Origin of the sequence: Ferruginibacter sp. (genome assembly GCF_014377975.1) — a bacterium.
Classification (GTDB): Bacteria; Bacteroidota; Bacteroidia; order Chitinophagales; family Chitinophagaceae; genus Ferruginibacter.
This window is the reverse complement of sequence record NZ_JACMOO010000131.1, coordinates 1-46,900: the sequence shown is the minus strand read 5'-3', so window position 1 is coordinate 46,900 and position 46,900 is coordinate 1. Positions and strand designations below refer to the sequence as shown.

At 37.4% G+C, this 46,900-nt stretch carries 41 protein-coding genes; 25 read left to right on the top strand and 16 right to left on the bottom strand.

From position 1 onward, the window contains the following. The 3 genes from H7254_RS07830 to H7254_RS07820 all read left to right on the top strand — a co-directional run. The coding region (locus tag H7254_RS07830) for a glycoside hydrolase family 95-like protein (RefSeq protein ID WP_367875424.1) at nt 1–358 on the top strand (358 nt) is incomplete at its 5' end. A 241-nt stretch (nt 359–599) separates the two neighbouring features. Beyond that, a complete protein-coding gene (locus H7254_RS07825) occupies nt 600–2,048 on the top strand; it encodes a Gfo/Idh/MocA family protein (protein ID WP_301932441.1) in 1,449 nt (482 codons plus the stop codon). A gap of 880 nt (nt 2,049–2,928) precedes the next feature. Continuing rightward, the gene (locus H7254_RS07820; RefSeq protein WP_301932440.1) at nt 2,929–3,339 is read left to right on the top strand and encodes a hypothetical protein; all 411 of its coding nucleotides are present in this window, start codon (nt 2,929–2,931) and stop codon (nt 3,337–3,339) included. A 104-nt stretch (nt 3,340–3,443) separates the two neighbouring features. Here the strand turns inward: H7254_RS07820 and H7254_RS07815 are convergent, their stop codons facing one another. Further along, a complete protein-coding gene (locus H7254_RS07815; protein ID WP_301932439.1) occupies nt 3,444–3,575 on the bottom strand; it encodes a hypothetical protein in 132 nt (43 codons plus the stop codon). Nucleotides 3,576–3,839: 264 nt separating this feature from the next. Here H7254_RS07815 and H7254_RS07810 point away from each other — a divergent pair, with 264 nt between their 5' ends. Beyond that, a complete protein-coding gene (locus H7254_RS07810) occupies nt 3,840–5,072 on the top strand; it encodes a T9SS type A sorting domain-containing protein (RefSeq protein ID WP_301932438.1) in 1,233 nt (410 codons plus the stop codon). 44 nt (nt 5,073–5,116) lie between these two features. On the opposite strand, the gene H7254_RS07805 is transcribed toward H7254_RS07810, so the two are convergent. Further along, a complete protein-coding gene (locus tag H7254_RS07805; protein ID WP_301932437.1) occupies nt 5,117–5,737 on the bottom strand; it encodes a PH domain-containing protein in 621 nt (206 codons plus the stop codon). A gap of 135 nt (nt 5,738–5,872) precedes the next feature. Here H7254_RS07805 and H7254_RS07800 point away from each other — a divergent pair, with 135 nt between their 5' ends. From H7254_RS07800 to H7254_RS07790, 3 genes are all read left to right on the top strand, one after another. After that, the gene (locus H7254_RS07800; RefSeq protein WP_301932436.1) at nt 5,873–6,466 is read left to right on the top strand and encodes an RNA methyltransferase; all 594 of its coding nucleotides are present in this window, start codon (nt 5,873–5,875) and stop codon (nt 6,464–6,466) included. Between the two features lie 482 nt (nt 6,467–6,948). After that, nucleotides 6,949–7,299, top strand: coding sequence for a DUF6799 domain-containing protein (locus H7254_RS07795; protein WP_301932435.1), 351 nt, complete (start codon nt 6,949–6,951; stop codon nt 7,297–7,299). Between the two features lie 157 nt (nt 7,300–7,456). Then, nucleotides 7,457–7,786, top strand: a complete 330-nt coding sequence (locus H7254_RS07790) for a hypothetical protein (RefSeq protein ID WP_301932434.1) — start codon at nt 7,457–7,459, stop codon at nt 7,784–7,786. A 128-nt stretch (nt 7,787–7,914) separates the two neighbouring features. Here H7254_RS07790 and H7254_RS07785 read toward each other — a convergent pair whose 3' ends face one another. Further along, complete coding sequence (locus tag H7254_RS07785; protein WP_301932433.1) at nt 7,915–8,433, bottom strand: DUF4337 domain-containing protein; 519 nt, start codon at nt 8,431–8,433, stop codon at nt 7,915–7,917. A 313-nt stretch (nt 8,434–8,746) separates the two neighbouring features. Between H7254_RS07785 and H7254_RS07780 the strand changes: the two genes are divergently transcribed. Continuing rightward, nucleotides 8,747–9,307, top strand: a complete 561-nt coding sequence (locus H7254_RS07780) for an RNA polymerase sigma factor (RefSeq protein ID WP_301932432.1) — start codon at nt 8,747–8,749, stop codon at nt 9,305–9,307. Continuing rightward, nucleotides 9,304–10,929 carry an outer membrane beta-barrel protein gene (locus H7254_RS07775; protein ID WP_301932431.1) on the top strand — a complete coding sequence of 542 codons (1,626 nt, stop codon included), beginning with the start codon at nt 9,304–9,306 and terminating at the stop codon, nt 10,927–10,929. The genes H7254_RS07780 and H7254_RS07775 overlap by 4 nt, the downstream gene beginning before the upstream one ends. Nucleotides 10,930–11,195: 266 nt before the next feature. Here H7254_RS07775 and H7254_RS07770 read toward each other — a convergent pair whose 3' ends face one another. From H7254_RS07770 to H7254_RS07760, 3 genes are all read right to left on the bottom strand, one after another. Continuing rightward, on the bottom strand, nt 11,196–12,407 hold the full coding sequence (locus H7254_RS07770) for a ScyD/ScyE family protein (RefSeq protein ID WP_301932430.1): 1,212 nt from the start codon (nt 12,405–12,407) through the stop codon (nt 11,196–11,198). Nucleotides 12,408–12,887: 480 nt separating this feature from the next. Next, the gene (locus tag H7254_RS07765; protein WP_301932429.1) at nt 12,888–14,009 is read right to left on the bottom strand and encodes a family 20 glycosylhydrolase; all 1,122 of its coding nucleotides are present in this window, start codon (nt 14,007–14,009) and stop codon (nt 12,888–12,890) included. 527 nt (nt 14,010–14,536) lie between these two features. Next, nucleotides 14,537–15,322 (bottom strand): phosphatidylinositol-specific phospholipase C/glycerophosphodiester phosphodiesterase family protein, encoded by a 786-nt coding sequence (locus H7254_RS07760; protein ID WP_301932428.1) that lies wholly within the window; start codon nt 15,320–15,322, stop codon nt 14,537–14,539. Between the two features lie 704 nt (nt 15,323–16,026). Here H7254_RS07760 and H7254_RS07755 point away from each other — a divergent pair. The 5 genes from H7254_RS07755 (at nt 16,027) to H7254_RS07735 (ending at nt 20,761) form a co-directional block, all read left to right on the top strand. Then, on the top strand, nt 16,027–16,470 hold the full coding sequence (locus H7254_RS07755; protein ID WP_301932427.1) for a thioredoxin family protein: 444 nt from the start codon (nt 16,027–16,029) through the stop codon (nt 16,468–16,470). A gap of 5 nt (nt 16,471–16,475) precedes the next feature. Then, on the top strand, nt 16,476–17,408 hold the full coding sequence (locus tag H7254_RS07750; RefSeq protein WP_301932426.1) for an FAD:protein FMN transferase: 933 nt from the start codon (nt 16,476–16,478) through the stop codon (nt 17,406–17,408). 10 nt (nt 17,409–17,418) lie between these two features. Next, nucleotides 17,419–17,643, top strand: a complete 225-nt coding sequence (locus H7254_RS07745) for a DUF4266 domain-containing protein (protein WP_301932425.1) — start codon at nt 17,419–17,421, stop codon at nt 17,641–17,643. Nucleotides 17,644–17,672: 29 nt separating this feature from the next. Next, on the top strand, nt 17,673–18,944 hold the full coding sequence (locus tag H7254_RS07740; protein WP_301932424.1) for a DUF3570 domain-containing protein: 1,272 nt from the start codon (nt 17,673–17,675) through the stop codon (nt 18,942–18,944). A gap of 203 nt (nt 18,945–19,147) precedes the next feature. Next, nucleotides 19,148–20,761, top strand: coding sequence for an OmpA family protein (locus H7254_RS07735; RefSeq protein WP_301932423.1), 1,614 nt, complete (start codon nt 19,148–19,150; stop codon nt 20,759–20,761). A gap of 95 nt (nt 20,762–20,856) precedes the next feature. Here H7254_RS07735 and H7254_RS07730 read toward each other — a convergent pair whose 3' ends face one another. Beyond that, nucleotides 20,857–21,777: a site-specific tyrosine recombinase gene (locus H7254_RS07730; protein WP_301932422.1), complete on the bottom strand. Its 921-nt coding sequence runs from the start codon at nt 21,775–21,777 to the stop codon at nt 20,857–20,859. A 75-nt stretch (nt 21,778–21,852) separates the two neighbouring features. Between H7254_RS07730 and H7254_RS07725 the strand changes: the two genes are divergently transcribed. Beyond that, entirely contained in the window at nt 21,853–22,380 is a 528-nt protein-coding gene (locus tag H7254_RS07725; RefSeq protein ID WP_301932421.1) for a YkgJ family cysteine cluster protein, read from the top strand. Here the strand turns inward: H7254_RS07725 and H7254_RS07720 are convergent. After that, on the bottom strand, nt 22,358–22,714 hold the full coding sequence (locus tag H7254_RS07720; protein ID WP_301932420.1) for a YraN family protein: 357 nt from the start codon (nt 22,712–22,714) through the stop codon (nt 22,358–22,360). The genes H7254_RS07725 and H7254_RS07720 overlap by 23 nt on opposite strands. A 210-nt stretch (nt 22,715–22,924) precedes the next feature. Between H7254_RS07720 and H7254_RS07715 the strand changes: the two genes are divergently transcribed. Beyond that, complete coding sequence (locus tag H7254_RS07715; protein WP_301932419.1) at nt 22,925–23,506, top strand: DUF6580 family putative transport protein; 582 nt, start codon at nt 22,925–22,927, stop codon at nt 23,504–23,506. Between the two features lie 364 nt (nt 23,507–23,870). Here H7254_RS07715 and H7254_RS07710 read toward each other — a convergent pair whose 3' ends face one another. From H7254_RS07710 to H7254_RS07695, 4 genes are all read right to left on the bottom strand, one after another. Beyond that, nucleotides 23,871–25,106: a BamA/TamA family outer membrane protein gene (locus H7254_RS07710; protein ID WP_301932418.1), complete on the bottom strand. Its 1,236-nt coding sequence runs from the start codon at nt 25,104–25,106 to the stop codon at nt 23,871–23,873. Nucleotides 25,107–25,483: 377 nt separating this feature from the next. Further along, nucleotides 25,484–28,126: a glucosidase gene (locus H7254_RS07705; protein WP_301932417.1), complete on the bottom strand. Its 2,643-nt coding sequence runs from the start codon at nt 28,124–28,126 to the stop codon at nt 25,484–25,486. Nucleotides 28,127–28,295: 169 nt separating this feature from the next. Then, nucleotides 28,296–29,102 (bottom strand): glucose 1-dehydrogenase, encoded by an 807-nt coding sequence (locus H7254_RS07700; protein WP_301932416.1) that lies wholly within the window; start codon nt 29,100–29,102, stop codon nt 28,296–28,298. Nucleotides 29,103–29,131: 29 nt separating this feature from the next. Beyond that, nucleotides 29,132–29,386, bottom strand: coding sequence for a SemiSWEET transporter (locus H7254_RS07695; protein WP_301921802.1), 255 nt, complete (start codon nt 29,384–29,386; stop codon nt 29,132–29,134). A gap of 503 nt (nt 29,387–29,889) precedes the next feature. Between H7254_RS07695 and H7254_RS07690 the strand changes: the two genes are divergently transcribed. The 5 genes from H7254_RS07690 to H7254_RS07670 all read left to right on the top strand — a co-directional run bounded on the left by H7254_RS07690 (nt 29,890) and on the right by H7254_RS07670 (nt 35,612). Then, entirely contained in the window at nt 29,890–30,585 is a 696-nt protein-coding gene (locus H7254_RS07690) for a phosphatase PAP2 family protein (protein WP_301932415.1), read from the top strand. Beyond that, nucleotides 30,582–30,965, top strand: coding sequence for a GtrA family protein (locus H7254_RS07685; RefSeq protein WP_301932414.1), 384 nt, complete (start codon nt 30,582–30,584; stop codon nt 30,963–30,965). The genes H7254_RS07690 and H7254_RS07685 overlap by 4 nt, the downstream gene beginning before the upstream one ends. 7 nt (nt 30,966–30,972) lie before the next feature. After that, on the top strand, nt 30,973–32,514 hold the full coding sequence (locus H7254_RS07680) for a glycosyltransferase family 39 protein (protein ID WP_301932413.1): 1,542 nt from the start codon (nt 30,973–30,975) through the stop codon (nt 32,512–32,514). An 82-nt stretch (nt 32,515–32,596) separates the two neighbouring features. After that, entirely contained in the window at nt 32,597–32,953 is a 357-nt protein-coding gene (locus H7254_RS07675; protein WP_301932412.1) for a winged helix-turn-helix domain-containing protein, read from the top strand. An 85-nt stretch (nt 32,954–33,038) separates the two neighbouring features. Next, complete coding sequence (locus H7254_RS07670; RefSeq protein WP_301932411.1) at nt 33,039–35,612, top strand: TonB-dependent receptor; 2,574 nt, start codon at nt 33,039–33,041, stop codon at nt 35,610–35,612. Nucleotides 35,613–35,985: 373 nt separating this feature from the next. Here H7254_RS07670 and H7254_RS07665 read toward each other — a convergent pair whose 3' ends face one another. The 3 genes from H7254_RS07665 to H7254_RS07655 all read right to left on the bottom strand — a co-directional run bounded on the left by H7254_RS07665 (nt 35,986) and on the right by H7254_RS07655 (nt 39,724). Continuing rightward, nucleotides 35,986–36,612, bottom strand: coding sequence for a HupE/UreJ family protein (locus H7254_RS07665; RefSeq protein ID WP_301932410.1), 627 nt, complete (start codon nt 36,610–36,612; stop codon nt 35,986–35,988). Between the two features lie 214 nt (nt 36,613–36,826). Next, complete coding sequence (locus tag H7254_RS07660; protein ID WP_301932409.1) at nt 36,827–39,112, bottom strand: TonB-dependent receptor; 2,286 nt, start codon at nt 39,110–39,112, stop codon at nt 36,827–36,829. Between the two features lie 243 nt (nt 39,113–39,355). Further along, nucleotides 39,356–39,724: a hypothetical protein gene (locus H7254_RS07655; protein WP_301932408.1), complete on the bottom strand. Its 369-nt coding sequence runs from the start codon at nt 39,722–39,724 to the stop codon at nt 39,356–39,358. A 762-nt stretch (nt 39,725–40,486) separates the two neighbouring features. Between H7254_RS07655 and H7254_RS07650 the strand changes: the two genes are divergently transcribed. From H7254_RS07650 to H7254_RS07635, 4 genes are all read left to right on the top strand, one after another. Next, entirely contained in the window at nt 40,487–41,164 is a 678-nt protein-coding gene (locus H7254_RS07650; protein ID WP_301932407.1) for a hypothetical protein, read from the top strand. Nucleotides 41,165–41,166: 2 nt separating this feature from the next. Next, complete coding sequence (locus tag H7254_RS07645; RefSeq protein ID WP_301932406.1) at nt 41,167–42,711, top strand: T9SS type A sorting domain-containing protein; 1,545 nt, start codon at nt 41,167–41,169, stop codon at nt 42,709–42,711. Between the two features lie 105 nt (nt 42,712–42,816). Continuing rightward, entirely contained in the window at nt 42,817–43,572 is a 756-nt protein-coding gene (locus H7254_RS07640; protein ID WP_301932405.1) for a hypothetical protein, read from the top strand. Between the two features lie 803 nt (nt 43,573–44,375). Then, nucleotides 44,376–44,798, top strand: a complete 423-nt coding sequence (locus H7254_RS07635) for a hypothetical protein (protein WP_301923767.1) — start codon at nt 44,376–44,378, stop codon at nt 44,796–44,798. On the opposite strand, the gene H7254_RS07630 is transcribed toward H7254_RS07635, so the two are convergent. After that, on the bottom strand, nt 44,795–46,456 hold the full coding sequence (locus tag H7254_RS07630) for a glutamine--tRNA ligase/YqeY domain fusion protein (protein ID WP_301932404.1): 1,662 nt from the start codon (nt 46,454–46,456) through the stop codon (nt 44,795–44,797). The genes H7254_RS07635 and H7254_RS07630 overlap by 4 nt on opposite strands. Nucleotides 46,457–46,900 lie beyond the last annotated feature (444 nt).

Here is a 46,900-nt window from a genome sequence, read left to right as displayed (position 1 = left end):
TAATTTTGTTTCTTCCAATAGTTTTCATTTAAATGGAGATCAGCGTGGTAGCCAGTATTCTAACTTTACTTACCGACCATTTACCCTTGAAAGAAATTTTGCTTTTGCCCAGGGCATTCATGAAATGCTTATACAAAGCAACAATGGCTGCATCGAAATTTTTCCCGCAATTCCCGCCCAATGGAAAAATGTATCTTTCCAAACCTTGAGAGCAGAAGGGGCATTTTTGGTTTCTGCAGTAAAGGAAAATGGAAATATCATGGAGGTAAAAATAACTTCCGATGCCGGAGGTGTGCTGTATTTAAAGCTTCCCTTTAAAACATTTATATTGATGGAAATAAAAAGAAATATTCGGTAAATGGAAATGTGCTGGAAGTAAAAATGGCGAAGGTTGAAACCATCCTGGTTAAAAATGGATTTGAATAATTACTGATTTTAAATAAAAATTAAAAATGGTGTAATTTGCCCGGTATATCCCCGCAGTAAAAAGTTGTAATTTCATATTAAAAGTTATGCAATCGTTTGCCTGGTTCTGCAATGCTTTTAAACGGTAATTTTCATTGTTATTCAATTAATTTTTCGTCAATAATATTTTAAAGATGTCATCTAACAGAAGAAAATTTTTACGTAATGTAACATTAGGTACCGGTGCGCTGGTAACAGGGTTAAACACTTTTGCAACTGTAACCGTTGATGAAAAAGATCGTTCTTTTAAAAAGAAAGATAACAGGTCAGATGCAGGATTTAATATGTGCGGCTACACAGCTCCCAAAATAGATACGGTAAGAGTGGGCATCGTTGGATTAGGGATGCGTGGGCCCGGTGCGGTTGAAAGGCTTTCCTTTATTGAAGGCGTTGAAATAAAAGCTTTGTGCGATCAGTATCCGGACAGGGTAGCGAAAGCCCAGAATATTTTACAAAAAAAGAACCTGCCAAAGGCAACCGAATACAGCGGCAGCAAAGAAGCCTGGAAAGATATGTGTAACCGTACCGACCTGGACCTGATTTATATTACTACGCCCTGGAAATTACACACACCCATTGCAGTATATGCAATGCAACATGGTAAGCATGCCGCATCGGAGGTGCCGGCTGCACAAACGATAGAGGAGTGCTGGCAATTGGTTGAAACATCCGAAAAAACAAAAAAGCATTGTGTAATGCTTGAAAATTGCTGTTACGATTTTTTTGAATTGCTTACTTTAAACATGGCCCGCAACGGTATGTTTGGCGAACTGGTGCATGCAGAAGGCGCTTACCTGCACGATTTAAGGAGCCTTAATTTTGATAAAAATGGCTACGCAGAAATGTGGCGCCTGAAAGAAAACGCAAGCCGCAACGGTAACTTATATCCTACGCATGGGCTGGGGCCTGTGGCGCAATGCCTTAACATTAACCGGGGCGATCAGATGGACTATTTGGTATCCATGTCGGGTAACGATTTTATAATGGGTGCTATGGCAAAGGAACGTGCAGCCACTGATAGCTTTTACAACGAATTTAAAGATAAGCAGTACCGGGGTGATATGAATACTACAGTGATTAAAACGGTAAAAGGTAAAACCATTATGGTACAACATGACGTAAGCACACCCAGGCCCTATTCAAGAATTCATACAATCAATGGTACAAAAGGGATGGCAAATAAATGGCCGGAACCGCAAAGAATTTCTTTTGGCGAAGACTGGATAAAAGAAGCCGAATATAAAGCGCTTGAAGAAAAATATACCTTACCGATTGTAAAACATATTGGTGCTATTGCAAAAAATGTAGGTGGCCATGGCGGTATGGATTTTATTATGGACTGGCGGTTAATTGATAACCTGCGCAATGGTTTGGCACTTGACCAGGATGTATACGATGCTGCTTTGTGGAGTTCCATTGCTCCTTTAAGTGAGCAATCAGTAGCTAACCGCAGCAGGAGTATGGATGTGCCTGATTTTACAAAGGGCGCCTGGAAAATAAACCAACCAGTAAACCTTACTTTGGATGGAGGTGGAAATACAACTATCAGAACTGTACCCGAAGAAAAATTAAAAACAAATTAGCAGCAGGTAAACATTTTTTGTTTTATGGGGTTTGTAATTTCAGGAACCCGGTAACGGTTGGTACTATACTTTTTATGCATTGTAACTTATATAATTGAAAAGCGTTCCTATTTTGGGAACGCTTTTTTGATGGCTTTATAATATTTTATCCTTATAATTTTTCTTAGAAGCTGTCTATAAATAGAATTTTAATTTATCATCTTTTGGTTGGGAACACCAACCTCTGCGAACCTTTTTGGCTGGTGTATCTGCCCGCCACTTCTCCGATATTCCAAAAAAATTGTTTAGACAGCTTCTTAGTCTTTATAAAAATTCTTTTAAATTTTCAGCACCTATCTAACCCGGTAAATTTATGTGTTGAAACCTTAAACAGAACTTCTTTTAAAATTCTTGCCTCCTGCATTCATGATTGCCACATCTTTAATATTATTTAAAAAATTACTGCTGCAAATAAAAATTTATAGGTGAATTCGTATTTGTTTTAATTACTAATTTTTCGTTGGGCATCATAAGGCTTACTCTTTTAAACCTTGTACTGGTAAGGGTTTTAGTAATTTGTTGGCTATTTCAGAATAAATAAATCAGCTTTATATTAGTGTAGCTTCAATATAATTGCGAACTATCTTCACGCTATCAATAACAAACAATTATTGCAATGATCCGTACTTTTTAATTCGTGTTGGAATGTTTGCAATAAGATACAAATCATTTTTCCAACATAATTCTAAAACTCTTTCATGGGTTTTAAATGTAGCCTGCCATATCAAAAAATAAGTTTCACGATTGTATTTTACGTCACTATATGACAAATTTTTAACCCTGTTTTATTATTAATCTAATAAACAAAATAATAATTATTTAACAATTAAAATGTACAAGTATGACAAAGCTAAAAAACATCGCAGTTGCCTTTGCAACCATCGTAATATTTGCAAATATTACGAATGCGCAAACTTCCAAAGCATCTTACACAGTAAATGCTCACGAACCACTTAAAGTAAAGTATCTTGGAGATGAGGATAAGTATCTTCTATTTGAAGTAACCCTTCAGTCTGAAAATTCTGCAAAACCATTGTTTATTATTTCAGACAAAAATGAGGGAGAATTTTATTCTGCTTCACTTTCAACCGGCGTTGCTCCCCGCACTTTTAAAATTGAAAAAAGAGGTGAAGACCAGGTATTGAATTTCAAAGTGGTTCTTGGTAAAACACAGTATGTGAAAACATTTGTTATTAATACCAGCACAGTTGAAAAAACTGTTGTAGCAGAACATGATATAACGAAATTGTAAGAGTCGTTTTGTTGATGTAAATTATTATCCCTTCCCCATTTTCACCCTGAAACTGAAGTATCATTTTCAGGGTGGCAATGAAGGGATTTTTTATGAATAAGCTATTATTGTTTCGTTATCTTCATCTCTATACCTCCTTTAGAAATAGTATTGCCGCTTCTATACCCTTCAAAACTTCCTGTAACATTATATTGCAGGTTTAATTGGCAAACTTCCTTTTTTTTAATTGCACTCATATTTTCAGAAATACATTTTTACCTTCTTATTTTAATTCTTTTAATTTCATTCTGCAAATTAAATCTGCATCTGTCTGCTTTTTAAATTAAGTCTGTTTCAGCATAACTTCAAACCGTCCCGGCTAAATAATAAATTTTAATATCTTGGTTTATAGTACAATAACAATTACAAAGTAGCGTTATATACCATTGATTAATATTATGTAGATGCCATCGAATATTTTACATTTTATTAGTAAAAGCTATATCCAAATATCCAATTTTATGAAAAACGCAACCTTAATCCTGCCTGGGAATTATTCTATTAATTTAACCCGTTTTAGTATTTCAAAAATTATTTCTCATCGTTTTATCTTCTTAATAATATTAATTCCGTTGGTTTCATTAGCCGGCAAACCAGCGAACTTTTCAGTGCCTGCAAGCAACACTGCGTTAAACAATGCAGTGAGGCTCCTCCATTCCTCAAAATCCCTTGCACCAGTGGGTACTACTGAATCTATAAGAACAAATCTCTATCTTTTGCAACCGGATAATTCACTTGTTTTGGCTGACGGGGTTTATACAGAATATAATAATTTATACCATGATAGTGTTACGCTGGAAGACGCGATTAAGTTTACCAATATCCTGGAAAATATAGGGTTGCTCCGGTATGGCAAAACGCTTTCGGTTGAGAGAAGACCGATCATAAAAGCCAACGATACTTTGTTTGTAAAACTTTGGAAAACCACCCAACGTAACTACCAGATTGAGCTGGTGGCCAACCTGGCTACCAATATCGGGTTACAAGCTTATTTTGTTGATAGCTATCTTAATACAAGTAGCTCTTTAGACCTTGCTGTTACTACCAAAATAAATTTTGCTGTAAATGCAGATCCGGCTTCTGCTGCAATAAACCGGTTTAAAATTATTTTTAAACCGGCCGTTTCTTTTTCACCCTTACCGGTAACATTTACTGAAGTAAAAGCCGCCAGACAGGGAGAGAAAGTTTCGGTTAAATGGAGTGTTGAAAATGAAATAAACATGGCAAAATATGAGGTGGAAAAATCGGTGAACGGAAAAGATTTTTTGCTTGCCAATACTACACTTATTGCCGGAAAAACGAATGGTACTGCTAACTATTATTGGCTTGACGCAAGTTCAGATAACGGAAATGTTTTTTACCGGATTAAAGGTATAAGTATTGATGGCAGTATAAAATATACAGCTGTTATGAAAGTAAATATGTTGCAAAATGGATCCGTCTTTACGGTGTATCCAAATCCGATAATTGGCAATAACATTCATCTGCAAATACAAAACCAGGCAACGGGTGTTTACCAGGTTAATATGATAAATATTGCCGGGCAGGTAGTGTACAATGGTAAAGTATCTGTAAACAGCAACAGCGTGTCACAAACGCTGAATACCGGCAGCGATATGCCGAAGGGTATTTATCAGCTGGAGCTTAAAAGTGCTGACAAAACCTCACTGATAAAAACTATTTTAGTTCAGTAAACAGCTTTACTCAATGTAATATGTGTTATTAATAATTCTATAAATTATATTTTTAAAAGCCTGTTTTTTAGTTGCACATATTCTTCTTGTGTTATGCCTCCTTTTTGTAACAGCTCAAATAATTTTGCCAATTCATCTGCAATCAATTGTTGTGAAGGAGCCATTGCAGCAGATGTATCAGCGATTGCCCTGGCAAGATGTGCTGCCTGACTCATGATACCCGATTTTTTATATTCTTCCTGCGCATGGGTAATGGTATCTTTTAAAAGTTTGGGTTGATGAATCAGTTCGTAGGTAGTTTCACCCAGTTCCGCAGCTGTCTGAATTTCAACATTGCCGTAGCCCATTAACCTTCCCCAAATACTTTGATCATACTCAACATTGTTTATTTTATCCAGCGGACTTTCTTTTGAATACCTGCTAAAAAAACCACTTTCATCCACCACTCTTATGTTGGTAACGCACCATAAATTATTTTTCCAGTTAAGGTATTCATACATGGGATACAACGCTGCAATGAGGGTAACAATAAGACCTGTAGTTTGTAGCAGCCAGATGGAGAGTACTGAAACCAGTAACCAAACAAAAATTGGCAGTACTAATTTTATCCAGTGCTGGCGGATTATAAGTAATATTTCTTCATCCTTCTTTAATGATGTTCTCATGCTTTGTTATTGATATAAAATGTTTTTAAAAGTAAAGAATGATTTGTTTACTTCAGTAATTATTTTATATAAACGAATCGCTTTTTCTTATGGTTAGAATGCTTATTTTAGACGTTTAATTTATTTATAGTTACTATGACTCCGGAACGTTTTGAAAGACTTAATGATGTGTTAAACAAAAGGCAACCCGATTTAACGGTAGTGCTGGAAAACGTATTTGATCCGCACAATATATCTGCGGTTATGCGTACCTGTGATGCGGTAGGTATCCAGGATATTTACATTCTGAATAATAAAATTCCCCCACATAGAAAATGGAGTGAAAAAAGTTCTTCCAGTGCTGCCAGGTGGTTAACCATTCATCAGTTTACGGATGCCGGTGAGTGTTTTGCCGCATTGCGTAAAAACTATAAAAAAATATATACCACACATTTAAGTTCAGATGCAGTTAGTTTACATGAGTTGAATTTAACAGAACCGGTTGCGTTGGTTTTTGGTAATGAACATAGCGGGGTAAGCGAAGAAATTATTGCAATGGCAGATGGTAATTTTATCATTCCACAGGTAGGAATCATTAAATCGCTTAATATTTCCGTAGCCTGTGCGGTGTCATTATACGAGGCCTTTCGCCAGAAAAATAATGCCGGGCAATATGATATAGCAAAACTTCAGGACGAAAAATTATCTGCACTCAGGAATACGTGGGGTTTAATAGAAGATATAGTATAGCACTTTTATTAGAGATATTTACGATTGAAAACCCGTATAATTTACTGTGTTCTTTTTTTAAAATATTGATTCTTTAAATTTTTTTTTCTACAAAATATTGTTCTTTGTCTCCGGCAGTTACACCAACGGAATTCTTTGCTGCACTAATATTTATTTTAGTTTTATACACCAGTTTCTACCCATTAATTTAAAAAATACTTTAAAATTTATTTTTATAAAAATGCTGCGGGGTTAACAATTTATATTTAAAATTTTTTCTTTTTAACGTAAAATACAATAGGAGCCTTATTATTAGCTATAATTTATTCAAGCTATTTTTAAGTAAAAGTTCATTTATAATTGATATAGAATTTTGGGAAAAAGTTTCTACATAAAAATACGATTCTGCGAAAGGGAAGAATTTTACTTTCGCACATTTTTATTTTTTGGCAAGGTATTGGTTTAAAGCAAAGAAATTGTTTCAATAACTAAAAACAAAAAACATGAAAAAATTAATGATGGTATTTGCAATAGTTGGTGCATGCACCACTGTTGCTGTAGCACAGGATAGTTCGGCCACAAGTACAACTAAGGCTGCATCTGGCAGAGCCCTATCTCATCAGATGAAAGATTGTGTAATGATGAAAGATGGTAAAGTAATGGTAATGAAGGGCGGCGCAGTAACTGCACTGTATGGTGATTTAACTTTAACCAATGGAACGATTGTTAAGAGTGATGGCTCAGTAAAAGCGTCCGATGGAACTGCCATGAAATTAATGGAAGGCGAGAAAATTGATATGGATGGAAAGATGTTGAAAACAGATAAAAGTTCCACAACACCTCCGCAGAAGTAAATTATTGATTGAATGTAAAAAAGCCGTTTTGTAAATGAAACGGTTTTTTTTGGTTTTATTCTTTTTTACAAAATACATGTGCAGCATGGCCAACAGACCAGCGAAAAATTTTTAACATTTTTTGGTAGAATTGTTGAAGAGATGAATTAAAAAGCCAATGAAAATAAAATACCTCTGCCTTATTTTTTTCGCAGTTTACGGATTAGTAAGCTGTAGTAAAAAAATTCATCCGGTAACAACGGCGGATACTGTTATAAACAATGATACCATTGCAGCAAAAAAAGCATTCATCAAAAGAAAACCTAAAGAATCTTTACCCAAAGTAATTACAGTAAATGATTTAAGTGCAAAAAAAACAGTGGATGGCCGATATTATTATGATCTGCAGGGCCATCGCTACTGGCGCAATAATAAAGATGGTAAATATTATTTGTTTAATAAAACCATGTATGCCAACGAGGACTTTAAACCTACATCCATCCTATAATTTAAGTTGGAAATTAACGAAGGTTTTCATATTTTTTTCAATAACGAACATTTAAAAAGCGCTCCTGTGTGGTGAGCCGAAAAAATCGTTTATTGTAAGGGTTGAATATTCTTTAAGCCACTGGTAGCCTATAAAATTCCGGCAATTAAAAAACCAAAACCTGCCAGGGCGATAACAACGCCTGTGTACCAAAGCAAAGTTTTTTTTGTGAGGATAGAAATGGCGGATACTGCAATCGCGACCTGAAAAAGGGTTACAGCCGCTGCAAGTGTTTTATGTTTGTTGAGGTGAAATTCAGAATTTTTCTCCGCTTCTTTTGCTTTATCCATAATGGCTTCTCCATCTTTTTTTACCTGTTCGGGTGTGGGTGCATTTTCTTTTTTTACCGGGTTTAATGCGCTGATAGCAGCTTTGATTGATTTTGCCTGGTACCAAGCCCATTGATCAGACGCCTTTACCTGCTCTATCAAAGCCTCATTGGAATGATGGCCTGCAAGTAAACCAGCAATGGCAGCAAGTACCGCCATCAGCGCAGTAGAAACGGCAATATAAAGGGTTGATTTGCCTCCTTCCTTTCCCGCATGCTCTTCTGTTTTTTCCTTAATGGCTTCATGAAGATGTTCAGTGGGTATTTCAATTTCTTCCATAACTGCTTTATTTAAAAAAGATAAATCTAATCATAATAACCGGTTGTTTGCTGCCATTAGCTTTCCGTTAACCAATCTTCCGGGGTCAACAGCTATGGCAATTAAATTTAGTCCGCAGGCTTCCAAATTGCTTTTCGCTAATCTTCTTTTAAACGTAATGGATATTCTTTAACAAAAAGAAGTTAATTTTTATTTTAAAGGTTACGTTTAAAGATTACTTATTGTAAAAACAGGTTGTACTATTTTAATTTATTTTTACAAAGCCAACTATTATTTACGCAGCAGCATCTGTATGGTAAACAATTAATTATTAGTGACCGAAACCAAACAATTGATACAGGGTTGTATTAAACAAAACCGTCATCATCAGAACAGGCTGTATCAGTTATTTGCGCCCGGGATGTTTGCTGTGTGTCTCCGCTACTCAAAAAATAAAGAAGAAGCTGAAGAAATTTTGCAGGAAGGATTTATGAAAGTGTTTACTCATTTGCACCAGTTTAATTTTGAAGGTTCTTTTGAAGGATGGATAAGAAAAATAATAGTGAATTGTGCTTTGCAAAAATACCGCAACAATGCACGCCTGCACGCAGTGGTTGATATAGAAACCAATCAGTATAAGATTGCCGAAACCGAAAATATAATGGCACAGATAGGAACAAAGGAATTGGTAAACATGGTGCAGCAATTACCACCAGGATACCGCCTTGTATTTAACCTATATGTTTTTGAGGGAATGAAGCACCGTGAAATTGCAGAGCATCTGGGAATTTCTGAAGGCACTTCTAAATCTAATTTGTACGATGCAAGGGCTCTTTTACAAAAATCAGTCACCCACAGTTTACAGGTAGCAAAAAAAAATATTAATTATTTATGAAAAAAAATTTACACAACATAGATAAGTTATTTAAAGCTGCTTTAGATGATCACACGGAGCACCCTCCGGAAAGTGTTTGGGAGGCTATTGATCAGCATCTGGATAAAAATAAGGTAGTTGATATCAACAGGAAATATGTGAAGTTAAAAAGAATTGCTGTTGCGCTCCTGGCGCTTTTGCTGGGCTTTGGAGCATATACTTTAAACCACTGGACAAAAATAAATAATCAATCACCTGCCGCTAGTACTGTTATAAATAATAAAGAAAATATTCAGCATAACAACAGTGCTTCATCAGTACAAAAGCTCTTGAATAAAGAAAATAAAACAGGCATAGCTGAAACAATAACAACTGCTAAATCCTTTAATAAAGATTCTGTCAAAACAATAAATACTGCACCAGCTAAAAATAGCCATGCTTCCGTTACTGCCACAGGTATTACACAAAGTAAAAACTCATCCGATTTTTTCATTGCTGAAAAAAAAGGAAATGAAATTACAGATACGGTTGCTAACAGACACACCCTATTAATCAATAAAAGGAAACAAAAATCCAGCGGTATAAATGGCAGCAATGAAGAGGCCGGCATTGAAAATGTAGCTGCTTCTGTTGCTGAAAATAAAAATAAAAATAAAAATACCGTTACTGCCTTTACTGAAAAGCAAAATAAAAATGCAGCCAATCTATTTGCCGGGAAAGAAAATAGCATAAAGAATCCAACGCTTACACCATTAACCGCAATCTATCCGCAGTTACTAAAGGCAGCTGAGTTGAATAACACAACCGGCCGAAAAGCAATCATACCTGAAAATCTTCCAGGTGATCTTACATTGTCTCATAATTATCACAGAAAAAAGGCTGTAAAAAATGCGGGTTCTTTAGCCGCAACTATATTTTTTGCTCCTAATATTTCATCCAATTTTTTAACAGACGAACCGCATGAAAGATTACAAGGTGGAGCAGGGGCGCCACCAGGTGATCATGACGATAAAGAAAGAATCAGGAAGGGAGAGCAGCGCCAGAATTCGTATAGTGTTGGCGTATTGCTGGATTACAATTTAAATAAACACTGGAGCCTGCAAACGGGTTTAGCATTTATTTCAAAAATCATACACATTAATCCAAAAACCATTTATGCGGATACAGACGATAACGGGCAAGTTAAATACCGTTTCAACTGTTCTTCCGGCTATACTTATTTATCTTCCAAAACAGTAGCCAATCCAGTTGTGGGTGATAGCCTGCAGGCGTTTGAATCAACCAATACCCTGCATTATATATCGGTTCCACTGGCAGTAAAATATCATTATTATTTAAATAAAATTGATTTGTTTGCCACCGCAGGAACAGCAATAAATATGTTAACCAAAGGAAAAATTGAAACACAAATTGGCAATGCTGCAAATAAAGAAATGAGTATAAGCAATAAAATAAATGGGTTAAAACCCAGTTATTTCAGTGGCAATATTGGCCTTGGTTTATCTTATACATTTACACGCAGTATTGCGATAAGCTTTATACCCTCTTATAATTTTGCACTTAATTCCAGTACCCGGGATGCCCGTGTTAAAAATTATCCCAATACCATCAGTCTTGCTGCAGGTATCCGGTATAAATTATAGCAGGAGGAAGCAAAAAATGCTGGAATAAATCGGGTAATTACAGGATCATTTTAAACTATAAAAAAATACCATGAAATCTTTTAAATCAAATATTGATTTTACAATTGCAGTTTTTATCTGTTTGTTCACCGATAAATATATCATCATTAACAATGTATTATAAAAAAACTATATCCTGCATTTGCAGGATATGGTTTTTTGCAGCGTACCGTCAAATTAAGCATGTATCATTTGGAATATTTATTGTAAAAATGCAATCTATATAATCAGTCATCATCCCCATTTCTTTTTACATCAATCTGTAGTACTTGGCCACCACCAACTGATCCGGGGCCAAAGCCTACATTGGATACATATAATTTTCCATCCGGCCCAAACGTCATAGCAGTTGGTAAATTAAGGCCTGTGGCAACTTCTTCTCTTTTGCCGGAACGATGCAGCTTGATTATTTTTCCGGTATTAGGAGTTGGCCCTCTGCCACTTACTGTTGTATTTTCCAACACATACAGTCTACCTTTTTTATCAAAAGTAACGCCAAGTACGGTGGTAAATCCGGTAGCCCAGATTGAAACATTTCCCCAGGGAGTAATTTTGTAAATATTGGAACTTCCGGGTACAATAGGAAAAGGATGAAGATTGCCTACATAAAAATTTCCTTCATAGTGAGCCACTGCAGTAGGAACCTTATGCCCCTGGCTGGCGGAGATGTCAGCAACTCTTTGTATATCATTCCATCTTTCAGGATCAACTTTTATAAAGTCGCCGTGATTGGGTTCCACTATAAAAAGATGCTCGTTAACATTGATCATGCTGTAAGGTGTTCCATCCGGTTCAAAATCGTCTGGTTCCGGATTTTTTACCGGGTGCGCCTTTAGCCAGTCACTTAAATTGGCAACCATTTTCCATCGCCCGTTACACCCTACTTTTATAACACCGTTTGGTACAGAAGGTACTCCATGCGAACAGCCGGCTCCGGCGAGAACGGCATAAAGGGTATTATCCACAAAAGCCACATCTGCCACTCCTTCTACATCGCCGCCAATTATTTCGTTGGCATGGCTGGAGGGTAACTGGTCAGTCACCGTGGAGCGTTCACCCTTCCAGTTTATTTTTGAAATACGGCCTCCTGTTATTCCACCCAGGTAAGGCCCAACCGGGAAAGGTACCTGCCCGCACTGATCAACGGAAGAGTAAGTGCCGGCGCCGGTGCCACCTTCGGCTACATACAGCCGGCCGTTTGGACTAAACTTTAATCCACGCGGATTGTTTAACCCGGTGGCAAAAATCCTTACCGATTCACAGCTTGTTCTTTCACCAATAGCCGCACTGTTAAGCCATAAGCCGGTCTCATCTTTTTCCTGTAAACGGTATTCGTCTGCTTTTTCTGCAACTACATCTGTAGTAGTTTTTTTGCAGGATGTGATAAACATTGTAATTGCAAAGACAGTTGCCATTTGCCAAAAAATTTTTTTCTTCATAATAAACCTTTTTAATTGGTTGATAATTTGATTAAAATACGCTTCAGCTATGAAGCAGTTCGTTCGAAAAAATAATGCACGTTAATGCTTGTTTTTCCCGGTTTGCAGCAATCAGCTTTGTAGATATTTTTTTACTACTGATAAATTTTCAGCAGCGTATATCATCACTTTTTCAAAAAAATATTGGGCAATACAACGTGCAGGTTCAGCAGAAATAAAAAATAAAAGCAGCGATGGAATTTTATAGGAAAGGATTTTTTGCCTCTAAACAGGCATTTTATTAGTTTGCAGCCTAAGGAGAATTGAATAGACTGGATACTAAATTATAGTTTTATAAAGGATGGCACAAGTAAACCAGCCTTTTTTTTTAATAAGTTATGTTAATGTAATGTTATTGCTTTAAAGAGTGATTTGAACCCTATGCAATTTGGCAGCAGTCTTTTATTATAAGTAGCGGCTATACTAAAAAAAGATTTGTAATTACCGAACCTGGCTAATTTTATTTATTTCATTGATCATAGCCATAAAACAATTGGCCTGTGTATTCTCCTCTTTATTAGTTGCTGTTTTAGCAGCTTCATACTCATCTAAAAATGAGTCGGCGTTTGTCCAGATGGTCTGCATAATTCCCTTGTATAATTTTTTTATGGCAGGTTTTGCAGCTTGCCTGTATTTTACCATATCCTGGATTTGGGCAATGGCTACCGCTGGTTTACGCCAGGTAGAAGTAATAACACTAAACTTATTTTTAGTAAAATAAACAGGTGTTGGTTCTGCCTTATCGTAATGCCAGTCGCAAATAATTACATCTTTACTAATAAGGTTGATGGCATTTTGTGTGTTATTAAAACTTCCTTCCCATTCGCCCACGCCGGTTGTTCGGCCATCAATAAGCCGGTCGCCCCAAATCCATAATTTTCGCTTTTTTATTGCCAGGTGATTGCGGATGGTATTTATTTCACCGGCAAATAAAACCGCCTTATCTTTTCCGGCACATCTTGGGCAACGGAAATCACCGATGTAAAAAACCTCATCCATCCCGGCATGAAAAGCATCTGTTTCAAATACATCGCAAATTTCATCCACCAGGTCAAAAACAATTGTATGAACGGCCGGATGTAAAGGGCAATAACTTTTGCAATACAAGCTATCTGGGTTGGGCCAAACATACAATGCCGGCATTTGCACAGCAGGTGTTTCATCCAGCTCAGGATATTTTTTTAACAGGTTATTTGTAATGCCCGCCCACGACTGGTGGCCCAATAAATTGATTTGCGGAATCAGGTGAATATTATGTTGTTTGCACGCATTCACCAGTTTTTTTACATCCTGTTCCGATAAGGAAAATGAATCCTGCAGCTCAGGATGGCTTTTAAACTGGTAGTTAAAATCAATCCGTAAAACCAGCGTATTTATTTTATTAACAGCCAGGTCTTCATTGATAAATTGTAGAAATCTATCAAGGCTTTTTGGTTTGGGTGCGGAAATACAAAATGCCCTTACAGGTAAAAGTTTATCAATATTGGATTGTGCCTGTAATGCATTTGAAAGTAGTAAACAAAACAACAGGGCACTTAAAACGGGGCGTTGATGTAATAACATATTTATTGTAATATTTTGATACTGTGTTTATTCCCTAATTTGGAATTGAGTAGTTTTATTCATGAATAATAAGAGTGGAAAGTTATTGCATTGTAGTTGATATTGGTGCCGGATTAAATCTGGGTAAAAAATTAAATAAGCAATACTTCTGTAATCAGGATTTAAAATGAATCCGCTTGCTGCCATTTTAAATGATCAGGAACTTCACTGGCAGCGTTATTTTTGCGCCGGTAAATGCAGCCGGAAAATAACATTACCCCATACCAAATTCAGGAACCGGTTATTTTGGGTGCAGCAACTAATACCAGTAGAACCTAAAAAATGTACACCGGCTTTTATAGTATTGGTGCGGCGGTAAAATATGCTATTGTAATTGAAGCCATCAGTAAAGAAGGAGGGCGAGTGAAAATACTTTATTTTGAAGTAAAAAAGGCAGCATAACATCTGAACATTTTTTTAGCAACTAAATTATATCGCCGGTTGTTTGTAAAATATATTGCAGGTGCAATAACTATAGCAAAATATAATTACAATCTTTTAGCCACTACGGGTATTTCATTGGTTAAGAAAGACCGGAGTGTATTTATTTTATCAGTATTTATAAGATCAACATTGCATCTTAGTAATTCATTCCAAACCTTCGTTTTATCCGGCGAACCCCATAAGCGAACCTTTCTGCCACTTTTATGCGCTTGCAATACAAAATATTCAAGGCGTTGTACATCCTTTTCAGATATCTTTCCTTTGCCTTTCCATTTTACCATGCTTGAATATTTACAGCTGGCAACCTGGTAAATATTTGTAGAAGAATCGTTGCCTGCCTGTTTAAGATCTTCGTCTAAAAAAGCCAGCCGATCGGCTTCACCGGTAAACATATTATAAGGCCTGTGCCCCGTTATTACAACAGATACATTGCGCATGGTAATTTCGCCATTCTGGTATTCCGATAAAATAGACCGGTATTTTTGTAACAGCACATTAAGCACTTTATATGTTTTATCGCCATCCGTTTTTATGTCAATCATTAAAGTAAGCGGGCAGTTTACCGGGTTATCGCTTTTGGCATTGTCAGTAACATATTGCAGCAACGGTTTAAGATACAATTTTTCCAGCGTTTTTTTGTTTTTAAAATAGGGAAGAATATGGGTAACAATTAATTTACCATTTTTTAAATACACGTCGGCCTCTACATAAGTAAAGCCATTATCCAAGGCATCCAGCAATGGCCGCTTATGCCAGTAGTCATTGTGGGCATAGGCATTGGGAAGAATAATATTTTGTGATTGAATATTTGTTACAGGTAATAAGAGCATAACAACAACAAAGATTCGACAAAATTTTCCGAAATTCATGTACAACAATTTATATAGCAAACATATATTTTATCAAAGTAAACCTATACATGTTATTTGATTGATAACATTCAAATAACTTAAAAACCTTTTAATTTAGTACTTGCATTTTAAAGTAGTTACTGCGTTAGCGATTGATGCCGATATCAGTTGAATGAAATATTTTTGATAGTTACGAAAAAACAGTATCACATGGGCTCTGCATTTAAAATGATAACGAAAAATGGAGGTTATTTATTGCAGACACCAGCGTCATGTTTGATGTTAATATTTTTACTTTAGGTGCTATACCCAAAACAATCAGTATAGTAATTTTGTTATATTTATAAAAAAAATTCAGGCAATGTTATAGAATGCTTAAAACAAATAATGTTGTTGATGGTTTTGCCTCCAGGTGGTTGTAGGTTAAGGGTACAATATAGTGGATACTAATGAATTTTAAAAGGCAAAGTATCGTTAACTCCAAAGCAACCAAAAATTTATTCTTTCTTAGCCCAACCATCTTTACTAATATACCATCCATGTTTATCAGTTATATATTCCTGGCCTTAACAGAGAAATAATTAGATTTCTTTTTTTAACGGGTAAATCTTTTGATAGATAATTGTTAGCGGCAGGGATGAAAAGTCATTTATTAAAAAACACTTTGAACAATTAATTATTTTATGAAAAGAACCTTGTTATTGTTGGGAGTTGTATTTACCTGTATGTCGTTTATCAACTGGCATTACAATATGGATGAAGCAAAAGCTACCGCTAAAAAAGAGCACAAGCATATTCTGCTTAATTTTTCCGGGTCTGACTGGTGTGGCCCATGCATCCGTTTGCACAAAGAAATATTGAGTAGCGAAAGTTTTCAAAAATGTGCAGATGCAAAACTTGTTTTGATTAATGCTGATTTTCCCCGGTTAAAAAAGAACCAGTTATCAAAGGCACAGCAAAAAATAAATGATGCGCTGGCAGATCAATATAATTCAAAAGGAAGTTTTCCGCTTACTTTATTATTAAACGAAAACGGAAAAATAATAAAGCAATGGGAGGGTTTGCCCAATGGCACACCGGAAGAATTTGTAGAAGATGTTCAATTTGCAATTGACCAGAACAAATAATTTGCATGAAGCCAAAAAAGATTTTTAAAGTTCGTACAAAACTAATGGGTAACCAGTTTGAAATTAGTGTGGTGGCAACGGAAGAAGACCGGGCAATAAAAAGAATCAATGAAGCCGTTGATGAAATTAAACGAATTGAAAAACGGCTTACCACATTTAGTGATAGCAGCGAAACCAATTTAATAAATCAAAATGCGGGAATAGCACCCGTTGCTGTAAGTGATGAAACTTATCAATTAATAGAAAGATCTATCAGAATATCGGCTTTAACCCAGGGTGCTTTTGATATTACGTATGGTTCAATAGATAAAAGCCTGTGGAATTTCGATAGCACTATGAATGCTTTGCCAGATAAAGGAACCGCCAAGCAAATGGTAAAGCTTATCAACTACCGGAATATTATGCTGGATAAAGAAAAAGGAACAGTTTTTTTAAAAGAAGCAGGAACAAGAATTGGTTTTGGCGGTATTGGAAAAGGCTATGCCGCGGAAATGGCAAAAAAAATAATGATTCAAAACGGGGTACAAAGTGGTATTGTAAATGCCTCAGGAGATCTTACTGCATGGGGCTTGCAGCCTAACGGTGAAGAGTGGACCATTGGTATTGCAGACCCTAATATTGTAGGGCAGGTATTTTCATTTATTAAAATTACCGGGCTGGCAGTTGCCACATCAGGCAATTACGAAAAGTTTATTTTGATTGACGGGAAAAAATATTCTCATACCATCAATCCAAGAACAGGCTTACCAGTAACCGGAATAAAAAGTGTTACCATCATAACAACAAATGCAGAAATAGCCGACGCAATGGCAACGCCTGTTACCATTATGGGAGTTAAGGCTGGCCTGGGTATGATCAACCAGATAAAAGATATAGAAGCAATCATTGTAGACGATCACGACAAAGTGTATACATCTACAAACATTCATATTAATTAACAACAGTATCATGAAAAAAAAATCTATGACCGGTATAGTACTGGCAATTTTATTTGTTGCGGGAGCCACGTCTTGTACTTCCGTAAAAGAATATCAAAAAAGTAAATTAAAAGATTCCGAAATGGGACTGGCAGCAAGAAAGATTGAAAAAACAGAACAGAATTTTCAATCTTACCGGGAAGCAGCATCAGGAGCCAATGGAGGAAAAACCGGTGGTGGTTGCGGATGTAATTAATTTATAAAAAAGGATTCAACAGAGAACAAATGAAAAAAATATGCTTAACGGTAATAGGTCTTTACTTACTATTGCTGAGTGCGTTTAGCCAGGCAGTACTAAAAGATTTTGTAAAAGAAACAGGTAAAGAAGAAACTGCAGAGTACGTAGACAAACCATTGCACCTGGACGAGACAAACATTGTTTCCAGTTATTATCACCAGGATGGTAACCACAGTGCGGTAACCGGAGGTATTGGTACAGAAAAAGTAACCGATCTTTCCAATGGTATTGATTTAAAGTTTACAGGTGCCGATGTTCACGGACATAAATATACGCTCACAACAGGCCTGGGGATTGATCATCATACCGCAGCATCTTCTGCCTACGTAAATAAAACAGGGGCTTCACAAACTGGTGGCACCCGGGTTTATCCCTCTGTAAATTTTGCAGTGGAAAATAAAAACGGCAATAGTTTCGGTTTTGGCGCATACTATTCCGGAGAATATAATTATCACTCTTTTGCCCTGGATGCAGAATATTCGCATAAAATTGGAAAAGGTGGAGAATTAAGTACAAAGGCAAGTGCATATTTTGATAAAGTAAAACTCATCTATCCATCCGAATTAATTCCAGCAACAACTGGTATTACCTCACAGGCAGTAACCTCGGCCAGTGGTACCACTTCTTATTCTGGCGTTGAGGGGCGCAAACCTTCCATTCCATCATCACCAAGGTATACCTTCACCGGTTCGGTTTCATATACACAGGTAATCAATAAAAATATGCAGGCAGCTTTACTGATGGATGTAGTGGGACAGAATGGTTATTTATCACTTCCTTTTCATAGGGTATATTTTTCTGATGGAACTGTTCATGAAGAAAATTTGCCTGCTCAGCGATATAAACTTCCAATAGGGTTCAGGCTCAATTACTTTTTGGGCGATAAAATAATTCTGCGTTCTTACTACAGATATTTTACCGACGATTGGGGTATAAAAGCACACACAGCAAGTCTAGAAGTGCCGGTTAAAGTAACACCATTCTTTTCTGTATCGCCTTTTTACAGGTTCTATACACAAACAGCAGCTACCTATTTTGCGCCGTACCAAACCCATACTGCAACTGACGCCTATTACACCAGCAACTATGCCTATTCAGCTTTTAACAGCGCTTATTATGGCGTAGGTGTACACATCGCACCACCAGGTGGTTTGTGGAAGTCAGCACTAAGTTCGTTGGAAATAAGGTATGGTCATTACACCCAGACAACAGATTTAAATTCAAATATTATCTCATTAAATTTTCAATTTAAACGCTAATCTTTAGAAGTAACACCAATATTTACAAGGCCCTTTACGGGCCTTTTTTTATGATTAAAAGCTTTTCACGATAAAGTAAAATTATTACTGCCGTTGCGTGCTATCAGCATTTTTTTATCATCAATCAGTGATGTAAAGCTCCAATAATTAAATGTCTCAAAATATAAATCCGATATTTTCGTTCCCTTTTGAAATCTGGTGTCGTGAAAAAAATTATATTCTTATTGACTGTATTTTTTTGCTGTCAATTTACAATTGCTCAACCTGCTGTTTACAGTGATTCTCTGGGTATTTTAAAAGTGCAGAAAGATATTATCATTAACTCCCAAACAATCCTTAAAGTTGAGAACCTCGGTACCAATATCAATACGGATCTACCTGAACTAAGGCCCACTATTTCTGCAGATGGCAAGCTGCTATTTTTTATCTGCCAAAACCATCCGCAAAATACCAAAGTAAACGAAGTACCCAATTCGCAGGATATCTGGTTTTCCGAAAAAGATAGTCTCAACAGGTGGAGTCCAGCGGTACACTTAGGCTATCCTTTGAACACTTATTATTACAATGCCGTATTTTGGATTTCGCCGGATAATAACCAGATATTGATTCGAAATGCATTTATAAACGGCGATTATTTTGGCAATGGTGTAAGTATGTGCTACCTGAAGGAAAATGGATTATGGAGTAAGCCTGACATGCTGCGCATTAGAAACTATGCTAAATATGACAGAGGCCGCCAGAACGGTGCTGTAATGGGTAACAACGGACGCACCTTGCTGTTCTATATGACGGAAGAAAGTGGTGGCGTAAATAATGAACTCTATGTAAGTTTTGTACAAAAGGATAGTACCTGGTCGGAACCCAGAAACCTCGGTAAAAAAATAAATCTGAAAAAATTTAACCAAACTACTCCTTACCTGGCACCCGACGGAGTAACCTTGTATTTTAGCAGCAACCGTCCCGGGGGATTGGGTTATATGGATATCTGGAAGAGCAGAAGACTCGATGACAGCTGGCAAAAATGGAGTGATCCTGTAAACCTTGGCAGCCCCATCAATACAGAAGATATGGATACTTTTTTTACGATGGATGCCGGTGGAGAATATGCTTACATGAGCAGCGACCTGAACAGTTATGGCGAAAGTGATATTGTACGGATTAAATTATTGGAACGGGAAAAACCTGACCCTGTAATATTGGTTAGTGGAAATGTGTACAATAAAAAAACCGGTAAGCCCCTCAGTGCTTCGTTGATATATGAAACCTTGCCCGATGGCACAGTAGCTGGTACCGGTATCAGCAATCCCACAGACGGTGCATTTAAAATGGTATTGCCTTACGATAAAAATTATTTGATCAGGGCACAGGCCGATCACTTTTTTGCCATTTCAGAAAACTTCAATTTAGATTCTCTAATAAAAGAAGGCTATAAAGAAATTCATAAAGATTTATACCTGGTGCCAATTGAAGTGGGGGCTGTAGTAAGATTGAACAATGTATATTTTGATTTTGATAAATGGTTCTTACGGCCCGAATCCTTTGTTGAATTAGACAGGGTGGTAAAAATGCTAAAGGAAAATCCGGCGGTAGAAATTGAAATGAGTGCCCATACCGACAGTCGCGGCAGTGATGAATATAATTTTAAACTGAGTGATAACAGGGCGAGGTCTGTGGTAGAATATATTTTGTCCAAAGGCATTGCAGTCAGCAGGATAGTATCTCATGGTTATGGTGAATCAAAACCAGTAGTACCGAATGATACAGATGAAAACCGGCAACTGAACAGGAGGGTGGAGTTTACTATTTTGAAAAACTGATTTTTTAATTATTAATTATCGGCGTGTCAAAAAGCTGAATCCATAATGCACGTCCATATTTCATATCTTATATTTCATATTCCATATTTCATATCTCATTTAAACGCCGGATGAAATTGATGCAAGGTATTGCGTAAAAATTCCCTGTCGAGGTGCGTATAAATTTCTGTAGTGGTAATACTTTCATGGCCCAACATCTCCTGTACAGCACGCAGGTCGGCACCACCTTCTACCAGGTGTGTGGCAAATGAATGGCGAAAGGTATGCGGCGAAATAGTTTTGGTAATACCCGCCAGCCGCGTCATTTCTTTGATGATTAAAAAAATCATTACCCGGCTGAGTTTGCTGCCTCTGCGGTTTAAAAATAAAATGTCGTCATTACCCGGTTTAACCGCAATGTGTACCCGGATATCGTTGCGGTAAATATTAATAAATTTGATGGCATCGCTGCCAATGGGTACCAATCTTTCCTTATCTCCTTTTCCAATTACTTTTATAAAACCCACATCTAAATAAAGGCAACTGATGCGTAGGTTTACCAGTTCACTTACCCGTAAGCCACAACTGTAAAGGGTTTCAAGTATGGCTTTGTTTCGGCCACCTTCAGGTTTGCTTAAATCCAGCTGGCCAATTATATTTTCTATTTCATCAAAACTCAGTATATCCGGCAGGGTTCTTTTTAATTTGGGCGATTCTAACAAACAGGAGGAATCAACTGCAATGATGTGTTCCATCAAACAATATTTGAAAAAACTTTTAAGCCCCGAAATGATCCTTGCCTGCGAACCCGGGGTCATTCCCAGTTCACTGATCCAGCGCACAAATTGTTCCAGGTGTTTTAGTGTAACCTGTTGGGGTGTTAATAAACGGCCGGTGGCAGATAAATAAGTGGTGAGTTTTTCCACGTCGTGCAGGTAGGCTTCTACCGAATGATCACTCAGCGATTTTTCTAATTGCAGGTAAGCTTTAAAGCCCTTTTTGTACGCCTGCCACATGCTGGCTGTTTCCTTTATCAATATTGATTTTTGGGATAGATGAATTTTGAATTGTTTCCGCTAATTTCGTTTTAATACAGCAATATTAAATCAATAATGATAGTTAATCTCCGCAGTTTTCGTAAAAAAGTTTTAGCATCTAAAAAAGCCATGCGTTCGTTTTTAACCAGGCTTGAAAATAAGCCGCCACCTGGCCTTCATGCAATGGCAGATCATGCCGGTAAAGAAGTGTGGCAGGAAATTGATTGCCTTAGCTGCGGCAACTGTTGTAAAAAAATGACGCCTACTTTTACGCCGGCAGATATCAAACGTATTTCCACACATCTCGAAATGACACCCATTGCCTTTAAAGAAAAATGGTTAAGATTTGATAAAAAAGATGGTGACTGGCAGAATAAAAAACAGCCCTGTCAGTTTTTTAATTTAAGCGATCACAAGTGTTCTATCTATGAAGTTCGTCCGGCAGATTGTTCCGGTTTTCCTCATCTTACCAAAAAAAGAGTTACCAGTTATTTGCATGTACACAAACAAAATATACAGTATTGTCCCGCTACTTTTAAATGGATAGAAAAAATGCAGGCACTTGCAAAAAATGGCCTTCCTACAAATAAACATCCTCAATAAAAAAATAAGCTACCGGCTCATTGGCCGGCATCAGGATAGATAAAATATCAAACTGTATCCTTTTCCATTGTGGCTGCAGGTACAGGTATTGTTCTGCCGCATTGATAAGATTTTCTATTTTTTTCTTGCCCACTTTTTCTTCCGGCAACCCAAATTTTTTAGTGCGCCTGGTTTTAATTTCTATAAAATGCAGTGTGTTATTTTTACAGGCAATAATATCAACCTCCCAATGGCTGTGCCGCCAGTTTTTTTCTAAAACCTGGTAACATTCCTTTTGTAACCAGGCTGCTCCAAGCATTTCACCCGCCAGCCCTGTATGGTTATGTTTTGCCATGTTCAAATATAAATTATCTGTAGAATGCAAAATTTTTTTTTCAAAATGCTGAAGGCGTATTTTAAGGATTGCCAGCCATACAGGAGATACTGGTAGGTAAAATATAGTATACAAAAAAGATTGGCAACCTTCTGCAATCATTTAAAAATTTACCTAAATATCAGCCTTGCTGATTTTATTACTTATTTTTGAAGCTGTTAAAATATTTATATGAAAAAAGAAACATCAATTGTTGTAAGTTTTGTATTGCTTGTACTAATGGCATCCTTATACAGGATATTGCCAGGCAGGCCGCTTGGTTTTGCCCCGCAAATAGCCATGGCATTGTTTGCCGGCAGTATTGTAAAAAATAAAAAATTTTCCTTCCTGTTACCGCTTTTTTCCATGCTGATATCGGATATCATTTACGAAGTATTGTTTGAGTATAGCTTGTCGCCGGTGCCTGGGTTTTATAGCGGACAATTTTTAAACTACCTGTTATTTGTTGGTTTAACCGTTGTTGGTTTTGCTGTCAATCAAACTAAACCGATCCAGATTTTAGCAGGTGCTATAGCTAGCACTACATTGTATTTTATGCTCAGTAATTTTGCCGTTTGGATTGGCGGGGGTTTAGATATTACCAACCTGCCTTATCCAAAAACAATGACGGGTTTATTGCATTGCTATGCTGAAGCGATTCCTTTTTATCGGGGCAGCCTGTATGCTACGTTAATTTTTAGCGCTGTTTTATTCGGAGGTTATTTTCTTATCAATAAATATTTTATGCAAAAACTGGTATTGTCAAAGGCATAAAATTCGTACATAAAATAATAAAGTGCCGTTACATACAGTAGGGGCATTTTTGTTTAAAATAGGGTAGGTAAAACATTGGTTCGGGCTAAGAAGCTTTGTGGATCATTGTTGCATCGCCCTCTTGTACTTTTATTTTTCAGGCAGCTTCAGCCTGCTGAATGGAACTAACTATCCTGTTTTGTAAAGTTAAAGTAATAAATTAATCCATAGCTATCCGCTACGCCATGAGTAGTATGTACAACAATAGCATCAGTCCGTGTGTGATAGCATACAATACTATCCAGATGCAATTTTCGGCTGATGTTATTTTATAGAACCACTTTCAGTTTCTTATCAAAGTAAGTTTCAATTTTAAAAAAAAGGTTTAAAATACTTCCCCCAAATTTAAAAACAAACCCTTTGATCCATTCATGCCAAAACCATAATCAATGCAAAGATTGGTGTTGGAAGATTTATTGAGTTTTACCCTTAACCCGGCACCAAAGCCAGGCGCCAGCAACGATAATTGAGTAGCTATATTTCTAGAAAAAGATTGCACATTTCCGAAAACAACACCACCAAGTAATCCATTATTTAAAATACCAAAACGATATTCTGCTTCCGCATAAATCATATTTTTGGCCCTAAACCGGCTTTGTATGTAGCCCCTGCCGGTATTGTAAAAATCATCCCAGCCTGTGCTGGGCAATAACAGGTAAGGTGGTTTTGAGTTGCCAAGGGTTAACCAGTTAAAGCTCCACAAGGCAAGTACATTTTTGGGGCTGCCAAATATTTTAAGGTATTTCCTGCAATCAATTTGTAAAGATTGCCAGTTATTGTGGCTGCCCATAAATATAAAGCTGGGGTGATAAACAATATTGGCATAAGTTCCATTGGCAGGATTAATCTGGTTTTTGCGGGAGTCGTATAAAAGTTTTAAAGCAATACCGGCGGCAGTTTCTTTTTGACTGGCACCATATTTTTGAAAAGATGTTTTTATGCCCGCCGGGGGATTTACTTCTGTGATGTTCCATAAATAATCATAGTAAATTCCAACACCAGCATACAGGTTGTGGTAAACTTTTATTTGAATGGTTTGATGAAGCTTGATGTAGTTGTAGTTTAAAGTATAGGCATCATTTTCTGTTGTTCGTGCACCAAGACCATAAGTGGTTGAAGGGTATTTAAGAAAGCGATAGTCAAGCACTATATTGAATTTATTTTTTTTGGTCCAGATATCAACGGTTAAAGGAAAAAGTAATTGGTGGTATTGGGTATAGGTAATACTTGCAAGAATACTGGAAATTTTTTGGCTGCTCGCGGAATCGTTGTAAAAAGCAATTCCCTCGCTTACTATGGCTGCATAGCCGGTTTGCAACGTGTAACCCGCCATAGGAAAAAAGCTATGGTATATTTTATTTTTTTGTTGCCTGCTGCTATCCTCTTGGGTGGGCTTCCTGCTGTTAAAAATTTTTCTTACAACATCTTTAATATCCCGTTGTTCATTTTTTGTTGCGGTAAGATGTATGGCGCTGTCTTTCTCCTCCTGCGCAGTAAGTGTAGCCACACTCAACAGGCAAAGCAGCAGGAGGGATATTTTTATATTAGATTTTAAAGACATCATTTATGAACGATCACCTGGTTTCTGGTTTAGCTAAATTCGGGGTCAGCTATCTTATGAAACGGCTACAAAATATTTTTTTATATACATCCTCACTAACCTTTTATAAGGCTCGTCGCAAGGTAGTTATGAAAGAAGTTATCAGCCCGTTAATAAATATGATTGCTGTAGGGCTTCGACCTTCGTCTATGGCAAAAGTTTAAGGAACCCTAAAAATTTTACAGTACTGACAGTACATAGGGGAGAAAGACATGTTTTTATCCTTTGCAAAATTCTTAAACGGGCCAATTGACTGGTAAATATTAACTACTTAGAAATTGTCTTAGCCGGGGTTGGTATCCCAGCCAACCTCAAAATGGCAAATGAAAATTCTATTTTTAGACAACTTCATAGGATTGTATTAAAGCTGCTACCAAACTACTCCACCCGGATTGATGAGATGCCCCAAGGCCCCTGGCTGTATCGCCATGATAATATTCATAAAATAAAACCAGGTCTTTATTTTCGGGCTGTTGATAAAACCAGTTGTCCCTTCCATGTACCGGCCTTACACCATTATTGTCCTGTTGAAATATAGAAACAATTTTGGCTGATAAATGATCTGCTATTTGCTGAAGGGTTTGCAAATTGGACGATCCCGCAGGAAAAGCAAGCTGAATACTATCTCCGTAAAAATAATGCCGTTGGCGCAGCGTTTGAATAATTAAAAAATTTAACGGCATCCATACGGGTCCACGCCAGTTGCTGTTACCGCCAAACATACTGTTGTCACTTTCGCCACTTACGTAGCCAATGGAAAAATCAGTGTGATCGAACTGCAGATGAAACGGATGCTGCCGGTGAAATTTAGATAATGCCCGTATGCCTCCTGGCGATAAAAATTCGTCTTCATCCAGCATTACTTCCAGCAGTTGTATCAACCGCTCCTTGTGTATCAACGAAATCAGAATATCTCCTTTTTCGCTTACCTGTTCGCAGGGTAAAAATTTATTGTTTTGCGCCCGGTAATCTTTTATGTAGTTCATCCGCTTTTCAAAGTCAGGTAATTTTTTCAATGCATCGTTGCTGATGATACCTGCGCCAAATAATACACTCAGCCCAACAAGGGAACGTACTTTTAATGCAATGTTGCCCTCCCCGCTGGTATGCAGACTATCATAAAAAAAATTATCTTCTGCATCCCACAATGCTTCGTTTAACGAACTTGCAATCAATACAAAATGTTCGTAAAATTTTGTAACAACATCTTCATACGTGTTGTCTGTCTGCGCAATTTCCAAGGCAATTTCCATCATGTTCATTGCATACATGCCCATCCAGGAGGTTGCGTCTACCTGTTCTAAAAAAGTACCGGCAGGAAGGCGGTTGCGGTCTATTACGCCAATATTATCCAGCCCCAAAAATCCACCGGTGAAAATACCATTTTCATTGGCATCTTCCCGGTTGGCCCACCAGGTAAAATTCAACATTAGTTTTTGAAAAATACGTTTTAAAAAACTGATATCCGAAGTACCATGAATTTCTTTTTCAATACGGTACACCTGCAATGCGGCCCATGCCTGTATAGGTGGATTTACATCACTGAAATTCCACTCGTAGGCAGGTATTTGTGCTGCAGGGCTCATGTACCATTCCCTGCATAATAATATCAATTGATTTTTTGCAAACGCAGGATCAACCATGGCCATGGGGATGCAGTGAAAGCACAAGTCCCAGGCAGCAAACCACGGATATTCCCATTTGTCAGGCATGGATAAAACATCCGCGATTTTTAAATGCTCCCATCCTGCATTTCGCCCCTGCTTCCGTTCTTCCGGCGGATGAATATTATGTGTATCCCCTTCTAGCCAGCGTTCTATATCAAACTGGTAAAACTGTTTGCTCCATAATAATCCCGCAAAGGCCTGCCGTTGTATATTGGCATTATCTGCCGAAATATTTTGCGGCAGCAGATTTTTATAAAATTCATCTGCTTCTTTTTTCCGGTCGGTAAATACGGTATTAAATGTTTCATTAAAAGGTTGCTGCAATTCATCTTTACTTAACCTTAAAAAAATTTTTTGAGATTGTTTTGCCGCTATGGATAAGCGATATACCGGGGAAAATTTTGTACCGCTGCTTTTATTTTGCAACTGTTGCTGTAAACCTGGCTGATGATGAACAACCGCATCATGAAAAGCATCTTTTACAAACACAGATTCATTTGCATAACCAAAAACTCTTTCCGTATTGGTTTCATTTTCCGTCATCAGCGTTTCGTCAGTAGCCTGGTGATAAAAATAGTAACTGCCTAACCTTTCATGCGTTGCTTTTACAATACCGGCATTGGTTAGTGATGGCTGTTTTTCAAGCAACGGTTTTTGTAGCGTATTACCAAACAACCAGCGGTTGCGAAACCATAGTGTAGGCAATACAGCAACCGGTGCTTCTTCGTTGCCCCGGTTGGTAATTTTTATTTCAATACAAATATCTTCCTCAGCATATTTTGCATATTTTACCCTTACATCGAAATAATTATTTTCGTTAAAGATGCCGGTATCCAATAACTCAAATTCGGTGGCTGTTTTTGGAAGGCTGCCATTTATATCCACCAGCTGTTTATAAGGAAAAGCAGCCTGAGGATATTTGTACAAATATTTCATGTACGAATGGGTGGGTGTATTATCAAGGTAATAATACAGTTCTTTTACATCCTCACCATGGTTACCTTCCGTATTGGTTAAGCCAAATAAGCGTTCTTTTAAAATAGCATCTTTACCATTCCACAGGGCAATAGAAAAACAAAGATTTTGATGCATATCACAAATGCCTGCAATGCCATCTTCGCCCCAGCGGTACACACGGCTTCTTGATTGGTCGTGCGTAAAATAATTCCATGCATCACCAGCTGCACTGTAATCTTCTCTAACGGTTCCCCATTGCCGCTCACTCAGGTAAGGACCCCATTTTTCGAGCGGCACTTCTTTTAGGGCATTGGCATTAAGGCGTTGCTGTTCTGCAGAAATATTTTTTGATGGCATTATTGTTTTTTTACACAGTAGCAGTATTGCTATTTGAAAGGTTAGGTGTAATAGTATATTGGGGACGTTTCAAATTTTAGCACTCCGTGATCTCCCCCCGCTTTATCACGATGCTTCAGAACCCTTTACAGTAAAGATTTTTTTTAATGCAACATAAGATTAGATACGATTATCCACCTGTTGAAAAGCCTTTAAACACTGTCATGCCGCCATCAATAAACATGCTTGCACCGGTGATGTAATCACTGTCATCACTTGCTAAAAATACTGCCAGTTTGCCTATGTCGTCGGGTACGCCAATACGGTCGTATGGAATCAGGGTCATCAAACTATTGTATGCTTCGGGGGTATCCCAGGCAGATTGGTTGATGGGTGTTTTAATGGCACCGGGACAAATACCGTTTACCCGGATTTTTTGCCCGCCATATTCCTGCGCCAGGCTTTGCATCAGCATTTTAATACCACCTTTGCTGGTGGCATAGTTGGCGTGGCCACCCCAGGGAATCAGTTCATGTACACTGCTCATACATATAATTTTTCCACAGGCAATAGAACGCTCCGGTACAATGCCTCTGCGTAAAAATTCTCTGATCGCTTCCCTTGCACATAAAAATTGCCCGGTTAAATTGATGTCTATCACCAATTGCCATTGGGCTAATGTCATTTCATGAAATTTTGCATCCCGTTGCAAACCGGCATTGTTCACTAAAATATCAACCGTTCCAAACTTTTGTACAACTTGCTGAAACATACTGATCACCTGGTCTTCTTTGCTTACGTCTGCCTGTATGGCCACCGCATTGGAGCTTAAGGATTTTATTTTTTCTACCACCGCATCGGCTGCATCGGGATTTACTACATAATTCACCACTACATTGGCACCAGCTTCGCCCAATGAAATGGCCACGCCTTCGCCAATGCCTGAATTGGCACCTGTTACCAAAGCTGTTTGTCCGTTTAATTTTTTTTCTGACATAGTTATATTTTATCTTTTGAAAAATAATTTTACCGGTACTTTATTTTGTACACTAAAATGATGCTGGCAAATACCAATGTTACGGCATTGGCAATCATTACGGGCATGTTGCTGCTGAAAAGCCCGAAAAGAAACCACAGTAAAGTACCCAATGCAAAAAGCGAATACATAAAAAGTGATATGCCACTGGTATCTTTTGTTTGAATGGTTTTAACAGCTTGCGGTAAAAACGATGCAGTAGTTAATATTGCGGCAGCAAAGCCTGTGATCGTGATTATATCCATGTACGATTAATAAGTTATTAGTCTTGTCTGGTTTGCTTTCCAAATCCTAACCTTAATTTAAGGCATTTCAATATACAGCGGAATTGCTGGAAGCTGCACAAGATATGCTACATAGAATAGGAACACAAATAACGCGGATTTTAACTGGCGGGCGGAATATCAATTTAGAGAAATTGATATTCCGCTGATGAGTTTTCGCAAAGTGAAAAATAAATCCGGTTCAATCTGTGCCTTCAGCGTTGTAAGTGTTTCTATTTTATGTTGGTAAGCAATATAATATTTAGCAGGTTAACAGTTAGTTATTGTAACAGTTTAAAGCCATCCAATGATTCTGGATTTAGCCAGCCTTTAAAAAATAGTAATATTCGGGTGCTGTTTTTTGAAACGGGTATCCTCTACAAAAAGCGCAAGAATCAATTTGGTAATATTTCCATAACCTGCTGGTAACATTTTATTAAAACCGGGCTATTAGCTTGCATTATTGTTTATTCAAATTACTTTAAATGAAAAACCTTCCTGATTTGCGCAGTTGCAGGTGGTATTTTTTGGGTTTACTGGTATTGTTAATTACCTGTGTTTTATCATTGACGATGTACAGCAAGTCTGCCTGTTTTATAGCATTGAACACTTATCATCCTTACGGGTTAAATGTATTTTTCATCAACTATACTTTTATCGGTGATGGTATATTTGCATTGATGCTTACCGCCCTGATTTATTTTTATTTTAAAAGAAAACAAGAGGGTGTTGCCATGCTGATATCTTTTATCATTTCTGGTTTGGCAGTGCAAATAATGAAAAACCTTATCAATTCCCCCAGGCCAAAATTATTTTTTGAGGCTGGCCAGTATTTACATTTTATTGACGGAGTAAGCCTGGCAAATAATTCCAGTTTTCCATCCGGACATACCGCTTCTGCTTTTGCAATTGCCACAGTACTTGTGATAATGATGGGTAATAAAACAGGACATTTATTTATTTTACTGGCTGCAGCATTGGTTGGTTACTCTCGTATTTACCTGGCACAGCATTTTTTGCTGGATGTATTTATTGGGATAATTATTGGCACCGTATCAGGCATATTATCTGTCTATCTTGCAATGAATTTAAAAGAGATAAAAGCATCTGTGCGTAAAATTCAAAATTCTAAAACCAACAACAACCTGTTAAGATCACCTGCCGCCGTACAAACCACATGAGTATATTATTTGGTGCAAGGTTATTAAAATACGGCCTGGTGGGATTAACCGGAATGGGACTGGACTTTTCTGTTACCTGGCTTTGCAAAGAAAAATTACAGTTTAATAAATACCTTTCCAATTCATTTGGTTTTTGTGCAGCCGTTATTAATAATTTTTTACTGAACCGATACTGGACTTTTGCAGGTACAGCCCATCCATTTACAGAGCAACTGGTGAAATTTGTGCTGGTAGCTATTACAGGGTTATTGATCAATAATATTATTCTGTACCTGCTGGTGAAAAATCTCCGCCGGAATTTCTATTTCCTCAAACTAATTGTAATTGGCCTTGTGTTTTCCTGGAACTATATAGTTAATTTTATCTTTACATTTAATTAACCCCTGCTTGAGTTATAAAAGGAAAACACTACTGTTAATTGCTATTGGTACGCTGGTGCGGTGCCTCGTTGCGTGTACTATCGAACTGGGTAATGATGAAGTGTATTACCGTATGTATGCCCAGTACCTGCAATGGAATTATTTTGATCATCCGCCGGTAGTTGGCTGGCTCATAAGAACCACCACTGCCAATCTTTTACTGGATAGTGAATTTTTTATCCGGCTTGGTGCCATTGTATCAGCAGCAATTACTACATGGATATTTTTTTTAAGTGGAAGAAAACTGAATGGTGAATACACGGGCTTTTTAGCTTCGTTGATTTATACCGCCACCCTTTACGGAAGCATTATTGCGGGCATATTTATTTTACCGGATGCTCCGCAAATGGTATGCTGGTCTGCAGGCTTGTATTTGCTGATTGCCATTTGCGGCGATAACCTAAGTGCAGCAAAAAAAAATCAGGCACTGATATATTTCGGAATTGTTGCGGGTGCAGGAATGCTTTGTAAAATTCATACGTCTTTTTTGTGGCTGGGATTTTTGCTTTATATAATATTTTACGATCGCTCCCTGTTAAAACTATCCGCCCTGTATATTTCCTGCATGATAACAATATTGTTTTTTTATCCTGTAATACAATGGAATATTGACAATCATTTTGCAACCTGGTTATACCACAGTAAAAGAGTGGTCGTGGCAACAGGCGGACTAGATCCTGTATCTTTTTTAACCTTTGCAGCGGGACAATTTTTTTATTGCAATCCTGTTATTTTTCCTTTTATTATACTGGCCTCTGTTGCAGCAATTAAAAATAAATTGCTCATTGCGCTGCCTCAAAAAAGATTATTGCTGTTTAGCAGTTTACCCCTGATTGCTGCGGCCACTTTAATTTCATTTTTTAAAAATGTTTTACCACACTGGACAGGGCCCGGCTACAGCGGACTAATTTTATTAACTGCCTGTTATTTTGCAGCACAAAAACGGGTAAACGGGTTTAACACCAATGCAATTCCAACAGCTTTAAAATGGGCAACAGCATTGATTCTGGTGATTATTACAGCAGGTGTTTTGGTGATAAATTTTTTACCGGGTACATTGGGTAAAAAAGACAGCGTGTTATTGGGAGAGGGTGATTTTACATTGGATATGTATGGCTGGAAGGACGCAAAAGCAAGGTTTGTTGAAATACAAAAAAAGGAGGAACAGGCAGGGGTAATGAAAAAAGACGCGATCATTATCAGTAACAAATGGTTTTCGGCGGCACACATCGATTTTTACATTGCGATGCCTTCCAAGATAGATGTAGTTGCCATTGGCGATATAAGCGACATCCATCAATATGCCTGGCTAAATACTAAAAGAAAAAAACTGAAGCCGGGAGATGATGCCTGGTGCATTGTTCCATCGGAAAATTATTTTGATGTACTGCATAGCTTTGCTCCGTTGTTTCAGCGTTCCCTTCCTGCCGATACAATCAGGCAAAAAAGAAATGGAGAGAATTGCCGCCTGTTCTACGTTTATAAATTTAAAAACTATACCGGCAAATAAGCCTTTCTTTAAAATTTTCGCAACAATATAAATTTCCCTGTTTATAAAGAAGCGTGTATATTGGTTTTGAAAATTCAACAATATGGCGGGTAAAAATAAATCTCCTGAATTAAATGCAGACGGGCGTATCTGGATCACCACACCCGAGGGAAAATTGATTGGTAAGGGTCGCATAGAATTGATGGAAAAAATTAAACAACTGGGGTCAATCAGACAAGCAGCTGCAGCCATGGAAATGTCTTACAGGCAGGCCTGGCAACTGATTGATGATATGAATACCAAAGCAAAAACTGCCCTGGTTATTTCTCAAAGAGGCGGCAGGGGTGGGGGAAACGCAGTTGTTACCGAACAGGGGGAAGCCATTATTAAGCAATTCAATTCGTTTAACCAAAGGTTTCAAAAATTTTTACTGCTGGAAGCGAAAAAAATTAATCTTTAAAATTTTTTTATATCTCTTTAATCTTTTAATTTCAGTCGTTATTCATTTTTAGGAATAACGATTGAGAAATATTAGTTTAAAATTTATGATAAAAATAACTGCCACTTCGCTTGTTTTAATTTTTTTTATGTTGTGTGCAAGGGCGCAAGAAATTACCGCAGCTAAAAAAAAATCAACGGACTCTGCCGCATTAATGAATGAAGTAGTGCTGACTGCATCCAGAATACCGGAAAAAATATTGCAGTCGCCGGTAAGTATTGAAAAAGTGGGGATACAATATTTTAAAAATTCTGCCGCACCTTCGTTTTTTGATGCGCTTGAAAATGTAAAGGGGGTACAAATGATTGTACCGGGCATGGGTTTTAAAGTAATTAATACAAGAGGTTTTGCCAATACCACCAATGTACGTTTTGCGCAGTTGGTAGATGGGATGGATATACAGGCTCCACATATTGGCGGTCCAATCGCCAACGCACTGGGCCCAGGCGACCTCGACATAGAGAGCGCAGAAATTATCACCGGTACCGCTGCTGCCTTATACGGAATGAATACTATTAACGGGCTGGCAAATTTTATTACATTAAGCCCTTTTACCAGCCAGGGTATTAGTGTGCAGCAAAAAGTGGGTATCAATCATTTATCAGATGCCAACAGTGCTGCAAAAATATTTTCTGAAACAAGTATCCGGATAGCGAGGGTACTTTCTCCAAAATTTGCTTTTAAAATGAACGGCACTTTTACCAGGGGGTACGATTGGATAGCCGACGACCATACTGATCTTAACGCAGCAGCCAATGCAACACTGTCGTTAACGGGGGCTAATAATCCGGCAATGGATCCGGTAAACGGCTATGGTAATGAATCATCCAACAGAAGAACACTTTCACTGCAGGGCAAAAATTATGTAGTTGCCCGAAGCGGATATTACGAAAAGCAGGTGGCTGACTATGCGCTTCAAAATGGAAAAGGTGATGTAGGGTTATTTTATAAAATAAACAACGAAGCCGAACTTTCATATAGTTACCGGTTTGCCGTGATGGACAATATTTACCAGCGATCCAACAGGTTTCGGTTGGAAAATTATACGCTGCAGCAACATGGGGTAAAATTAAAAACAAAGTCGGTAACGGTACAGGCTTACTGGAACCGGGAAAACACCGGTAACTCTTACAACCTGCGGTCGATGGCTGAAAATACCGATAAAGCTTTTAAGAGTGACGACAATTGGTTCAGCGATTATACAAGCAGATTTAATTCATCCGTAGCAGGTGGTGCAGCAATAGTGAATGCCTTACAGTCTGCACGATCCTTTGCGGATTCGGGCAGGCTACAACCTGGAACAGCAAAATACGAGGCTGTATTTAATAAACTAAAAAACATCAACAACTGGGATTCGGGCGCAGCGCTCAAGGTTAGGGCAAATCTAATTAATATAGATGGTCAAATCAATTTAACGGAGGATTTACTGGCAGGGTTTAACCGCACTACCGGAGTAGAATTGCTGGCAGGTTTTGATTACAGAACCTACGTTGTTATACCCGATGGAAATTATTTTATAAACCCAGTAGGCGGAAAAAAAAATGATAACCTGGTATATGGAAAAACCGGTGGATTTATTTCGGCTACAAAAGAATTTTTTAAAAAGAAATTAAAAGCAGGCGCATCGCTACGGGCAGACAAGAATGATTATTTTTCAACAACCTGGAACCCGCGTTTTACATTGGTATATTCTTCAGCCAGTAAAAATAATTTCAGGCTAGCGTATCAGAGTGGTTCCCGGTTTCCAGGTTTGTTTGAAGGATTTTCCAATGTAAACAGTGGAGGTGTTAAAAGAGTGGGGGGCTTGAAAGTAATGTCGGATGGTGTATTTGAGCATTCGTATTTAAAAGCTTCTATTGATGCATTCCAGGCTGCGGTTACAAAGGATGTAAACACAACGGGTATTTCCAAAAATGAAGCCATCAAAAAAAATGCATCTTTACTCGTAAAAAATAGTTACACCTATTTAAAGCCTGAAAATATAAAGTCTGTTGAGATGGGCTACAGGGGTGTTTTTCTGCAGTCTAAATTATTTTTAGATATTGATTTTTATTACAATATTTATCACTTCTTCATTGCGCAGGTGGAAGCGAGCGTACCCAAAACACAACTACCGGATTCCATTTCATTTTATCTCAACGATAAAAAATTACAGGATCGTTACCGGCTATGGACAAATTCAAAAACCACCGTGTATAATTATGGTGGCAGCGCAGGCGTAAAATATAATTTTGGTAAATATTTTTTGATCGGCGCCAATATAAGTTATGCATCGCTTGATAAAAAAACCAGCAACGACGGGTTAGAAGATGGCTTTAATACGCCCAAATGGATGACCAATATTTCTGTATCAAATCCACATTTGTATAAAAACTTTGGCGCTGGCATTACCTATAGATGGCAGCGTAGTTATCACTGGCAATCCTTTTTGGTGAACGGGCTGGTGCCTGCTTACCATACTGTTGACATGCAGGTAAATTATGCATTTACCAAACCACAGCTCGGGTTAAAACTGGGTACCTCCAATTTATTCAATCACTATTATTATTCATTTTTGGGTGGCCCGCATGTAGGTGGCTTTTATTATCTCACATTGACCTGCAATGTAGATCGTAAATAAAATAATTGCAGAAGTACGCAAATAAGCAGCGCTTTATATTCACCTAATAATCCCTTCAGAATTTCTCGGGCATTGTCAACAACAGGATACTGCAACAGTTAAAAAAATGTTTGCGGATATAAGCTTCGCTTCAAAATATGTTTTTATGTGTGGTATGCCAATAAATGGGGGTATGTAGGATACAGTTTATTTTAAATGGTAAAACAGATAGTTTTTGTTCAAAAGAATGCGAAGGAGCGTTTGTAAAAAAGTTAGCTGGTATTTGAAAAGAAAGCAGGCAAATCCTAATTTGCAAAAGACCTTCTATAGAAAAATATATTTTTAATTGCGGAAGTTGTGGTGCAATATCCAAACATAGATATAAGGTATATATCTATTTTAAAAAAAATCTTTCAACAGTCCAGTAAGCTGCAATAACTGCGATGATGATTGACAACGGAATCACTATTTTTTTTCTGTAAAAAGGCTTATTGCTAAAAGGAAGTCCAATTAAAAAAAATGCAGCTAATATCACAGTTATCTGACCCAGTTCTACGCCCAGATTAAACATCAATAAAGAACTTAAGTATGAATTTTGTGGAAGGCCCAGTTGGGTTAATGCGCTGGCAAAACCCATTCCGTGTACAAGCCCAAATAAAAATACAACACCAATGCGGCTGACTTTTAACCGGGGAGAAAAAATATTTTCCAGTGCCACATATACAATAGACAATGCGATTACTGGCTCTACAATACTGGCAGGCGGCTTAATTATCTGGTACATGGCCAGGCCAAGGGTAATGGTATGTGCCACAGTAAAAGCTGTGGCTTGCCACAATATTGGTTTTAGTTTTGGGTTAAGTAAATACAAGCTGAGTACAAACAAAATATGATCAAAGCCCAGCGGAATAATGTGCGTAAAACCAAGCTGCAGGTAAATACTCAGGACTTCCGATTTACTAAGGGAAGAAAGATCAACATCATGCGCAAATACACTTTGGCAGAGCAGGAAGAGCAGCATTGTACATCCAATTGACCTATAGTAATATTTGAATGGAGGATTATTCATGTATACCAACAGCTAAGTTATTTAATTTAAACATAGCCATGCAGATGTAAGCAGAATTACATGACAAAAAAGTGACAGCATTTGATTGCCGCCACTTGTTGTAATGAAAAGAAAAATCATGGTCGAATAAAAATTATAGAGCACATAGGGAAATTTTTTGTCTGCCTTATTTAAAAAAATACGTAAAACCTGCCTTAAATGCAAAAGGTGTTCCCGGTGTAAAACATACTTCATTTACAGATTGGGCTTCACCCTTCAAACGGGTTTCGGTATCAAACTGCGTTTCTTTCCATTTGGTATTAAACACATTGTTTACTACCAGTCCAATCTCGTATTTCGGTTTGGTATAATTTAATACAGCATCGGTAATAAAATATCCTTTTGCAGTAAGGCTATAATTTTCATTGGCTGGCCGGTCTCCTACAAACCTATAACGGAAACTACCGTTGAAACCATTTTTATTGGTATAGGTAAGTCCTGCACTGCTTGTCCACACAGGTGCAAGCGGAATATAATCAGCTCCTTTAGCGTTGCCAGCAGCACGGCCCCTGGCATAGTTTACATCCACATCAAAATATAAAGATTTAACCGGCTCATACCTGCCCGAAAAATCAAAACCAACCCTGCGGGTGTTTCCACTAAATTCCACAAAGCCTCCATCGCCGCTGTACACGTTTTCCTGCTGAAGGTAAATGTACCATGCTGCTACATTAACAATAATATTATTTGCCGGCTTAAATACGCTGCCAATATCTGCACTGTATGCAGAAGGTAAAGCAAAAGCAGCATTGTTGATAACAGCACTTCTGGTATCATTGGAATGAAATCCCTTGCCACTGGTAAGATAAAATTGAAGTGCCTGATTGGCATGATAATAAATGTTCAATTTAGGACTTACAGTATGGGCATTTGTATTATAGGTTCCTGCACCTGGTAGAGTGGTATCACTGGCTAATTTGTTTTTATACTGATAAAAGAACTGGTCAAAACGAAGGCCAGCATTGATGCTAAAATGTTCGTTGAATTTAAGTGTTTCGCTTACATACGGAGATACAGACAATTCTGAAACGTCTCCCAGTTTTATTTGATTTAAAGTTATATACCTGTCTTTGGTATGCGACAATCCTGAGTTGTTCGTCAAATCATTTCTTACCTGTACACCCAGTTCAGTATTTAGCCTGTTATTACCAAGATAACCGGTGTGAACATAGCTGCCATTATAACCCATTAAATTTCTTGATTCCTTTTGCCTGATCTCATCTCCATTTGCAGTATCCACCAGAAAGAAAGTAAAATTGGTATGCAGGTCAAAATGAGTATTGGAGTAGTATAATTGATTTTTGATTACGTCTCCATTATTCAACGAGGTTAGCAACTGTACATTAAAATTAGTACGGTAGGTGAGTCCTCCTTCAAAAGGATCAAGAGCTCCATAAAAACCAATGATTCCTTTGTTCACCGCACGATCCGGTATCTGGCCGGAGGCATCCCATTTGCTCCAGAAAGTTGTAGCAGACATGTTGAGGTAACTATGCTTTGAAATTTTACCATTGTATTTGGTAAACAGATTAAAGCGTTTAAAATGCTGGGGGTTATCAAAATAGGCGTCTGAATAACGGTATTCACTGGCCACGTACCAGGATTGTTGGTTAGCTGTTGCCTTTTCGTTTAGCAGGTTAAACATCGTCATCAGGCGGTAAGTATTAAACTGGCCTGCTTCTACCTTTACCATATTTTGTTTAAGAAAGTTTCTTGTATTAAAATCTACAAAACCGGTGGTGGCAAAATCTCCTTTGGATGCAGTGTAAGGGCCTTTTTTAAAATCAACATTGTCGATAGTTTCCGGAATAATAAAATGGGTATCAGCATACCCTTGTCCGTGTGCATGCGACACCATATTAACCGGCAACCCATCTACCTCCTCCCTGAAATCAGTTCCATGATCGGCATCAAATCCGCGTAGAAAAATTTGTTCTGCTTTGCCGCCTCCCTGGTGCTGCCCGATAACAATGCCAGGAATAATCCGCAGTATTTCCTGAGAATTATTTACGCCACGCATGGCAATATCGACTTTACTGATGGACTTGTATTGTTCTCCTGCATGTGCAGATATGGTAATGTCTTTTAAAGACATTGACTGGGTAACCAGGCGGATACTATTGTTACTATCTTTAAAATCTTTTAAAGTTACGGTGGCTGCTTTATGGCCTAAAGACGTTACAACAAAACTAACGTCACTACTTTTATCCGTTTTAAAAGAGAACGTTCCCAATGCATCACTGATAGCAGTTTTTTTTGAAGGCAACATGGTTACAGAAGCACCTTCAATAGTAGTATTGGAACTGGCATCCACTATGCTCCCTCTAACAATACTTTGTGCAGTTACCATGGAAGAAAAGAATATCATAAACATAACAGTACAGAACAAACTATAATAGTTGACATATTTCATAAAAAATTTATAAAGAATAAAAAAATGATCATAGATATGCTGTATAAGCATACTAAGTTATTCAGGCATACAGTTATAAAAGGCATTATTTATCAGCGCCTAACGTTTACATCAAACAGACCACTGTACTACTAAAGGTTGTTTAAATATAAACCCTGTCTACAGAAATAATAGTACTGGTTTCTAGCTTCATAAAAGCGATGCAACTGTAAATAAAATTGGCGGGAAGATGATAATGCTTTCTTATACTCTTGGAGGAGGATAATTGTTTTTTACATTGCCGTTTAAAAGATCTGGGGAAGGCCGTAACAAATAATTAGTAGCCAGGTCAGCAACAATAAAATTATTTTTAAGGCAAGATGTTACAAGATGCTCGTTGGTAAGATTATCTTTTTTCAAATTAGACGAAGTGCTTTTGTCAGATTTTTGATCTTTAATATCCCGGGCAATTTCATAGTGTACATGATATTTACCATTTTCATAATGCACTGTAGCCATATGGTGCGCATAAAAAAATGTGTGGCTGATTACATCATTAATATAAGGAAGTACAGGCTTCAACATAACCACAGCGTAGCTCAGTAAAATAATATAAAGCAGCAGTTTTTTCATGTCTAATACTGTATCCGGATTATCCCGGTATTTGTTAAGCTACGATAAAAAAGTAATTCTGGTTCTTTTTTAAAAAAAAATAAATAATTGATTTATAAAGGTCTTGAGGTAGTTGTAAAGACGGATAAAGAAAATTGCGGGTAACAGGCAATTGCTGTTCTTTAAAACGATTTTAGTATAGAAGTATCTTTTATTTGATGCCGCAAAAAAATTGCGAAGGAACGCTCCTGTTGCTGAGTCTGCATACCTATTACCGGCATCGGGATGAATCCTGCACTTTAAATTAATTGTAGTTGAATTCACAAAAATTTACTGACAAATAATATTGGGTATTTAGTATATATTCTACCATGAAAAATAGGATTGACAAAATTGAGAAGGGTTTGCTGAAACTAATTGAAAGTAAAAGAGAAAGCACCGGCAATAAATAAACGTTCGGTTTATCCATTCTGGAAAGCTGTTTAAAAATATAATTTTGGAAACACATGAATAGTCAACCGGATGAATAATGATCGTTATAAACACCCTGCAGAAATCTTTATTGCTGTAATGAGTACGCCAATAAAATCGTTTTTTTTTTGCCGGATGTCATTCACAGTTTGTTGCGCAGTAAAAACAAATCAACGTTAGTTAATAAACATCACATTTTATGTTCATAAGAAAAAAACTACAAAAAGACAGATGTTGTTACGAGCAATTATTAATTCAGCTGCTGCGTTGTAAGTTGACTGCACAGGTAGTAATAATTTAACCTGAACTTGTATGAAGAATAAACCGTTTATTATTTTTGAGATGCCAGGTATTTTTAAAAATGGTATGCCGGTAAAAAAAATAATTTCATTTATTTTATTGAATTCTATTTTATTTTTTTCCAGTGCGCAGGAAATTAAAATGTATACAGGTATAAACCTTGTAGTAAAGGGGAATGTTTATCTTGTTGTAAATAATATTGCTTTTAAAAATGATGGCGCTTTTATAAGCGATAGCAGTACGGTAGTTTTTACAGGCAATACGGATACAAGTATTACCTATATATCGGGCAGCAGTATTACAAGATTCAATAATTTAACACTGGTCAAATCTGCTTATGGAATAGCTTTACAATCTCCGGTAGAAGTAAAAAATGTTTTAACAGTTTCAAGAGGAAACTTATATACTGAAAGCAACCTTACATTACTATCCGACATTACCAATACCGCAAGGCTTGCGGCGGTTCCTTCGTCAGGGGCCCATATTTATGGTAAGGCAATAGTGCAAAGATATATTCCTGCAAGAAGATCCTGGAGGCTGTTGACAGCTCCTGTAACTGATGCTTCCACTATTTACGCAAGCTGGCAAAATGGAGGCGTTTATGCAGCTGGCAAAGGAATGTACGTGAGTGGGTCCATTCCTTCGATGGCAAACGGTTTAGATGCCAGTGCGCTCAATAACCATCCTTAAAAATGTGGAGCTTTGCAACACAGACTTTTACTAACGTAACCAAAACCAATTGCGTTTGCTATCTTACTAATAATGGCAGCGCTGATAATGTGGGATATTTTGTATTTATAAGAGGCGACAGAACGTTCAGTAATTTTACCGTGGGTAATACCAACGTTACCACCTTAACCAGTATCGGACAATTGCAAACGCAGGCACAGGTTTTCAATGCTTCTGCAGCAGGTGGTGGTTATACCTTAATTGGTAATCCATATGCATCATCCATTGATTTTAATTTAGTAACCAGAAATAATTTATTAAAACGTTTTTATGTGTGGGATCCGGCATTAAACGTAACCGGCGCGTATGTCACCATAGATGATTTTTATAACACAGGGGTTTATAGTAAATCGGTAGGAGCTTCTCCACAAACCAACGAAATTCAATCATCACAGGCCTTTTTTGTAGAAACGTCCGCCGCCGGCGCAGCGGCTTTAACCATTAACGAAAATGCTAAATCAATCAGTGATATCAGCAGTATGTTCCGCCCGATGGAACCTGTGCCTGCAATGGTTAAAGCGGGTAGCATAAGAACAAACCTTTATCTTTTAAATACTGATAATTCAAAGGTATTGGCAGAAGGCAATCTTGTTGAATTTGGAAGTGATTTTTACAGCGGCGTTAGCAACCAGGATGCCTTGAAATTTGGTAATGTCAATGAAAGCCTTGCAGCTATTCGAAATGGCATTGCACTGGCTATTGAAAGAAGGCCTGTGATTAATTTAAACGATACTATTTTCTTAAAGCTAACAAAAACTACGGTTCGTAGCTACCGGATAGAGATAATACCGCAAGGCCTTTTTCCGCAAAACGTAGCCGCTTTTTTTGAAGATAGTTATTTAAAAAGCAGAACTGCGATAAGTATTTTGGATACATCTTATTTCAACTTTATCCTTGATGCAAATGCAGCTTCCGCAGTTGCAACCCGTTTTAGAATTGTTTTTAAATCTTTAACAGTATTACCGCTTTCATTTACCTCAATAAAAGCATACCCGGTAAATAATGATGTGAAGGTTGCCTGGCAGGTGCAGGAAGAGCTAAATATTTCAATGTATGAAATAGAAAAATCGGTAAATGGTGTAGATTTCAAATTTGTAAATACCACCGCAAAAAAATCAACTGGCAATTATTCCTGGATAGACCAGGCTCCTTTTGCAGGCAGAAATTATTATAGAATAAAAAGTATTGATCAAAGTGAAGTAATAGTGTATAGCCCAATTGTAGCTGTGGTAGTAGCCGGCCATGGTACTAATTTTACAATAGTTCCCAATCCTGTTAAAGGAAAAGTTATCAACCTTCAATTTGCAAATCAAACGAAGGGTAGTTACCAGTTCAGTTTAATGAATAGCTCAGGACAGCAGGTATTTAGCAGTATGGAACAAATTAGCAACAACAGTACATCAAAAGTATTAAATATCCCTGCTGTTTTGCCAGCAGGAATTTACAAGTTACAAATTGCAGGCCCTGCAAATATTAAAGAAACACAAAAACTAATAATCAAAGAATAAGGTATCTGAAATAAAAAATAATTTTTTACATGTTAAGAAAATAAGCACCTTTTTTTTAAAGTTTAGCCATTGCATATTTCTTACACTCAATTATCCAGCAACACCATGAAAAATTTATTTCCCTTATTTTTAGTTGCATTCCTGAGCCTTGTACATACAGCCAGTGCCCAAAATATTGCTATTAATACTGACGGCTCTTTACCCGATGCAAGTGCAATGCTGGATATTTCCAGCACCGGCAAAGGTTTTCTTGCACCAAGGATGACCACTACCCAGCAAAATGCAATTTTACTGCCGGCAAAGGGGTTGTTGATTTTTAATATAACCAATAATATTTTTAAGGTAAATACCGGAACGGCCACGTCTCCTTTTTGGTCAACGCTTAACGCTTCTGATAATAACTGGTTGGTAACAGGTAATGCAGAAACCAGTTCAGCAAGTAATTTTCTGGGCACTGTTGATAATGTGTCTTTAAGATTTATAAGTAATAACACAGAAAGAATGGTGATAGATAGTACAGGCAATGTAGGCATTGGCAATACGAATCCAAACTCTACTTTATCCGTAACGGGTTCACAAAGTGCGAGCTTTAAGAGTGTCATGGGCTCATATACTTTTTTAAACACTGATTTTGTAGTAATCAATACCGGGGGTGCCGCTACATGGACACTCCCGGCAGCAAGCTCCTGTTCAGGCAGGGTGTACAGGTTAATCAACCATGGCACCCTTTTGACGATGATAACCTTATCAGAAGCTGTTATGTTAGAAAGTGCAAATTCTACTGTTACTCTTTCTAGTGCACGAAATGTTAATACTTATGAGATAATTTCTGACGGATTTCTGTGGCGAAAAATGAATTAGCCTACAGCGGCGGTTAACAAGCTCAACCCACATTGTAGCTTATTGGAAAATAAGCCACTCGCAGCATGGCTTTTATTTTTTTGAGTTCCTCAAGTGGAACTACAGATTTTTTGAGAAAATGGCGGAGGTTTAAATTCTAATACTGCGTAAATACTGGTTATCTGCGCTGCCGGTTCACTACGCTGCCGGAGGGTGATTGGCCGATGCTAATCGTTGTCCATTATCCTGGTCACTATTTCTTGTCATTATTATTCCCCCATTGGTTGTGGATATAATTTTATTTTTGTTACTGCCTTATGGTGTTTTGTACCTAAAAATCCAACAGTTTTAGCTGAAGATTTGCCGTGGATGGTTATTCTATTTTATGGTAGATGGATCTAAGATTGCAGTTGGTCGTTAAAAGTTTAAAAACCGGAGATATCCGATTGGCCGGGCGCCTGCCCAATTGCTAACCGTGATTATTTAAACAGTTTATGATACTTAATTTATAATTATAGCTGGCTGAAGCTTCAATGTGAGTTAACCAATAAAAACTATTAATTTCGCGGCATAGAATCTTAATTAATGATTACCCTGTTGAATACTTTTTTGTATGTACGTCGTGGAATGTTCCCCGCTTTAAAAAAGCATTTCTTGTAAACAATAAGTTATGTGGTTTCGGTGTATCCGTTCGGGCCTCTTGAGTAATATTATTGGAAGGCAATGCTGTATCTTCTACTATCTGATAATCTTTTCAGGATAGTTTAAAATTGCTGGTATTGATAAAGAGAGATGTTTTAAACGGATAAAATAAATTTATAATTATGCCATTTTCTTCCATTTTACACCGTGTTGGGCTAGCAGCCTGTATACTGCTGATAGTTTCCTGTTTTATGCCCTGGACTTACTATGCTGATTTACATATCCCCATAGACCAAAGGACTTTTACGGGATTAAAAAGCTATAATAACTATTATGGCAGGCCAGGAAAATTTCTAATAATAATAGGTGTAGTTAGTTTTGTTTTGATGCTATGGCCAAAAATTTTGGCGAAGATTATCAATATTTTAATAGCAACAATTGGAATGGTTTATGCAATAATTACTTTTAGAAGATTTACGTTAAGTTATCTTGATCATTACCCTGAAATAAAAATAGGCATAATAATTATGCTGCTGTCTTCCATTCTGATTTTAGTAGGCACAGCTTTTCCAAATATTAAAATTGACCAGAATAAAAAAAATTAATATTTTTTTACTTCTTTCGACCAGGCATCTTTTAAAGTAACCGTTCTGTTAAACACTAATTTTTCCGGAGTAGAGACTTTATCAAAACAGAAATAACCCTTTCTTAAAAACTGGTAACGGGCGGTTACTGTGCCTTCCAGCAGGGATGGTTCTACCCAGGCATTCCCGATTACTTTCAAAGAGTCTTTATTGATATATTCTTTAAAATCTCTTTCTTCGTTTGATGGATCTTCTACTTTAAACAGTCTTTCGTATAATCTTACTTCAGCAGGCAATGCGTGTTCAGCACTCACCCAATGGATAGTACCTTTTACACTAATGCCGCTTGTATCATTTCCACTTTTAGTTTCGGGTAAATAAGAACAATAAATTTCGGTTACTATTCCATCTTCATCTTTTGTAAAGCCATCGCATTGTACAATGTAAGCACTTTTTAAACGCACCCTTGCACCGGGTGCCAGCCTGAACCATTTTTTGGCAGCTTCTTCCATGAAGTCTTCTCTTTCAACCCACAACGTTTTACTGAATGGAACTATTCTTGTTCCATACGCATCATCAGGCCCGTTTTCACTTACCAGTTCTTCTGTTTGTCCATCCTGGTAGTTGGTAATGATTAATTTTACGGGGTCCAGTACGCCCATCACACGCAGCGCAGATTTATTCAGATCTTCCCTTAAACAAAACTCCAGCAAGCTAAAGTCTATCATATTTTCTCTTCTTGCCACACCAATTTTATCACAAAAATTGCGGATACTTTCAGCGGTAAATCCGCGGCGGCGCATACCGCTGATAGTGGGCATACGGGGATCATCCCAGCCCTGTACATGCCCTTCGGTAACCAGTTGAAGTAACTTTCGTTTACTCATTACTGTGTAGGTCATGTTCAGCCTTGCAAATTCATATTGTTGCGAAGGAAATATTTCCAGCTTTTCAATCAGCCAATCATATAATTCACGGTGGGGGATAAACTCCAGCGTACAAATGCTGTGTGTAATCTTTTCAATACTGTCGCTTTGGCCATGCGCAAAATCATACATTGGATAAATGCACCATGCATTGCCGGTGCGGTGGTGGTGGGCATGTTTAATACGGTACAGCAATGGGTCACGCAGGTGCATGTTAGGCGCTGCCATATCTATTTTTGCCCTCAATACTTTTTCCCCATCGGTGTATTTACCTGCTTTCATATCTGCAAATAACTGCAGGTTTTCTTCTGTTGTTCTATTGCGGTTCGGACTATCCATTCCTGGCACTGTTGGTGTGCCTTTTAACGTAGCTATTTCTTCCGCTGATAAGTCATCTACATACGCAAGTCCTTTTTTTATAAGATCAACCGCCAGCAGATACAACTGGCTAAAATAGTCAGATGCATACAATTCATTTTGCCAGTTGAAGCCCAGCCATTGCACATCTTCTTTAATGCTATCTACATATTCTGTATCTTCTTTTACCGGGTTAGTATCGTCAAAGCGCAGGTTGGTTTTTCCGCCGTATTTTAAACCTAAACCAAAATTAAGGCAAATGCTTTTTGCATGCCCAATATGCAGGTAACCGTTTGGTTCAGGCGGAAAACGGGTAAGGATGGTTTGGTATTTTCCGCTGGCTAAATCCGCTTCAATAATTTCTTCTATAAAATTCAGGCTCTTTTCTTCAGACATCTCGTTTAAACTTTGTTATGCAAATTTAAGGTTTGACAGGGTATAATTTTTGTTTGGATTTATTAAATGTGGTTAATAAAGTGATGCAAATAAGAAAAATCCTATTTTCAATTATATTGACTACAGGCTTCTTTCAATTTTGATTTCATTAACCCAGTGAGCTTTTATAGTTTGATCTTTACTACTTTTAGGGTAAGAGAGTATCAATATTTCAATTTCATAATTGGTGATCAACTGAAAATTTTTTTATGATATGTTAGCATCAATCCATTTTATTTTTTGTAAATCATGAATGAACTTTGATTTATAGGTTTAAGTAGAACGTTCACATTTCAAATATAGAGTTTGTTTTTAACTAATTAAATTAGTATTTTTATTCTAAATTATTTAGTTATGTTCAAAGGAATAAATGCGATTGAATTTAGTAAACGTTTTAAAAGCAAT

Bases quoted from the DNA above. Each gene is read 5' to 3' on its own strand.
- H7254_RS07760 (WP_301932428.1), bottom strand. From the start codon at position 15,322: ATGCTCTTATTACCTGTAACAAATATTCAATCACAAAATATTATTCTT.
- H7254_RS07785 (WP_301932433.1), bottom strand. From the start codon at position 8,433: ATGGAAGAAATTGAAATACCCACTGAACATCTTCATGAAGCCATTAAG.
- H7254_RS07710 (WP_301932418.1), bottom strand. From the start codon at position 25,106: ATGTCTTTAAAATCTAATATAAAAATATCCCTCCTGCTGCTTTGCCTG.
- H7254_RS07675 (WP_301932412.1), top strand. From the start codon at position 32,597: ATGGCGGGTAAAAATAAATCTCCTGAATTAAATGCAGACGGGCGTATC.
- H7254_RS07650 (WP_301932407.1), top strand. From the start codon at position 40,487: ATGAAGAATAAACCGTTTATTATTTTTGAGATGCCAGGTATTTTTAAA.
- H7254_RS07720 (WP_301932420.1), bottom strand. From the start codon at position 22,714: ATGGCAAAACATAACCATACAGGGCTGGCGGGTGAAATGCTTGGAGCA.
- H7254_RS07790 (WP_301932434.1), top strand. From the start codon at position 7,457: ATGAAAATAAAATACCTCTGCCTTATTTTTTTCGCAGTTTACGGATTA.
- H7254_RS07755 (WP_301932427.1), top strand. From the start codon at position 16,027: ATGAAAAGAACCTTGTTATTGTTGGGAGTTGTATTTACCTGTATGTCG.
- H7254_RS07825 (WP_301932441.1), top strand. From the start codon at position 600: ATGTCATCTAACAGAAGAAAATTTTTACGTAATGTAACATTAGGTACC.
- H7254_RS07700 (WP_301932416.1), bottom strand. From the start codon at position 29,102: ATGTCAGAAAAAAAATTAAACGGACAAACAGCTTTGGTAACAGGTGCC.
- H7254_RS07630 (WP_301932404.1), bottom strand. From the start codon at position 46,456: ATGTCTGAAGAAAAGAGCCTGAATTTTATAGAAGAAATTATTGAAGCG.
- H7254_RS07725 (WP_301932421.1), top strand. From the start codon at position 21,853: ATGATAGTTAATCTCCGCAGTTTTCGTAAAAAAGTTTTAGCATCTAAA.
- H7254_RS07645 (WP_301932406.1), top strand. From the start codon at position 41,167: ATGTGGAGCTTTGCAACACAGACTTTTACTAACGTAACCAAAACCAAT.
- H7254_RS07640 (WP_301932405.1), top strand. From the start codon at position 42,817: ATGAAAAATTTATTTCCCTTATTTTTAGTTGCATTCCTGAGCCTTGTA.
- H7254_RS07715 (WP_301932419.1), top strand. From the start codon at position 22,925: ATGAAAAAAGAAACATCAATTGTTGTAAGTTTTGTATTGCTTGTACTA.
- H7254_RS07800 (WP_301932436.1), top strand. From the start codon at position 5,873: ATGACTCCGGAACGTTTTGAAAGACTTAATGATGTGTTAAACAAAAGG.
- H7254_RS07695 (WP_301921802.1), bottom strand. From the start codon at position 29,386: ATGGATATAATCACGATCACAGGCTTTGCTGCCGCAATATTAACTACT.
- H7254_RS07765 (WP_301932429.1), bottom strand. From the start codon at position 14,009: ATGTTATTACATCAACGCCCCGTTTTAAGTGCCCTGTTGTTTTGTTTA.
- H7254_RS07740 (WP_301932424.1), top strand. From the start codon at position 17,673: ATGAAAAAAATATGCTTAACGGTAATAGGTCTTTACTTACTATTGCTG.
- H7254_RS07810 (WP_301932438.1), top strand. From the start codon at position 3,840: ATGAAAAACGCAACCTTAATCCTGCCTGGGAATTATTCTATTAATTTA.
- H7254_RS07655 (WP_301932408.1), bottom strand. From the start codon at position 39,724: ATGAAAAAACTGCTGCTTTATATTATTTTACTGAGCTACGCTGTGGTT.
- H7254_RS07670 (WP_301932411.1), top strand. From the start codon at position 33,039: ATGATAAAAATAACTGCCACTTCGCTTGTTTTAATTTTTTTTATGTTG.
- H7254_RS07815 (WP_301932439.1), bottom strand. From the start codon at position 3,575: ATGAGTGCAATTAAAAAAAAGGAAGTTTGCCAATTAAACCTGCAATAT.
- H7254_RS07660 (WP_301932409.1), bottom strand. From the start codon at position 39,112: ATGAAATATGTCAACTATTATAGTTTGTTCTGTACTGTTATGTTTATG.
- H7254_RS07685 (WP_301932414.1), top strand. From the start codon at position 30,582: ATGAGTATATTATTTGGTGCAAGGTTATTAAAATACGGCCTGGTGGGA.
- H7254_RS07635 (WP_301923767.1), top strand. From the start codon at position 44,376: ATGCCATTTTCTTCCATTTTACACCGTGTTGGGCTAGCAGCCTGTATA.
- H7254_RS07775 (WP_301932431.1), top strand. From the start codon at position 9,304: ATGAAAAAAAATTTACACAACATAGATAAGTTATTTAAAGCTGCTTTA.
- H7254_RS07805 (WP_301932437.1), bottom strand. From the start codon at position 5,737: ATGAGAACATCATTAAAGAAGGATGAAGAAATATTACTTATAATCCGC.
- H7254_RS07770 (WP_301932430.1), bottom strand. From the start codon at position 12,407: ATGAAGAAAAAAATTTTTTGGCAAATGGCAACTGTCTTTGCAATTACA.
- H7254_RS07705 (WP_301932417.1), bottom strand. From the start codon at position 28,126: ATGCCATCAAAAAATATTTCTGCAGAACAGCAACGCCTTAATGCCAAT.
- H7254_RS07745 (WP_301932425.1), top strand. From the start codon at position 17,419: ATGAAAAAAAAATCTATGACCGGTATAGTACTGGCAATTTTATTTGTT.
- H7254_RS07750 (WP_301932426.1), top strand. From the start codon at position 16,476: ATGAAGCCAAAAAAGATTTTTAAAGTTCGTACAAAACTAATGGGTAAC.
- H7254_RS07795 (WP_301932435.1), top strand. From the start codon at position 6,949: ATGAAAAAATTAATGATGGTATTTGCAATAGTTGGTGCATGCACCACT.
- H7254_RS07665 (WP_301932410.1), bottom strand. From the start codon at position 36,612: ATGCTGCTCTTCCTGCTCTGCCAAAGTGTATTTGCGCATGATGTTGAT.
- H7254_RS07690 (WP_301932415.1), top strand. From the start codon at position 29,890: ATGAAAAACCTTCCTGATTTGCGCAGTTGCAGGTGGTATTTTTTGGGT.
- H7254_RS07820 (WP_301932440.1), top strand. From the start codon at position 2,929: ATGACAAAGCTAAAAAACATCGCAGTTGCCTTTGCAACCATCGTAATA.